The organism is Mesorhizobium sp. M1329, assembly GCF_040318035.1.
In the GTDB taxonomy this organism is placed as follows: domain Bacteria; phylum Pseudomonadota; class Alphaproteobacteria; order Rhizobiales; family Rhizobiaceae; genus Mesorhizobium.
The window spans coordinates 1-57264 of sequence record NZ_JAMYLN010000021.1 but is presented as its reverse complement, the minus strand read 5'-3'; the positions used below and the strand labels follow the sequence as shown (position 1 = coordinate 57264).

Sequence of the window (57264 nt, the reverse complement as noted above, 5' to 3'; positions counted from 1 at the left end):
CGCACTGATGCGAGGGCGTGCGCTTGTCAAACGGTCGCGACAGCACGATCGGATAGCCGCAGGCGCGGAAATTCTCGCGCATTACCTTGGTCAGCCCGTCGAGCGACTGCATGTTGGAGCGCCGCCACTGCATGACGATGTCCTTGCCGTCGACCATGATGCGGCTCTCGGGATCAGGCAGGTCCTCGCACATCAGATACCAGTCGACGGCGTGGCCGGCCATGAAATCGAGCGCGAATTTGGGCGCGCGCCTGACGTTGGCCTTGAGGATGTTGCCGTCGATCTTGCCGAGGAGCTGGACATTGCCGAGCGGCTTGCCGCCCTTGCCGTCGGACAGATAATAATCGTTCAGCATCAGCGTCTTCTGGTAGACGGATTTGTTCCGGCGGCGTGGATCGATCGCCAGCATGGCGCTCGAATTGTGGTTCATGAAGTTGCGGCCGACCTGGTCGGAGCGGTTGGCCAGGCCTTTGCCGCCGCCTTTGCCCTCAGGGGTGGGCGAGCGCAGCAGGATGGCGGCGGAATTGACGGCGCCGGCCGATAGGATGACCAGCTTCGGCGCGACTTTCTTCAGCGTACCGTTCTGTCGATAATGGACGGCGGCGATTGTCCTCGCATCCGGCGATGCCTCGAGATGTTCGACATGGGCGCCGGTCTCGAGCTTGATGTTCTGGTCGGCAAGGGCCGACGCCAGCGGCCCCGTTTGGGCGTCGACCTTGCCGGCACCGGTGTTGGGAAACGCATCCCACGGCGTGCTGCCGTCTTTCAGCCAGGCTTCGATGTCGACGCCGAGCGGCAGCGATGCCGGGTGCAGACCCAGGCTCCTGAGCTCGGCGCGGGCGCGCGCGATCGGCGGCTCGTCGGGTACCGGCCCGAAAGGGTAGGGCATCGAGTGGAACGGCTCGGTCGGGTCTTCGCCGAGCGCACCGCGCACGCGGAACAGCTGCTCGGCCCGGGAATACCAAGGTTCGAATTCCTCATAGGAAAACGGCCAGGCCGGCGAGATGCCGCCATAGTGCTCCATCTCTGAAAAGTCTTGCCTGCGGTAGCGGATCAGCACCGCGCCGTAGAATTTCGAATTGCCGCCGACATAATAGTAATTGCCGGGATTGAAAGGCGCTCCGCCGGCCTCGAGCCACATCTCCTTAGGCCGATAATGGCCGTCGACGAAGATGGCGCGGGTGTCGCGTGTGTGCGGCGTCGCCGGCAGTGGTTCGCCGCGCTCCAGCATCAGGATCGAGGCGCCGCTGCCGGCAAGGCCGGAGGCGATCGTGGCGCCGCCTATGCCGGAGCCGATGATGACGATGTCGGGATTTGTCATGGCGGTCAGACGATGCGTTTCTCGGTCGCCGGATCGAAGAACACCGCCTTGGTCAGGTTGAAGGCGAGCGGCGTGACCGTGCCGGGCTGGATTTTGGCATCGGCGCGCAGCCGCGCCACCACCGCCTTGCCGCCGAGATTGGTGACCGCGAACGTATCCGAGCCGGCCGGCTCGATGACCTCGATGTGACAGTCGGCGCGGGCGATGTTCGAGGCGTTGCGTTCGGCACCCTCGGGATCGGTCAGTGCTTCCGGGCGGACGCCGAAGATGATCGGTTTGCCCTGGAATGCCGAAAGACCGGCCGGCGCATTGCCCAGCGGCAGCGAGATCGGCTGGCGCGCCTCGCGCTCCATGACGACGGAGAAGCCGCTGCCGTTGCTGCCGATCGTCGCCGGGATCAGGTTCATCGCCGGCGAGCCCATGAAGTCGGCAACAAACAGGTTGACCGGATTGTTATAGATTTCGGCCGGCGTACCGAACTGCTGCACCTCGCCGTCGCGCATCACCGCGATCTTGGTGGCCAGCGTCATCGCCTCGATCTGGTCGTGCGTGACGTAGACGATCGTGGTGCCGGTGGTGGCGTGCAGGCGCTTGATCTCGATGCGCATGTCGACGCGCAGCTTGGCATCGAGATTGGACAAAGGCTCGTCGAACAGGAACAGCTTTGGATCGCGCACCAGCGCCCGGCCCATGGCGACGCGCTGGCGCTGGCCGCCGGAAAGCTGGCTTGGCTTGCGCTTAAGCAAATGGCCGATCTGCAGGACTTTCGCCACCTTGTCGATGGCCTTCTGGCGCTCGCCGGCCGGCACGCCGCGCATCTCCATGCCGAAGGCGATATTGCCGGCAACCGTCATGTTCGGATAGAGCGCGTAGCTCTGGAAGACCATGGCGATGTCGCGCTTGGAGGGGTGGAGATCGTTGATCGTGCGTCCGTCGACGCGGATTTCGCCTTCGGTGATGGTCTCCAGGCCGGCAATGGTGTTGAGCAGCGTGGACTTGCCGCAACCGGAAGGCCCGACCAGCACGAGGAAGCCGCCCTTTTCCAGGTCGAGGTCGATGCCTTTCAGGATCTCGACCGCTCCGAAACGCTTCTTCAGCCCGTCAATTTCCAGAAAAGCCATGCGATTATCCTTTGACGGCGCCGGCCATCAGGCCGCGCACGAAATAGCGGCCGGCGAGCACATAGACGAGGAGCGTCGGCAGCGCGGCGATCATCGCCGCCGCCATGTTGACGTTGTATTCGACGACGCCGGTCGAGGTGTTGACGACGTTGTTCAGCGCCACCGTCATCGGCATCACGTCGCCTGAACCGGCATAGGCGGAGGCGAAGAGGAAATCGTTCCAGATGTTGGTGAACTGGTAGATCACCGTCACCACGATGATCGGCAGCGAATTGGGCAGCATGATGCGCCGGAAGATCTGGAAGAAGCTGGCGCCGTCGATCTGCGCCGCCTTCACCAGTTCGTTCGGAAACGCCTCGTAATAATTGCGGAAGAACAGGGTGGTGAAGCCGATGCCGTAGACGACGTGGACGAATACCAGGTTCACCGTCGGATTGCCGAAGCCGAAGGTGAGGCCGGTCGCGTTCTGCAGCTTGACGCCGAACCGGCCGAGGCTGCCGAGGATCGTTGCCATGGGCAGGAGGACGGACTGGAACGGGATAAAGCAGGCAAAAAGCATCAGCCCGAACACCAGCGTCGCCCCGCGGAAGCGCCACTTCGTCAGCACATAGCCGTTGAGTGCGCCGAGCAGGGTCGAGATGACGACGGCCGGAACCACCATCTTGATCGAGTTCCAGAAATAACCCTTCATGCCAACGCAGGTGAGACCCGAGCAAACCTCGCTCCACGCCCTTATCCAGGGTGCGAAGGTCGGCGCCTGCGGCAGCGCCAGCATGTTGCCGTTCTGTATCTCGTCCATGGTCTTGAACGAGGTCACCAGCATGACGAATAGCGGCATCAGGTAGAACAGCGCGAACAGCGCCAGCAGCCCGTAAATGACGATACGGTTGACCGTCCTGGCGCTGATGCCGCCAGTGCTCTGGCGGGCAGGAGTGGCTATGGCGTTCATCGCGGCTTCTCCCGAAGCTCGGAATAGAGATAGGGAACGATGATCGCGGTGATGGTCATCAGCATGATCACGGCGCTGGCCGAGCCGACGGCCATTTCGTTGCGCTTGAAGGTGTACTCATACATGAAATTGGACGGCAGCCAGGCCGAACCGCCCGGCCCGCCGCTGGTCAGCGCGACGACCAGATCGTAGGACTTGATGGCGAGGTGCGCGAGCACGATCAAGGCCGACAGGAAGATCGGCCGCAGCAGCGGGATAACGATGCGGCGGTAGAGCTGGAAGGTGGTGGCGCCGTCGATCTGCGCCGCCTTAAGGATCTCGCCGTCAATGCCGCGCAGGCCGGCCAGGAACATCGCCATGATGAAGCCTGACGCCTGCCAGACACCGGCGATGACCACCGTGTAGATGACGAAATCCTTGTTTTTGATCCAGTCGAAATGGAAGCTCGTCCAGCCCCATTGGTGCAGCGTCTGCTCGAGGCCGAGGCCGGGGTCGAGAAACCATTTCCAGGCAACGCCGGTGACGATGAATGACAGTGCCATCGGGTAGAGATAGATCGGCCGCAGCACACCTTCGCCGCGGATCTTCTGGTCGAGCAGGATCGCCAGCAACAGGCCGAGCGCCAGGCAGATGGAAATGTAGAGGAAGCCGAAAATCCCCATATTGGTGATCGATGTGTACCAGGAGGACGGCGGATCGCTTTCGAAGGTCCAGCGCCATAGCCGCTGATAGGCGCGTGGCCCGGTAATGGCGTAGGAGGGAAAGGTCTTGGAGTTGGTGAAGGACAGATAGATCGTCCACAGGATGAAGCCGTAGACGAAGACGACGGTGGCGGCAAAGCTCGGCGCCAGCACGAGCTTCGGCAGCGCGTCCTGAAGGCGTGAGCGCACCGTGGCGCCCGGACGGGCATCGTGCTCCGGCGTCAGCGTGATACTGGTTTCAGCAACTGTGCTCATCTGTCCATTCCGTATCGCGGGTCCGGAATTCTGCTGTCGCGGCCTCTGCGGCACGAAAGCGTGCCGGTCGGCGCAACCGCAAACCCCACCGCAGAGGACTCTCCCCGGCTTGCGCCGGGGAGATCATTCACATCGACGGGCGCTTACTTGGCGTCTTCGATCGCGCTGACCAGTTGGGTCACGGCCTCGTCCGAGGTCTTGATCTGGCCGTGGACGAATTTCGAGACGACATCCTTGTAGGCGTTGGCAACCGCCGGAGGCGCGCCATAGCCCTGCGCCAGCGAACCGAACAGCGTGCCGCCTTCATTGGCGGCCTTCAGGTCGGCCATGCCCTTCTTGCCGCAAGCGTCGAAATCGGTGTCCGGCACGTCGGTGCGGGCCGGAACAGAGCCCTTGACGACGTTGAAGGCCGACTGGAAGCTCTTCGACAGCGTGGCGGTGGCCAGGGCGATCTGGGCGGCCTTGCGGTCCTCCGGAACGTTGAACATGCCGAACATGTCGGAGTTGTAGACGACGCTGCCGTCGGTGCCCGGGAAGCGGTAGCACAGGAAGTCGGTGCCCGGGACCTTCTTGGCGGCGTTGAATTCGCCCTTGGCCCAGTCACCCATCACCTGCACCAGCGCATCGCCCTTGATGACCATGGCGGTGGCGAGGTTCCAGTCCCGGCCCGAGAAGTTCGGGTCGACATAGGTGACGAGCTTGGCGAGGTTGTCGAACGACTTCTTCATCGTATCGGACTTCAGCGACTCCTCGTCGAGGTCGTTGAAGGCCTTCTTGTAGAACTCGGGCCCGCCGGTCGACAGCACGACCGAGTCGAACATGGTGGCTTCCTGCCAGTTCTGGCCGCCCAGCGCCAGCGGGATGACGCCCGCCGCCTTGGCCTTGTCGAGCAGCGCGATGAAGTCGTCGAAGGTCTTGGGCTCGGTGCCGCCGATCTTGTCCATCACCGCCTTGTTGATCCACAGCCAGTTGACCGAGTGGACGTTGACAGGGGCCGCGACCCACTTGCCGTCATAGACTGCAAATTTCTGCAAGGCCGTTGGAACGGACTTGTCCCAGCCTTCCTTCTTCGCCGTCTCGGTCAGGTCGCCCATGACGCCGGCGGCGGCATAGTCGAGCACGGTGTAGCCGAGCATCTGCGAGGCGGTCGGGTAGTTGCCCGCTGCCACCATCGCCTTCAGCGCGGTCATGGCGGCGTCGCCGCCGCCGCCGGCCACCGGCACGTCCTTCCAGGCAAAGCCTTCCTTGGCCAGATCCTGCTTGAGCACGTTCAGCGCGGCAGCTTCGCCGCCCGACGTCCACCAATGCAGCATCTGGACTTCCTTGACGTCCTCGGCATGGGCCGCGAACGCAACGCCCGATGCGAGAGCCGTCCCGATTAGCAGTTTGCGCAACATGTACTTCCTCCCTTGTTGAACTTACACGACCGGCGGATGCCCACCGGGTTCTTCCCAACTCAGCCGACCCACCATCCGGTGCGCTGGCCGCGATGAAACTGGATTGTCTTTTCTTCTGTATAATCCTCGACGGCGCGCTTGCCGAGTTCGCGTCCGAGACCGGACTGCTTGTAGCCGCCGAAAGGCAGTTCGGGGTAACCCTCCATGAACGTGTTCACCCAAACGGTTCCCGAACGAACATTCCGCGCCACCGACATGCAGGTATCAATACTGGCGCTCCACACGCCCGCCGACAGACCATAGGGCGTGTTGTTGGCGATGTGCAACGCCCTTTCAATCGATCCAAAAGTCAGCACCGAGAGCACCGGACCGAACACTTCCTCGCGCGCAATGGCCATGTCTTCGGTGACGTCGCCAACGATGGTCGGATCAAGATACTGGCCGCCGCTCGAAGCAAGCTGCTTGCCGCCGCAATAGATCCGGCTGCCGTCGTTTTCCGCGGCCGTCACGTAGCCGGTGACCTTGGCCACATGGTCGGCGGAGATCATCGCGCCGACCTTGGTGCGGTCGTCGAGCGGGTCGCCAACAATCACCTTGGCGGTGAGTGCTTTGACGGCGCCGAGGAACTCGTCGGCGATCGCCTCATGAACGATCAGCCGGCTGCCGGCATTGCAGCACTCGCCGGCATTGAAGAAGCCACCGAATACCGCCGCGTCGGCGGCCGCCTCAAGGTCGGCATCGGGAAAGACGATCTGGCCGTTCTTGCCGCCGAGCTCCATCGAGACTTTCTTCAGCGAGTTGGCGGCAGACGCCATGGTCATCCTGCCGACGCGGGTGGAGCCGGTGAACGACACCATCTCGACCAGCGGATGGCTGACCATCGGTGCGCCGACATCAGCGCCCAACCCGGCAAGGATGTTGACGACGCCGTCCGGCAGGCCGGCCTGCATCAGGATCTCGCCGAGTACGAAAGTCGAGGCCGAGGTCATCTCGCTCGGCTTGACCACCGCCGTGCAGCCGGCGGCGAGCGCGAAGGGCAGTTTCTGGCTGACGATAAGGAACGGAAAATTCCATGGCGTGATGATCGAGACGACGCCGATCGGTTCGCGCAGCACGACACCGAGCATGGCGTCGCCGAGATTGGCGTAGCTTTCGCCGTGAAGCGTGCGGGCGAGTGCGGCGGCATAGCGCCAGATATCGACGGCGCCGCCGATCTCGCCGCGCGCCTGGGCAATCGGCTTGCCGGATTCCAGTGCGTCGAGCCGGGCAATCTCGTCCAGCCGCGCCTCGATCAGGTCAGCCGCCTTGAGCAGGATCGTGGCGCGTTCGGCTGCCTTCATGCGCGGCCACGGGCCGGTCTCGAAGGCCTTGTGCGCGGCCTGTACTGCCGCCTCTACATCCGCCGCGCCGGCCTGTGCATAGCGCGAGACGGTGAAGCCGTGGCCGGGGCTGCTGCGCTCCAGTGTGCGGCCGTCCTGGGCATCGACGAACTTGCCGGCGATCAGCAGCCGATAGCTTTTCGGCGCTGCGGCTGCCTCGGCGGGCATGGCGATGTTGAGAGGCGCGTTCATGTGAGTTTCAGGTTCCTAAGATCTTGAGAACGCCGGTTTCTGCTTGGCTTTGAAAGCCTTGATGCCGGCCCTGAGATCGCTTGTCAGCGCGATGAAGCCGCTGGCCAGCGCTTCGGTCGCGGCAGCACTCTCTTCGCCCTCGGCGATGGCAATCATCAGCTTGGCGGCTTCGGTCGCGAGCGGCCCGCGCTCGGCGATCTTGCCGGCCCAGGCCTTGGCTTCGGCGAACGCCTTGCCGGTCTCGACCACCCGGTCGACAATCCCCAGAGCAAGAGCCTCGGCCGCCAGAAACACCTCGCCGCCGAGCGCCATCCGCCGCACCGCCTGCGCACCGAAGCGGCGCACGGCGCGCTGTGTGCCGGACCAGCCGGGAACGACACCGATCGAGGTCTCGGGGAAACCCAGCTTCACCTGTGTTTCCGCCACGCGAAAGTCGCAAGCCGCCGCCAGTTCCAGCCCACCGCCCAGCGCATGGCCGGCAAGAATGGCGATCGTCGGCTGCGGCAGCCGCGCCAGCCGATCAAAGACGCGGTGGCCGTAGCGAACCCATTGCACCTGGAAATCGGCGGCGCTCATTTCCGCCCACGCCTCGACGTCGCCGCCGGCGCAAAAGCCCTTGCCTTCGCCACAGACCAGCACGACGCGGACGCTGTCCGCCGCCTCGGCTTCGTCGAGTGCTGCTTCCAGCGCCCGCAGCATTGGGACGTCGAGGGCGTTGAATTTCTCCGGCCGGCGCAGCGTGACAAGGCCGATGGCGCCGTCGGTGTCAAAGGTGACGAGGGGCTCAGCCATGGGCGCCTCCAAGCGAGGCGCCACCGTTGAGCGACAGGCCGATCGGCCGGTCCCGGTAGAGCGCATCCGGCGTCACTTTGAGATCGTTGGCTACGGCGAGCGGGATCTCGGCCTGCGCCAGCACATCGCGCTCGAGGTCGATGCCCGGCGCCAGCTCGGTCACCATCAGCCCTGCTGGCGTCAGCTTCATCACGCAGCGCTCGGTGACATAAGTGATGTCCTGTCCCTGCGCGACGGCACGCTTGCCCGAGAAGGAGATATGCTCGACCTCGCCGACGACTTTCTTGACCTTGCCCTCCTGGTCGATGCGGATGCCGCCATCAGCAAGCGACAGCTTGGCGCCGGCATTGAAGAAACCGGAAAAGACGATCTTCTTCGCCCGCGCGGTGATGTCGACGAAGCCGCCGGCGCCGGCTGTGACGTGGGGCCGCGCTGAGAGCCTGGACACATTGACAGAGCCGTGGCGGTCGATCTGCAGGAAGGACAGCAGCGAGGCGTCGAAGCCGCCAGCCTGGAAATAGATGAACTGGTGCGGCGAGGGCATGAAGGCGTCGGCGTTCGACGAGCAGCCGAACTTGAAGTCGAGCAGCGGCACGCCGCCGACCGCGCCCTGTTCGATGACCCAGGTGACCTTGCCGTGCTGACCTTCCTCGAGCAGGATGCGCGGCACATTGGCCGAGATGCCGAAGCCGATATTGACCGCCATGCCGTCGGCAAGCTCCATGGCGACGCGGCGCGCAATGACCTTCTGGACGTTCATCTCGGCGTTGCGGAAACTCGACAGCGGCCGGAAGATCTCGCCGGAGATGGCCGGATCGTAAGGCGTCAGCGTCGTCTGCAACTGGTCGGGCGCCACGACGATATGGTCGACCAGCACGCCGGGCACGCGCACGTCGTGCGGCTTCAGCGTGCCGTTCTCGACGACGCGCTTGACCTGCGCGATGACGATGCCGCCATTGTTGCGGGCGGCCAGCGCCTGTTCGAGGCCGCCGAGATAGGCACCCTCATGCTCATAGGTAAGGTTGCCGCGCTCGTCCGCGGTGGTGGCGCGGATGATCGCGACCTGCGGCACGATCGAGCGGAAATAGAGCCATTCCTCGCCGTCGAACTGCTGCACCGAAACGATCGGCTCGCTGGCGGCCGCGTTCATGGCGCAACCCTGATGGCGCGGGTCGGCAAAGGTATCGAGCCCGACCTTGGTCAGCACGCCGGGACGCTTGGCGGCGGCCTCGCGATGCATGTCGAACAGGATGCCGGACGGCACGTTGTAGGCGGCGACCGAATTGTCGCCGATCATCTTCCAGATCTGCGGTGGCTCGGAAGATGACGGGCCGGAGGGATACGAACCGCACAAAGTGCGCTTCAACAGGCCGGGCTTGGCTAAGTGATCGATGCCCTTGATGCCGTACATGTCACCAGCGGCGATCGGGTGCAGCGTCGTTATGTCCCTGGGATGGCCTTCGGCATCGAAGCGCTCGCCGATGGCGGCCAGCACCGCGTCCGGACAGCCGAGGCCGCTCGACGATGACACGGAAACGACCATGCCATCCCTGATCAGGCCGGCAGCCTCAGCCGCTGAAACGAGCTTGCTCACGCGGCGCTCCCGAGCTTCGGGTCGATGGTAACGGCGTTGCCGGACCTGGCCGATTGCAATGCCGCCTCGGCTGCGGTCAGTGACCAGACGCCGTCCTCGCCGGTGGCGGAAGGCTGGCCGTCGCCACGGATCGCCGCGTGGAATTGGCGCAGCGAACGGGCATAGAGGTCCTCGCGGTCGAAGCTCAATTCCTCCTCGCCCTGTGCCGTGCGCAGCAACACCGAGCCGACCGGCTTCTGCGTCATCACGTCCCTGGCGATCAGCGAGCCTTCGCTGCCATGCACCTCGAAGCCGGTGCCGGCGAATTTTGTCGTGAAGCCCTCATGCGACTGGGCGATGACGCCCGATCTGAAGCGCCAGAGGCACATGGCGCCGTCTTCCAGTCCGCCGGCGGCCATGCCGGCCGATTGCGTGAAGGCCGAGATCTCTACCGGATCGTCGCCGAGCACGAAGCGCAGCGTATCGGCATCGTGCACGGTGATGTCGAGCACCACGCCGCCGCCGGCGTCCGGCCTGGTGATGCGCCAGCCCTGCAGGTTTTCCGGCAGATAGACGGAGTGGAAGACGCGCGCGGCGATCGGCCTGCCGATGCGGCCGGCAGCGATCGCTTCGCGCATCGCCCGATGCGAGCCGGCATTGCGCAGATGGTGATTGGTGCCGAGCACGACGCCGGCGGCCCTGGCCGCCGCGACCATCTTGCGGGCGTCGGTGCTGGTCAGCGCCAGTGGTTTTTCGCACAGCACATGCTTTCCCGCCTCGATGGCGGCGAGTGCCTGTTCGAGATGCAATTCGTTGGTGGTCGAGATGTAGACGGCGTCGATATCTGATTTGAGCAGGGCGTCGAGCGTCGAGACCGCCGCCGGAATGCGGTTTTCACTGGCATAGGCGGTGGCCCGCTCCGGGCTGGAGCTCATCACCGCAGCGATCTCGCCGTCCGGCTGCGCGCGGATGGCGCCGATCATGAACTGTCTTGCGATCGTGCTGGCGCCGATCAGCCCCCAACTGACGGTCATGCCGCGTCTCCCATTCCTGCACAGCCATGCTCCTTGCGATCGGGGCCGCAGCTTTCCCTGACCACGAGGTTGACGGCGCCGATATGATCCTCGGCGCGCGTGGTGCGCGACTGGATCATCTTCAGCACGACATGGGCGGCGCGCTCGCCGAGGCCGGCGGTGTTCACCGCGACGCTGGTCAGTGCCGGCATATAGTGCTCGGCCTCGGCGACGTCGTCGAAGCCGACGACGGCAAAATCCAAACCGGGTTCCAGGCCGCGCTTGCGCAGCGCCAGCAAGACGCCGAAGGCGACCGCGTCGTTGAAGCAAAGTGCTGCAGTCGGCGGCGCGGCCATGGCGAGCGCGGTTTCCAGGCAGGCAATGCCGCCCTTGCGGCTGGTTTCGCCCTCGAAGACCAGCCTGTCGGCCGGTGCGATGCCGAGCGCTTCACAGGCCTCGCGAAAGCCGCCCAGGCGCTCGTGATAGACGACAAGGTCGGACGAGCCGCCGAAGAAGGCCAGCCGGCGATGGCCCTTGCCGATCAGATGGGCGGTGGCGAGATAGGCGCCGCGATGATTGTCGGGCGTGATCACCGGGATACGGCTTTCGGGAAGCCGGCGCATGACGAAGACGACCGGAACGCCTGCGGTCTCAAGGCGGCGGAACGCGCCGGGCGTGGTGCCACGCGCCGGCGACACGACGAGCCCGGCGACACCCTGCTCCATCAGCGATTTCAAAACCTCTTCCTGGCGCACCGGGTTTTCAGCCGTATTGGCGATGAAAGGCACGACGCCGGCCGACTGGAAGACGCGCTCCATGCCGACCGCCAGTTCGGCGAAAAACGGATTGGTGAGATCGTTGATGACCATGCCGATGACATTGGAATGGGCCTTGCGCAGATTGGCGGCGCCGCGGTTGTAGACATAGCCGACGTCCTCGATCGCCTTGCGCACCTTCAGCGCGGTTTCAGGCCGGATCAGCCCGCTGCCTTGCAGCACCAGCGATACCGTCGATTTGGACACGCCCGCCTCACGGGCGATGTCGAGTATCGTTGCCTTGGCCCGGCTGGCCATCCAGATCTGTCCTCCCGGTGGTTTCTTATGCGATTTATTGGAACGATCTAAACCCTGCGACGCATTTGAGTCAATCGCGTTTTTGCGAACCCGGAAACAATGCGGCTCAGTGGGCGCAATTCTCCAGCAAGTATGGCTTTCACCTGCTGCGATGCAGCAATTTGAGCTGCGCGGGGCAGGGGGCAAAATATCTTGATTCATTGGAACGTTCCATTTATTAGGCGCTGGGAAGGGAGAGAGCCATGGACATCACCTTGCCCGGGGAAGGCGGCGGCCGTGTCCGCTACCGGCTTGTCGGCCAGCCGGTGCAGCCTGTGGCCGGCGCTCGCTTCTCGCGCATCGCCTACGCCGCCGCCCATGTCGTTGCCGATCCCCTCGCCATGACCGATCCGTGGTCGAGGCCCGCGATCGATTGGGACAAGACGATGGCGTTTCGCCATCACCTTTGGCGGCTTGGCTTCCGTGTCGCCGAAGCGATGGACACCTCTCAGCGCGGCATGGGTTTCGATTGGGCAAATGCCAGGGAATTGATCCGCCGCTCCATTATCGAGGCGCGCAGCGTCGAGGGGGCCGATCTCGCGTCAGGCGCCGGCACCGACCATCTGGCGCCGGGTGCCGCCAGTACGCTCGACGATGTCATCGCGGCCTATGAAGAACAGCTCGGCTTCATCGAAGGGCTTGGCGGCAAGGCGATCATGATGGCCAGCCGCGCGCTGGCGGCGGTCGCCAAAGGCCCCGACGACTATATTGGCGTCTACGACCGCATCCTGTCCCAGGCCTCCGGCAAGGTCATCCTGCACTGGCTGGGCGACATGTTCGACCCGGCGCTGAAAGGCTACTGGGGCAGCAGCGATTTCGAAACCGCGCTGGAGACGGTGATCGCGATCATCGAACGCCATGCCGGCAAGGTCGAGGGCATAAAGATATCGCTGCTCGATGCCGGCAAGGAGATTGCCCTCAGGGACCGGCTGCCCGAGGGCGTGGTGATGTTCACCGGCGACGACTTCAATTACCCCGAGCTGATCGCCGGCGACGGCGACAGACATTCGCACGCGCTGCTCGGCATTTTCGATGCCATCGCGCCGGTCGCCAATGCGGCACTGGCAAAGCTGGCCGACGGCGACCGCGCCGGCTATGACGCGCTGATGGCCCCGACAGTGCCGCTGTCGCGCAAGATCTTCGAGGCGCCGACCGAATACTACAAGGCCGGCATCGTCTTCATGGCATGGCTGAACGGCCATCAGGAGCATTTTTCGATGATCGGCGGCATGCAATCGGCGCGCGGCATCCGTCACTATGCCGATGTCTTTCGCCTTGCCGATCAGGCAGGATTGCTGGCCGAGCCGGAGCTTGCCATTGCCAGAATGACAAGCCTCTGCGCGGTAGCGGGCGTCTGATCGCAAACGCTGCAGCGTCCGATCCAAGCCCAGGTTCGGTAGCTTTGCGATTTGCCTTGTCTGGGCAAATCTGTATGCGGTATGCGTCCAACAGAGAAGCCGATCCGGCGCTCAGCCGGCCAACCGGCAAAGCTGCCGTTCCGCATTGGGGTAAGCTGATGACCTTCGACCTTCAGGGCAAGCGCGTTTTCGTGGCCGGACATCGCGGCATGGTCGGCTCGGCAATCCTGCGCAGATTGGCCGACGAGGATTGCGAGGTCCTGACCGCCTCGCGCGCCGAGCTCGATCTTCTCGACCAAGCCGGCGTGCGGCGCTGGATGGCCGACCGCAAGCCGGATGCAGTGGTGATGGCGGCGGCCAAGGTCGGCGGTATCCTGGCCAACAACAGGCTTCCCGTCGATTTTCTGCAGGACAACCTCGTCATGCAGAACAATGTCATCGACAGCGCCTTCCGCAACGAGGTGCAGAAGCTGCTGTTTCTCGGTTCATCCTGCATCTATCCCAAATTCGCGGCGCAGCCGATCTCCGAAGACGCCTTGCTGACCGGGCCGCTCGAACCCACCAACGAATGGTATGCGATCGCCAAGATCGCCGGACTGAAACTGTGCCAAGCCTATCGGCGCCAGTACGGCGTCGACTACATCTCGGCGATGCCGACCAATCTCTACGGTCCGGGCGACAATTTCGACCTCAATTCAAGCCATGTCGTGCCCGCCCTGATGCGCAAGGCGCACGAGGCCAGGCGCGCCGGCCGCAAGAGCCTGGAGGTGTGGGGATCGGGCACGCCGATGCGCGAATTCCTGCATGTCGACGACGCCGCCGACGCGCTGGTCTGGCTGCTGAAGAATTATTCGGGCGACAGCCACATCAATGTCGGCTCTGGGGAAGACATCACGATTGCCGACCTTGCCCGCACCATCGTGTCGGTCGCCGGCGCCGATGCGACGATCACATTCGATGCGACGAAGCCGGACGGCACGCCGCGCAAGCTGATGGACGTATCGCGCCTGTTCGCCACCGGCTGGCGCCCGCGCTACTCGCTGCGCAGCGGCTTGGAACAGACCTATGCCTGGTTTCTGGAGCACGTCGAGACCGGCGATCTGCGCCTCGGCGCGGCCTGAGGCTGGTATTGGCCGGGAACGTCAGTCGACGAAAAAATACCGACGGCCAATTGAGGATTATCTGGATGGTGGGCGTGACAGGGATTGAACCTGTGACCCCTGCAATGTCAATGCAGTGCTCTCCCGCTGAGCTACACGCCCATCCGAAGCCGCGCATACACCATTTTTGGTTCGGCACGTCAATAGCGGGAAAAGGGAAAGAATGGCTGGCTTGTCTCTTTGTTTTGACGCAATTCCGGACGGAAAACCGCCTCACACTTTTCCTGGAATTGCTCTAGTCGATCAAGACGCGACAAAAGAGCGTCAGGCGGCCTGCAGCATCTTTTCGACCTCGTTGACGAGGTCGCGCAAATGGAACGGCTTCGATAGTACCTTGGCGTCTTTCGGCGCTTTGGAATCAGGGTTCAGCGCGACGGCGGCGAAGCCGGTGATGAACATCACCTTGAGGTCGGGATCGATTTCGGTGGCGCGGCGGGCAAGCTCGATGCCATCCATCTCGGGCATGACGATGTCGGTCAAAAGCAGCGAAAAAGGTTCCTCGCGCAGCCGCTCATAGGCACTGGCGCCATTGTCGAAATCGCTGACCTGATAACCGGCGCGTTCCAGCGCCTTGACGAGGAACCGGCGCATGTCGTCGTCGTCTTCCGCCAGCAGAATGCGTGCCATCTTGTCCCGTCCGAATCACCCAACCGACAATGCCGTGCGGCAAGCCCGTTAACCATGCTGTATATGAGGAGGTGACGGTAAACATCAAGTGAACGTTGGCCGCACAATCCTGATTTGGCTGGCACTTCGGCGGCTGGACATGCGGGCGGCGAGGTGGCACTTTCCTATCATGATGCATTGGTATTTCCGGGTTCGTTCAAATTGAAAACGGCAGCCGAGGATTTTTCGGTCGTTCCACCCTTCGAAATCCGATCGGGCGCCGAACAGCGCGTTCCCTTCCTCTTCAACTCGCCGCATAGCGGCCGCTACTATCCGGACCGGTTCATGGCGATGGCCAAGCTGGACCGCAACGCCATCCGCCGCTCCGAGGACTGCTATGTCGAGGAATTGTTCGGCGGTGCCGTCGCGCTCGGCGCGCCGATGCTGGCGGCAAACTTCCCGCGCGCCTATCTCGATGTCAACCGGGAGCCGTGGGAACTCGACCCGCGCATGTTTGCCGAACCGGTACCGTCATTCTGCAACATCCGCTCGGCGCGTGTGGCCGGCGGGCTCGGCACCGTGCCCAAGCTGGTCGGCGAGGGGCTCGACATCTATTCCGGCCGCTTGCCGCTGGCCGAAGCCGTGGCGCGCATCGAGGCGGTCTACAAGCCCTATCACGAGACGCTGAAACGGCTTTTGACCAGAACCCATGCGCGCTTCGGCTACGCCGTCCTGATTGACTGCCACTCGATGCCGGCAAGCATAAGGGTAGGCGACAGCGGATTGCGGCCGGATTTCATCGTCGGCGATCGGTTCGGCATTTCCGCCGCGGCGGCGTTGACCGAGACGGCGATCGGCCTGCTCACCGGCATGGGCTACAGCGTCGCCCACAACAAGCCCTATGCCGGAGGCTTCATTACCGAGCACTATGGCCGCCCCGTGCGCCATCTGCATGCGCTGCAGATCGAGGTCAATCGCGGGCTCTACATGAATGAGCGGACGTTCCAGAGGTCGGCTGGTTTCGACGCGCTGGCCGGCGATCTGGCGCGGTTTTCGGCCGAACTGATGGCGATGCCCGATCACAATTTCATGGATCTGCCGCTGGCCGCCGAATAGCGGAGGAATCGCGGTACTCGCCACTCATGCGGCAGCGTAAAAAAAGACCGCATCGTTTGCACGACACGGTCGAAGTCTAGGGAGGAAACGCCCAAGGAGGGCATGGACAGGAACCCCTGTCCGAGAACAAACGTATTGTGCGCTGCACAAATGTCAAGGCGCGTTTCGGCTTTTTTAATTCACTGTGAAGTGGAAATTGCATTTCCACGACGACTGCGTTGCATTCGAGCAACAGTTGGCATCATGCGAAAGGCTCCAAACGCCGTTGTTTCGGCACGAACGCCCTTGTTTCGGCATAAATCCGTAGGCAAACGGGTATCTCAAACATGCTGGAGCGGGAGAATCAGTTGGACATCAGCATCGAGTTCATGCGGCGCATTGCGCATGCCGCCGCGGCCGAGACCTTGCCGCGCTTCCGCAATCAGGGCGCGGTCACCAACAAGGAGCGCGGCAGCTTCGACCCGGTCACCGAGGCCGACCGCGAGGCCGAGCGCGCCATCCGGGCGGTGATCAGCGCGCAATACCCCGATCACGGCATCCTCGGCGAGGAGCATGGCAGCGAAAACATCTCCAGCCGGCATGTCTGGGTGATCGATCCGATCGACGGCACGCGCGCCTTCATTTCCGGCCTGCCGGTATGGGGCACGCTGGTCGGGCTGACGGTCGACGGCGATGCCGTCGCCGGCATGATGTCGCAGCCCTTCACCGGCGAGCTGTTCTACGCCAACGCTTCCGGCTCGCATTATGAAGGTCCTGGTGGCCCGCGAAAACTCACGACGCGCAAGACCACAAATCTCGCCGACGCGACGCTGTTCACCACCACGCCGGCGCTGTTCAAGGGAGACGCGCGCCTGCGCTACGACCTGTTCGAGCAACAGGTCCAACTCGCCCGCTACGGCACCGACTGCTATGCCTTCGCCATGGTGGCGGCGGGCAGCGTCGATATCGTTGCCGATCCCGGATTGAAACCCTACGACATCGTCGCGCTGATCCCGATCATCGAGAAGGCAGGCGGCGTCGTCACCACTTTCGAGGGCGGACCGGCGGAAAAGGGCGGCGACATCCTGGCGGCGGCGACACCGGAGCTGCACGCAGCAGCGATGGCGGCGCTGCGCGGCTGAGCATCCGGTGCACCCAAGCGTCTGTTTTGCGCAAATCCGACGGAAACCGTGGTACGGTTCTAAATTAGCTGTCGGCAGGCCAAGCGTCTGAGAGACGCAGGCCCCACAAAATGAGCACGAAAGAGATGAGGCCGGTCGGCGCGGACGAATACGCGACGCCTTTGATGAGGTTTTCCTCAAAGGCGCTTCCGTGGAAGGCTCCGGCCGCCAACGGCATTGTCTCGTTGCCGGCTCCCCAGGCGCTGGCGATCACGTAGGCGGCCAGGATCGCCAAAGCCGAATAGATCAGGAGCCAGAACGCAATCCGCGACATCGCGGCGCCGAGATTGAGCCTAGACCATGTGAGGCCTAGCGCCAGCAAGAGAACGCCCTCCAGGGCGCTGAGCGTGTGCGCGGACAGTCCGAGCCGCGGTGCGGCGAGGTACGGTATTGCAAACCCTTCGAATGACGAAAACAGCAGCAGCGCGACGCCAATCTGCAGCAGCCGATGCCCCTGACGTGACAGCGTGTTCGATGCGTTCATGGTCGTTTTTCTCCCGGTCTCTGCCGAATGACCTCCAACCTAGCGCGCGATGCCTGAACGGGAATAAGGGGGCGAGCTGTGCCGGGCAAGCGACCCGCGCAGGCTTTGTTGCCGGACGCCGGCGAAGCGGTCAAACAGCGTCGCCGGTTCCGGGGATGAAGGCGTCGAATGCCGCAAGCAGTTGCTCGCGATAGAGGTCGGCTTCCTGCAGGATCTCATGGCGGGCGCCGTCGATCATCACTAGCGAGCCGACACGCAGACGTCTCGCATAGGCTTCGACTGCCCTGGTCGAGACGACCTGGTCGGCGCCGGCGGCGATCATCAGCAAGGGCACCTGGATCTTGGCCATGAAATCCGGGTCGCTGACGATCAAGGACGCCTCCGTGGCCGCCTTCAGCCAGCGGATCGTCGGTCCGCCGAGCGCCAGCTGCGGATAGGTTTCGTAGATCAGCGTGTTGCGCCGATAGCGCGCCGGGTCGCTGGTCAGCTTGTTCATGGCGAAGGGCACCGATTCCTTCGGCCGCGGCCCCCATGCGGCATAGAGCCGGCCAAGGCCGAGAAGGCAGAACAGTGAACAGATGCGGCGGACGTTTTTTACCGAAACCGGCAGGTCGGGCACGGTGAAGAACGGTGCGATCAGCACCATGCGGCGCACGCGGTTCGCCATTGCGGGCGCGGCGAGCAGCGCAATCACCGCACCGGCCGAGTGGGCCAGTATGTAGTAGGGGCCTCGGCAATCGGGCAGCACGATCTCCTCGAAGAACTGCTCCAGATCGCCGGTGTAGTCGAAGAAGCTCCGGACGAAGCCGCGCTGTCGGTCGCCGATCAGCCGGTCGGAAGCGCCCTGGCCTCGCCAGTCGAGCGTTGCCACGCCAAAACCCCGGTCGGCAAGGTTGCGAATGGTCTCGAAGTACTTCTCGATGCACTCGTTGCGGCCGGTCAGGACGATGACGGTGCCCTTCAGCGGGCGGGAAACCGCGGCAAACAGCCCATAGCGGATTTTCTTGCCGTCGCGCGTGGTGAAGAAGCCGCCGGCTGCGTTTTCCGGCAGCGGATTGCCCGGAGTTTCGTGGAAGAGGGGGAGCTGGTGGATAAGATCGGTCATGCGGTGTTTGGTTGGTGTCGGTGCCGACGGGCGCAAGTCAGGCATAAACGCCCATGCGCCAAAAGCAAAGCAATTCGGGACGCGGGGGAGGTCGACCGAGGTAGTAAACAAGCAAGGCCGGAAGCAGCCTTGGGCGTGCTTCCGGCCTCTGTCGACCCGGGAGGAAGGGACGTTACACCCGGTTCGGCCTCGTCGTGTCGCCTTTTCCGGCGACCTGTTCGTGATCTCGAGAACAGTTTTAATGCCGCCTGGCTGAACGCTCGCCGAAGCCACGGTTCATCTGCCGTTCATCGGCATCGGGACGTGGGCCGGGGCCGGTCCCGTTCGGACGCGGGAAAATCTTGAAATGCCGTCGTCCGCTTCCCAAATTTGTCATGCGGCCGCCAATGTCGGGGCCGCTGGCCCATCCGGAACGCCGTTACGGGTTTCGCACCGGCCATACGCAACCTTGTTGCTCAACAGGAGAACACACCATGCGTCACGTTGATTTTTCCCCGCTCTACCGTTCGACCGTCGGTTTCGACCGGCTGTTCACCATGCTCGATTCGCTTGCGCAGCCGGAAGGCCAGACTTACCCGCCTTACAACATCGAGCGCACGGGTGAGGATGCCTATCGCATCTCGATGGCTGTGGCCGGCTTCTCGGAAGATGAGATTTCGATCGAAGCTCACCGCAATGTGCTGACCGTCAAGGGTGAGCGCAAGGAGGAAGGCAATGGCGAAGGCTCCGAACTGCTCTATCGCGGTATCGCCAGCCGAGCCTTCGAGCGCCGCTTCCAGCTTGCCGATCACGTCGAGGTTGTCGGCGCTGCGCTGAAGAACGGCCTGCTCTTCGTCGACCTCAAGCGCAACATCCCCGAAGAGTTGAAGCCGCGCAAGATCGCGATCACCTCGGCTCCGGCCAAGGCCAAGCAGATCGAGGCCAAGACTGCCGCCTAAGCCAGGCAGCTAATTCTCCCGGGATGCCAACTCCCCGGGAAGAAAGGGCGGTGCAGCAATGCGCCGCTTTTTTTGCTGGCGAGTAAGGCTTGCTATCCGGCGAGCAGGTAGCCGAAACGGTCGACCTCGTCGGGCGTGGTCGCGAAGCTGGTGACGAAGCGATAGAGCGCTTCGTCCTCGCCGATGTGGCCGTCATAGCCGAGCGGCCTGTGCCAGTCATGGAAGGCCGCGCCTGCCGCCTGCATGCTTTCGGCCTCGGCCTTTTTCATGACCGCGAAGACCTCGTTCGCCTGCGGCAGCCAGGCCAGCCGGGCCGAAGGGGAATCTTCGATCGCCGCGGCAAGCCGTGCCGCCATCGCATTAGCGTGCCGTGCCGTGTCGAGCCATAGCCCACCCCTGAAATAAGCATCGAATTGCGCGGCGATGAAGCGCGATTTCGAGAACAGCTGGGCCGCGCGCTTGCGCAAAAAGGCCAATTCCTCGGCTCGCTCGAGGTCGAACAGCACGACCGCCTCGGCGCACCAGCAGCCATTCTTGGTGCCGCCGAAGGAGAGGATGTCGACGCCGTGCTTCCAGGTCATTTCGGCCGGCGTCGTTTCCAGCGCGACGAGCGCATTGGCAAAGCGAGCCCCGTCCATGTGCAGCGGCAGTCCACGCTGCTTTGCGATCGCCGAAATCCTGGCGATTTCGTTCAGCGAGTAGACCGTGCCGACCTCGGTCGACTGAGTGATCGAAACGGCAACCGGCCGCCCGGAATGGACGTTTTCGGGTGCGAAACGGTCCACCGCCCGTTCCAGATTGCCGGCATCGATCTTGCCGAGTGCGCCTTCGACTGTATAAAGCCGCGAACCGCCGGTAAAATATTCCGGTGCACCGCATTCATCCTCGATGACGTGCGATTCGCGATGGCAGAAGGAAATGCCGCCTGGCTTGTTATAGGTGGTCAGCGACAGCGAATTGGCGGCGGTGCCGGTGGCCACGAAAAACACCGCGACCTCGCATTCGAAGATTTCATTGAAGCGCTGGTAAACGGCCTTGTCGAGGGCGCCGTCGCCATAGGCGGTGGAGAAGCCGTCGGCATGGGCCGACAGGCCGGCAGCGATACGGGGATGGGCGCCTGCCCAATTGTCGGAAGCGAAAATCATGCGTCTGCCTATGCTGGGGAAATCGGTGCGAGCTTGGCCGCTTTCGCATGCCGGCCGCAAGGGGCAGATACCGAAAATCCGCTAAAGCCAGCGAAAGGCATGAGCGTACATGCCGCGAGTGAAGGTTACGCTGGCACGGCGTTCCGCGCAATTTTCTGTCGCGTAAGGTTCAAGAATTTTGTGAATCGGTCTTGTGTGCACCCAAAATTTCTGTCATAAAAATTTAGGACAGTAGTGCTGTCTTATTTTGTCGCACAAAACTGGCCGCATTGGCATATGATTGCGCCTCTGCGGCATTGCCGCGAGCGACAGCTAGACAGCCTGGCTCCAGCCTGTACGAATACCATATGCGAACGATGCGGAAAGCCGCACGGTCGGCAAGAATTTCGCAAGACGTGCCGCAAGAGTGAAAGGGGAGCCACGCGCTTCCCGACGGAAACCAGCGCCCGAAGGGGACGGAACGGAGGACAGGACGATGACGGATATGACGCCATCTGCGACGAAGGCCGCGCAGACGAAAGCGGCAGCCGTCAAAAATCCGTCCCTGACCAATATTGGGCGAACCAGCACCGGCTATGCCGCGCACGGCCTCTACGATCCGCGCAACGAGCATGATGCCTGCGGCGTCGGCTTCATCGTCAACATGAAGGGCGTAAAGTCGCACCAGATCGTCGAGGACGGCCTTGCCGTTCTCGAAAACCTGACGCATCGCGGCGCCGTCGGCGCCGATCCGCTGATGGGCGACGGCGCCGGCGTGCTGGTGCAACTGCCGGACCGCTTCTTCCGCGAGGAGATGGCCAAGCAAGGGGTCGAACTGCCGAAGCCTGGCCACTATGCCGTCGGCCACGTGTTCATGCCGCGCGACCCGGAGCTGCAGGCGCATATCGAAGGCATCATCGCCGAGGTGGCGCAACTCGAGGGCCAGCCGCTGCTCGGCTTTCGCGACGTGCCGGTCGATAATTCGTCGCTCTCAAAGGCGCCTGACATCGCCGCTTCCGAGCCAGTGCACCGGCAGGTGTTCCTGGGCCGCGGCGCCGAGATCGAGAATGACGACGATTACGAGCGGCGGCTCTACATCCTGCGCAAGGTCATTTCCGGCCGTATCCACGAAGAGACCAAAGGCGTCGACAACGGCTTCTATGTCGTCTCGATGTCGTCGCGGACCATCGTCTACAAGGGCATGTTCCTGGCCTATCAGGTCGGCGCTTACTACAAGGACCTCACCGACCCGCGTTTCGAGACGGCGCTGATCCTGGTCCACCAGCGCTTCTCGACCAATACGTTCCCGTCGTGGAAGCTGGCGCATCCCTACCGCATGGTCGCCCATAATGGCGAGATCAACACGTTGCGCGGCAACGTCAACTGGATGGCGGCACGGCAGGCCTCGGTCGATTCCGAACTGTTCGGCAACGACATCTCGAAGCTGTGGCCGATCTCCTATGAGGGGCAGTCGGACACCGCCTGCTTCGACAATGCGCTCGAATTCCTGACGCAGGGCGGCTATTCGCTCGCCCACGCCATGATGATGCTGATCCCGGAAGCCTGGGCCGGCAACAAGCTGATGGGGCAGGACCGCAAGGCCTTCTACGAGTATCACGCAGCGCTGATGGAGCCGTGGGACGGGCCGGCGGCGGTTGCCTTCACCGACGGCCGCCAGATCGGCGCCACGCTCGACCGCAATGGGCTGCGGCCGGCGCGCTACATCGTCACCGATGACGACCGCGTCATCATGGCTTCGGAAGCCGGCGTGCTGCCGGTGCCGGAGGAAAGGATCGTCAAGAAGTGGCGGCTGCAGCCCGGCCGCATGCTGCTGATCGACCTGGACAAGGGCCGCATCGTTTCCGACGAGGAGATCAAGTCGGAGATCGCGACCAGGCACCCCTACAAGAGCTGGCTCGCCAACACCCAGCTCATCCTCGAGGATCTGAACCCGGTCGAGCCGCGCGCCCTGCGCAGGGATGTCTCACTGCTCGACCGCCAGCAGGCGTTTGGTTACACCCAGGAAGACACCAAGCTGTTGATGTCGCCGATGGCGACCACCGGCCAGGAAGCGGTCGGCTCGATGGGTACCGACACGCCGATTTCGGCAATGTCGGACAGATCGAAGCTGCTCTACACCTATTTCAAGCAGAATTTCGCACAGGTCACCAACCCGCCGATCGACCCGATCCGCGAGGAACTGGTGATGAGCCTGGTGTCCTTCATCGGGCCGCGGCCCAATATCTTCGATCTTGTCGGCAATTCGCGCCGCAAGCGGCTCGAAGTGCGCCAACCGATCCTGACCAATGGCGATCTGGAGAAGCTGCGCTCCGTCGGCCACACCGAAGACCGTTTCGACACCAAGACTATCGACATCACTTACGGTTCGAATGAAGGCGCGGCCGGCATGCAGGGCGCCATCGACCGGCTGTGCGAGCGCGCCGAGGCGGCGGTCGCCGGCGGCTACAACATCATCATCCTGTCGGACCGTCAGCTCGGCCCGGACCGCATCGCCATTCCGGCACTGCTGGCGACTGCGGCCGTGCACCATCATTTGATCCGCAAGGGATTGCGCACCTCGGTTGGGCTCGTCGTGGAATCCGGCGAGCCGCGCGAGGTGCATCATTTCTGCTGTCTCGCCGGCTACGGCGCCGAGGCGATCAATCCCTATCTCGCTTTCGACACGCTGCTCGACATGCACAAGCGTGGCGAATTGCCGGCGGAGGTCGATGCCTACGAGGTCGTCTCTCGCTACATCAAGTCGATCGGCAAGGGCATCCTGAAGGTGATGTCCAAGATGGGCATCTCCACCTACCAGTCCTATTGCGGTGCGCAGATCTTTGATGCCATCGGGCTGAAGTCGGACTTCGTGCAGAAGTACTTCACCGGCACGGCGACGCTGATCGAAGGTGTCGGGCTGGACGAGATCGCCGCCGAAACGGTCAGCCGCCACACCGACGGCTTCGGCAACGACCCGGTGCTGCGCAACAGCCTCGAGGTCGGCGGCGAATACATGTTCCGCATGCGCGGCGAGGCCCATATCTGGTCGCCCGACGCAGTGGCGACCTTGCAGCACGCCGTGCGCCAGGGCTCGTGGGAGACGTTCAAGGACTATTCCGCCCAGATCGACAGCGAGACCGCACAGGCGCAGACCATTCGCGGCCTGTTCAAGATCAGGCTGGCGCAAGAGACCGGGCGCAAGAAGGTCAAGCTCGACGAGGTGATGCCGGCCGCCGATATCGTCAAGCGCTTCTCGACCGGGGCGATGTCCTTCGGCTCGATCTCAAGGGAAGCGCACACGACGCTGGCGCGCGCCATGAACGCGATCGGCGGCAAGTCGAACACCGGCGAGGGCGGCGAAGAGGCCGATCGCTATCTGCCACTGCCGGGCGGCGGCAAGAACCCCGAACGCTCGGCGATCAAGCAGGTCGCCTCCGGCCGGTTCGGCGTGACTGCGGAATATCTGGTCAATTCCGACATGATGCAGATCAAGGTCGCGCAAGGGGCGAAGCCCGGCGAGGGCGGCCAGCTGCCGGGCCACAAGGTCGATGCGACCATAGCCAAGGTCAGGCATTCGACGCCGGGCGTCGGTCTGATCTCGCCGCCGCCGCATCATGACATCTATTCGATCGAGGATCTGGCGCAGCTCATCTACGATCTGAAGAACGTCAATCCGGCGGCCGACGTATCGGTCAAGCTGGTCTCGGAAGTCGGCGTCGGCACAGTTGCGGCCGGCGTCGCCAAGGCGCGTGCCGACCACATCACCATATCAGGCTATGACGGCGGCACCGGCGCTTCGCCGCTGACCTCGCTCAAGCATGCCGGCAGCCCGTGGGAAATGGGCCTTGCCGAGACGCACCAGACGCTGGTGCTCAACGGCCTCAGGTCACGCGTCGCGCTGCAGGTCGATGGCGGCCTGCGCACCGGACGTGACGTCATCATCGGCGCACTGCTCGGCGCCGACGAGTTCGGCTTCTCGACCGCGCCGTTGATCGCGGCCGGCTGCATTATGATGCGCAAGTGCCATCTCAACACCTGCCCGGTCGGCGTCGCGACGCAGGACCCGGTGCTGCGCAAGCGCTTCAAGGGCACGCCCGAGCACGTCATCAACTTCTTCTTCTATGTGGCGGAAGAGGTGCGGGCGCTGCTTGCCGAGATGGGCTGCACCCATCTCGACCAGATCATCGGCGACACCGACCTTCTGGAAAAGCGCGAGCTGATCCAGCACTGGAAAGCGCGCGGGCTCGACTTCAGCAAGATGTTCTACAAGCCCGATGCCCCGCACGAGGCGGTGCACTGGACCGAGCGGCAGAAGCATCCGATCGACGACGTGCTCGACCGCAAGCTGATCGAACTGGCAAAGCCGGCGCTCGAAGACAGGCAGCCGGTCAGCATCGAACTGCCGATCCGCAACGTCGACCGTTCGACGGGCGCCATGCTGTCGGGCGAGGTGGCAAAGCGCTTCAAGCACAAAGGCCTGCGCGAGGACACGATCTCGGTCAAGCTCACCGGCACGGCCGGCCAGTCCTTTGGCGCCTTCCTGGCGCGCGGCGTCTCGTTCGAACTGGTGGGCGCTGCCAATGACTATGTCGGCAAGGGCCTTTCGGGCGGCCGCATTGTCATCCGTCCGCCGGAGAACACGAAAATCGTTGCTGCCGAGTCCATTATCGTCGGCAATACCGTGCTCTACGGCGCAACCGAGGGCGAGGCCTATTTCTGCGGCGTTGCCGGCGAGCGTTTTGCCGTGCGCAATTCGGGTGTCGCCGCCGTCGTTGAAGGCGTCGGCGACCATGGCTGCGAATACATGACCGGCGGGATCGTCGTCGTCATCGGCCAGACCGGCCGCAACTTCGCCGCCGGCATGTCGGGCGGCGTCGCCTATGTGCTCGACGAGGCGGGCGATTTCGCCGAGCGCTGCAACATGGCGATGGTCGAGCTGGAGCCCGTTCCGGAAGAGGACGATCTGATGGAAAAGCTGCTTCACCATGGCGGCGATCTCGACCATAAGGGCCGTGTCGACGTATCCGGCGATATGACCAGCCATGACGAGGAGCGGCTCTACCAGCTGATCTCCAACCACGTCCACTACACGGGCTCGGTACGAGGTCGCGAAATCCTCGACGATTGGGCGACTTTCCGGCCGAAATTCCGGAAGATCATGCCGGTCGAATACCGCCGCGCGCTGATCGAGATGGAACGTATGCGCATGAACGTGGCGGCGGAATAGATTTGGAAATTGCCGGGAGGCCGTGCGCCCCGGCAACCATCTTCATCAGCAATCCTGACCTCGGACTGAAGGTTGCCACGGCTGCCTTATGAGGTTAACGGGTGCGTCGCCAGGCGTGCCTTCCGGACAGCAGGGACTGGACTATGGGCAAGGTAACAGGGTTTCTCGAGATCGACCGGCAGGTGCACAAGTACCAGCCGGCTTCCGACCGCATCCGGCATTTCCGCGAGTTCACGCTGCCGATGTCGGACAAGGAGGTCGAGAAACAGGCCGCGCGGTGCATGGATTGCGGCATTCCGTATTGCCATGGACCGAACGGCTGCCCGATCCATAACCAGATCCCGGACTGGAACGACCTTGTCTACAATGGCGACTGGGAAAACGCGATCCGCAACCTGCATTCGACCAACAATTTTCCGGAATTCACCGGCCGCATCTGTCCGGCACCTTGCGAGGAAGCCTGCACGCTGAATCTCGAGGACATTCCGGTCGCCATCAAGACGATCGAGCAGGCGATTGCCGACAAGGCCTATGAAACCGGCCATATCCGGCCCTATCCGCCGGAACGGAAGACCGGCAAGCGCGTCGCGATCATCGGCTCGGGGCCGGCAGGAATGGCCGCTGCCCAGCAACTCGGCCGCGCCGGCCATGACGTTCACGTCTATGAGCGCGAGAGCCGGCCGGGCGGGCTGATGCGCTACGGCATCCCCGACTTCAAGATCGAGAAGCATTATATCGACCGACGCATCGAGCAGATGCAGGGCGAGGGTGTCAGCTTCCATTGCGGCGTCAATGTCGGCGTCGACAAGCCGGTCGCCGAACTGCTCGCCGAATGTGACGCGGTGCTCTATTGCGGCGGTTCCGAAACGCCGCGTCCGGCCAACATCCCGGGCGACGATCTCGACGGCGTGCACGACGCCATGCCCTATCTGGTGCAGCAGAACAAGCGTATCGGCGGCGAGCCGATCCAGTCGGTCGCATGGCCGTCGCGCCCGATCGTTGCCGGCGGCCAGCACGTTGTCGTCGTCGGCGGCGGCGACACTGCCTCCGACTGCGTCGGCACCGCCTTCCGCCAGGGCGCGGTGCGCGTAACCCAGCTCGACATCCGCCCGCAGCCGCCGGAAAAGGAAGACAAGCTGTCGGTCTGGCCCTACTGGGCGACCAAGATGCGCACGTCATCCTCGCAGGCCGAAGGCGCCGAGCGCGAATTCCAGGTGGCGACGCTTGAATTCATCGGCGAGGACGGCCAACTGACCGGGGTAAAATGCTGCGAGGTCGACGAAAAGCGCAAGCCGATCGCGGGCACGGAATTCGTCATCCGCGCCGATCTCGCGTTCATCGCCATCGGCTTTGCCGGGCCAGCCGCTCGCGGGCCGGTGTCGGAACTCGACGGGCAGATGACGATCGTCACCGACAGCCGCCGCTCGAAGAACGTCGAGGCCAATGACCGGGACTACAGGACCAGCGTCGAAAAGCTCTATGCGGCGGGCGACGTGCGGCGCGGCCAGTCGCTGGTCGTCTGGGCGATCCGCGAGGGCCGCCAGGCGGCGCGCGCCATCGACGAGGCGCTGATGGGATCGAGCGTGCTGCCGCGCTGAGTCCGTTCCGAAGAGGTTCTGCTTACTGCCGGATCGCCGTCGTCGTGTCGGATCCGGCCGCCGTTGCAGGCTGTGTCTTGGGTGGCCACGAGAAATCGTCGGCGCGGCCCGGTGAGGCGTCGGGCGCCTTGCCCTCGACGACAAGCCTTTCGCCCGGCAAATGCTTGTCCGCTTTTGCCGGCGGGGCGGCGCCGAGAAGTTCCGAGCCGCCGTCCAGCGCCGGATCGCTGAGCAGCATCGGCACGGTGCGATCGACGGCTATCGGTGCGGCAGCAGGTGCCGGCGCCTCGACGGGAGCGCCGGCCGGGGCAGAAGCAGTCACCACGCTTCCCGGCGCGGCCAGCCCAACGATCTTCATCAGCGGCTTTTCGGTATAGAAGGCGAGCTTGCGCTTGCCGGCCTTCGACATGTTGATGCCGTCGTCGGAGCGCAGGCGCACCGATTGGCCGTTGATGTCCGGACCGCTGGTGATGAAGGCGCCGTTCTCGTCGACAAACCCGTCCCAGACGTCGACGAATTCGCCGCCGTGGCTTTCGGCGGACGAGCGGAAGATGTCGTTGAAGGCCAGCATGTCGGAGGTCATTTTCGAGACCCGGATAGCCGGCATGCCAACCCACAGATACGGCACCTTGGTTGCCGCGATGGCCTTGCCGAACGCTTCTGTCCGGCGCTCGTATTCCTTGGTCCAGTTCTCGGATCGCGGCTGCTCGCGCACATCGCCGACGCGCATCTGCTGCCGGTCGTTGGATCCGAGCATGACGACGACGGCTGCCGGTTTTTCGGCAGCGATCAGCGACTTGACCTGTTCTGGCCAGTTGTAGACATCATCACGCACGAAGCCGGACGATCCGTTGGCACGGACGACAATCCTGACGCCGGTGTTTTCGGCAAAGGCGGCGTCGAGCCCCTCAGCCAGCCCAGATGCCATGAAATCGCCGACCACCAGAACGACGCGTGCATCCGGCGCCTTCTCGGCCACCGGGGTTGTCTGTTCGGCCGGCGGCGGCCGGCGAACTGACCGGGGCTTTCTCAGCTTGGCCCTGGGCTTCGTTCTCTGGAATTCTCTCTGGAATTCGGGCGGCGGCTGCTCAAACCGCTCGCTTCTGCGCGGAAACAACAGGTCGCGCAGCGACCAGCCACGACTTTCCGGCTCCTGCGCCATGGCCGAGGTATGAAAGGCACTGGCGGCGCCGACTGCCAGAACGGCGATCGCCAGAACGAGGATCGGCACGCGACGAACGATTAACCGGATGCGCGCAGCCGAAACCAATCACCCTCTCCATCCCGTAACCGGCTCTAGTTCTGCCTGAGCCATTTGAGCACTTCCTTGCTCGGATACCCGTCCTGGGTCAAGCCGGCCTTTGCCTGGAAGGCCATGATGGCGGTTTTCGATCCGTCACCGATCTTGCCGTCGAACTTGCCGTCGTAATAGCCGTGCTCGGAAAGTCGCTTCTGAAGCTCCTGCCTTTCCTCGAAGGAGAGCTTGGTAAACGGTCGCTTCCAGTCCTGCACAAGCCCGCCATAGCCGGCGATTTCGTCGGCAAGAAGACCCACGGCGAGCGCATATTTATCGGCATTGTTGTAACGCTTGATGACCGAGAAATTCTTGATCATCAGGAAGGCTGGCCCGCCGCGGCCGCCGGGCAGCTTCAACGTCGCTTTGTCTGCACCGTTCTTGAACGGCTTGCCGTTGGCACGGCTGACGCCCAGCGCCTGCCATTGCGACAGCGACTTCGAGCCTCCGGGCAGCTTCTTGCCGTCCGGAAGGCTGACCTCATAACCCCAGGTCTTGCCTGCCTGCCAGCCGTTCTTCCGCAGCAAATTGGCGGCTGTCGCCAGTGCGTCGGGAATCGAATTCCAGATGTCGCGCTTGCCGTTGCCGTCCATATCGACCGCATAGGACAGGTAGCTGGTAGGGATGAACTGGGTGTGGCCCATTGCACCGGCCCATGAGCCGCTGAGATGGCTTTCGTCGATGTCGCCGGTCTGCAGGATCTTCAGCGCCGCGATCAGCTGGGTGCGGGCAAATTTCGCACGCTTCGGGTCGGCATAACCAAGCGTCGCCAGCGAGCGCACGACATTGCGCATGATATCGTCGCGCTTGAGGGTTTCGCCGTAGTTCGATTCCATCGACCATATGGCCAGCAGGATGTAGCGGTCGACGCCGTACCTTGCCTCGATCCTGTCCAGCCAAGGCTTCCATTTCCTTGCCATCTGCTGGCCGACGGCGACCGACTGGTCATGGACGCGGTTGTCGAAATAATCCCAGGCGGGTGCGGTGAATTCGGGTTGAGTACGGGCCTTTTCCAGCACCACCGGGTCAGCATCGCTGATGCCCTTGAATGCCTGGTCGTAGACGGAGCCGGAAACGCCGCTCGCCACGGCGGTAGCACGGAAGCTGGCGACCCATTGGCGGAAGCCGGCATCGGCAAAAGCCGGCCCGCTGGGCATGAGCAAGGCAAGCGAGAGGCTGGCGGCCGTCAGGACGCTGGTGAAGCGCCTTGCGGCGTTGCGAACGGACATCTTTTCCTCCTTCTTCATCTCAGGAAGACTATTCATCGCCGAACCCGGTTAGCATTTGGTTTACCATAGGTGGCGTCCGGGGTGAAAAGATGCGTCAATGCTTTACCAGCTGAGATTTCTGACCCGCCGTTCAGTAATCCTCGATTTCGGCATGAAAATGTCTCGAATCGGGATTGCCGAACAGGCATGCAAATGGATAATTGGCACATGAAGAGAGTTCGCAAGGCAGTGTTCCCGGTTGCCGGTCTCGGCACGCGCTTTCTCCCCGCCACCAAGGCCATTCCCAAGGAAATGCTGACGGTCGTCGACAGGCCGGTCATCCAGTATGTGGTCGATGAGGCGCGCGAAGCCGGGATCGAGCATTTCATCTTCGTGACCGGCCGCAACAAGGCGGTCATCGAGGATCACTTCGATGTCCAGTTCGAGCTCTACGACACGCTTGCGCAGCGCGGCAAGGACGACCAGCTCGCCCGCCTGCAGCGGCTGCAGCCGGCGCCGGGGCAGACCAGCTTCACCCGCCAGCAGGTACCGCTCGGCCTTGGTCACGCCGTCTGGTGCGCGCGCGAGCTCGTCGGCGACGAGCCCTTTGCGCTGCTGTTGCCCGACATGATCATGCAGTCGGAAAAAAGCTGCATGAAGGATATGGTCGAGCTTTACGCGGAGACTGGCAACAACATCGTCGCCGTGCAGGAATGCGATCCGGCCGAGGCGCATAAATACGGCATTGTCGGCCGCGGCGAGGACGCGCATCACGGTTTCCGCATCACCGGCATGGTGGAAAAGCCGAAGACCGGCACGGCGCCCTCGAACCTCTACATCAACGGGCGCTATATCCTGCAGCCGGAGATATTCAAGATACTCGAAGGTCAGGAAAAAGGCGCCGGCAACGAGATCCAGCTCACCGATGCAATGCTGAAGCTGCAGAAGCAACAGCCCTTCTACGGCTACCACTACCGCGGGCGGACGTTCGACTGCGGCTCGCCCGAAGGCTTCGTCGAGGCCAACGTTGCCTTCGCACTGTGGCGCAGAGATATGAATGCCAGCATGGCCGGCGTCATTCGCACGCTTCTCGACGAACTCGCGCCGTCAGAACGCCGCGGCGTAGCCTTGTAGTTTCAACACCGGTTGCCGCGCTGATCGGCTAAAGCGCGCCGCGTTCGACCGGCCTCATGCGACGCGCTTCAGGTTCTTGTTTTATGCAAGTCGTTATCGCAAAACCGCTGCACGCTTTTGCGCGACATGCATTTAGCGCTGCAACTTCAAGCCGACGAAGATACTGTTGGCCGTGTAGTCGCGCCCGACCAGGTTGCTGGTCAGTTTTTCAGTCCTGGCGCGGGTGGTGAGCCCGGTGTAGCGGTTCAGCCACCACGTGAGCCCAGCCTCGGCGCTCAGCGTCAAATCATGATCGTCGGAGCCAGTATAGTCGCGCCATTCAAGGCCGAGAGCTGCATTTCCGGTCAGGTTGGCGCGGATCTGCCGCTCGCCGGTGAGGCTGCCGGAATAGAGCATGTCGCCGCTTTCGCCCGCGTTCGTCGTGTTCTCGGCGGTCGTCTGTGCGGTGAGCCCGATCGTGGTGCCACGTTCCGGCGACCATTTGAGATCGGCATTGACCGTCGCGCCCGAAATAGCCGGCAGGGCGTCGTCGTCGATGGCTTCGCGTAGCCAGCCGACCGAGAACTCGCCTTTAAGCTTCTCGCGGAGATCGAGCTCGACGCCGGCCCGTGCGCCAAGCCTGGTCGAGGAGCGCTGGAAACCGTTTGGATCGACGCGCAAATCATAAGCGCGCCGGCCGATCTCGATTTCGGTGAACGGGGTGATGGCAGGCGAGATCTCGTAACCGGTGCGCAAAATGGCCGTGTAGAGCGTCGAGTCGCGGCCCTTCTGCGACAGCGATCCGCCCGACGAAAGCTTGGCGTCGCCAAAGATGTCGTGCTCGACCGCGCCGGTCAGCGCGAAGCGCATCTTGCCGGCATCCTTCTCGACGGCGAGACTGCCGTTCACGGTCTGGCGCACCGGCTGGCCAACGGCGCCGACGACTGCGTCCGGCGCCGAGGCCGATTCGGGCACGGCCTCATAGCCCAGCTTGGCGATGGCGCGCAGATCATTGTCGAGATCGATGTTGAGCGTGCCGTCGACGCGGCCTTGCGCCTCGTGAATGTCATAGCCGGACAAGGTTTCGCGGAAGATGCCATAGCCCTCAACCGTCGCCGAATTCTCCCGCCAATCGGAGACGGCGTTGAAGCGCAGCGTCGTTTCCGACAGCAAGGCCGGCTTTCCGAGGCTGCTCGAATCGGCGTTTGTCGAAGACGTCAGGCCTTGCTCGAGCGTCGGCCGGATCACGAAGGAGCCGAGCTTGATGCCGGTGGCGGCGAACGGGTCGTCCTCGTTCTTTTTGTTCTGGCCTTCGATGGCTTCGATGCGTTCGGCGCCGGGGTCGAGCTTGAGCCTTTCGGCGGAATCGACGGTGACGGCACGGCGGTTGACCGTATCCTGCTCGTCTATGGCAGCTGTATCGGTGTCATCGGTCGTCGCCGCGCCTGCAGTCGCGGTTCCCTTGCTCTTCGTACTGTCCGCGGTCTCGTCTTCGGCGTTGGCCGCATTGGTGGCGCGTTGCGTTGCGCTTGGCCGCCGTCGCGGCGGCGGAGCAGGGTTGTCGGGAAATGGGTCGCCGCTGGCCTCTGGCGGATCGAAAGTGCCGCCGGTTGTGGCCGCTTCGCCCGTGCCGTCGTCAGGCAAGGCCCCCGGACTGGCCGGACGATAGGTAGGCAGCGGCGTATTGTCGTTGGCGGTTGCAGCAGCCTGCGCGGCCTGGGTTCCAGCCATGCTCGATTGCCTGATCTTGTACTGCTGGTCGTCCAGGATTGTCGATTCCGAAACCTCGCCGCGCAGCTCGGTTTCCTGGGCGCAAAGCAGCGCCGGCCGCGACAACGCAAGGACACTGGTTGCCAGCAGCAAAGCGCAGATCGCCTTGCCCTTTCGTCCCATTTTGCTTTGAGGCTGAAACCCGGACATCGGCACCACTGCTTGCGCGGCGCACGCGCGCCATACTTACGAAACCGTAAATGGGGATGGTTAACGGAGCGTTGAGGGATGGGCCGTCAAGGTGTTCGGGGCGGCAATTCCGTTGGACAGGCGCGCGCCGAAGCGCTAATCGCATCGTCCATGGACGTGAAATCCCCAGACAGGAAGCGGCACGACGGGCAGGCCGCGATTGCCTCGGCGCTGAGAACGGTGGCGACGGAGCAGGCCGGCGTCGCGGCACTGGCAGACGCTCTCGAAAACGGGCTGGCCGAGCCGTTCGCACGGGCCGTCGACATGGTGTCGCAGATCGATGGCCGCGTCATCGTCACCGGGGTCGGCAAAAGCGGCCATATCGGCTCGAAGATCGCCGCGACGCTCGCCTCGACCGGCACGCCGGCCTTCTTCGTCCACCCTGCCGAAGCCAATCACGGCGACCTCGGCATGATCGCCAGGAACGACGCTATCGTCGCCCTGTCGTGGTCGGGGGAAAGCCTCGAGCTCAAAGGCATCATCGCCTATTCGAGGCGCTTCTCGATCCCGCTGGTCGCGGTCACTGCGGGCGAAAAATCGGCTCTGGCGCGCGCAGCGGACGTGGTGCTTCTGCTGCCGCGAGCCCCGGAAGCCTGTCCGCACGGCCTTGCGCCGACGACCTCGACGCTGCTGCAAATGGTGATGGGCGATGCGCTGGCCATCGCGCTGCTCGAGGCACGCGGCTTCACCCCGGACCATTTCCGCACGTTCCATCCCGGCGGCCAGCTCGGAGCCAACCTGACGCAGATCCGCGAGATCATGCATGTCGGCGACAGGCTGCCGCTGGTGTCGTCAGGTACCGGCATGCGCGAAGCGATCCTGGAATTGTCGCGCAAGGGGTTTGGCTGCGTGGCGGTGACTGGCGCGGACGGCAAGCTGATCGGCATCATCACCGACGGTGACATCAGGCGCCATATCGGCAGCGATCTCCTGGCGATGAGCGTCGATCAGGTGATGACCAGAGAGCCAAAAATGGCCGCGCCCGACACGCTTGTTGCGACGGCGCTGCAGACGATCAACGACTCGGCCATCACCAGCCTAATGGTGGTCGAAGGCAGGCGGCCGATCGGGCTCGTCCATCTGCACGACCTGCTGCGCATCGGTGCTGCCTAGCGGGCTTCTAGACCGCCTCGACCGTCAGTTCCAGGTCGGTATCAGCGGCGCCCGTCACGCGCACCTGCGTGCCGGCCGGCAGGTCAGGGCCGGAGACGCGCCACAACGTGTCGCCCAGCTTGATGCGGCCGCGCCCGTCCTTGATCGGCTCGGCAAGGGTCGCCGTCCGGCCGACCATCTGTGCGCCGCGACGGTTGAGCAGCGGCTGGTCGGTTTCATCATGGCGCCCGCCCACCAGCCGCTTGCCGACATAGGCCGAGACCAGCGACAGCGCGAGGAAGGCGAGGACCTGGACCTGCCAGGTCCAGAAACCGGCATCCCAGATGAGAAGTGAGACGACGCCGATCAACAGCGCGGCAATGCCGATCCACAGCATGAAAATACCCGGCGCGATAACCTCCATAACCAGCAGGACGAAGCCGAGGACCATCCAGCTCCACGGGCCGAGTTCGGAAACAATGCGGTCGAGCATGGCGGCGGCCTCAGGTTTCGCTCGGGCGAACCACCGGCGGGCGGGCGGCCTGTCGTGCGGCGCCGGCGGTGCCTTCGCTCCGGAAAACCTCCTTGGCGATTTCGCCAATGCCGCCGAGCGTGCCGATCAGCGATGAGGCCTCTATCGGCATCAGAACGAGCTTGCTGTTTGTCGCCGAGCCGATCTTGGTCAGCGCTTCGGTGTATTTCAGCGCGACGAAGTAGTTGAGCGCCTGCACGTCGCCCTTGGAGATCGCCTCCGACACCACCTGCGTGGCGCGTGCTTCAGCCTCGGCCGAGCGCTCGCGCGCCTCGGCGTCGCGGAAGGCGGCTTCCTTGCGGCCCTCGGCCTCCAGAATCTGCGATTGCTTGAGGCCTTCGGCGGCGAGGATCTGGGCGCGCTTATTGCGCTCGGCCATCATCTGGCGGCCCATCGATTCGACGAGATTGGCCGGTGGGTTGATGTCCTTGATCTCGACACGAGTAATCTTGATGCCCCAGGGATGCGCCGCCTCGTCAACGACCCGCAGCAGGCGCTCGTTGATGGCGTCGCGGTTCGACAAAAGTTCGTCGAGGTCCATCGAGCCCATCACGGTGCGGATGTTGGTCATCGTGAGATTGAGAATCGCATTCTGCAGGCCGGAGACCTGGTAGGCGGCCTGCGCCGCGTTGAGCACCTGATAGAAGGCGATACCATCGACGGCAACGGTGGCATTGTCGCGGGTGATGATCTCCTGCGTCGGAACGTCGAGAACCTGCTCCATCATGTTCATCTTGGCGCCGACACGGTCGACGAAAGGCACGATCAGATTTAGGCCTGGGTTCAATGTCCTGGTGTAACGGCCAAAGCGTTCGACGGTATAATTATAGCCTTGCGGAATTGTCCGGATGCCCTTGAAAAGCACCAGGACGACAAGGGCGACAAGAACAAGAAGCGCGATATCAAAACCACTGAAACCCATTTGGCTCTCCCCTCAAAAGCCGGCCATGTTGGACATTCCACGCGGCCGACTTGACCAAACACTTAAGTGTGTTTCAGCAACGTTACAATCAGGTGATCACGGATTGCCGGTGCATGGACGGGTGATCTGTTCAGGCCCAGCCGGACAACTCGCGCCGCACCATCGCCTCGATCACCGCCATGCCCTCGGCACTGTCGTTGAGGCAAGGGATGTGTGCGAACTTTTCACCGCCGGCATGGTGGAAGGTCTCGGCCGCTTCCCTGCCGATTTCGTCCAGCGTCTCGATGCAGTCGACGGAAAATCCCGGATTGACGATGGCGATCGATTTCACGCCTTCGCGCCCTAGTCTTTCGACCGTCTTGTCGGTGTAGGGCTGCAGCCATTCCTGCGCGCCGAAGCGCGACTGAAAGGTTGTGATCAGCTTCTTTTCATCCCAGCCGAGCTTTTCGCGCAGCAGCCGCGTCGTCTCGAGGCAATGGGCTTGGTAGGGGTCGCCCTTGTCGGAATAGGGTTTCGGAATGCCGTGATAGGAAGCGATGACAATTTCCGGTTCGAAGTCGAGGCTCGCCAGATGCTTTTCGATCGAACGGGCGAGCGCCTCGATATAGGCCGGCTCGTTGTAATAGGGCGGCACGCTGCGAATGGCCGGGGCGCGGCGCATCTTCATCAGCGCGCGAAACAGTTGGTCGTTGGCAGTCGCAGTCGTCGTCGCCGAATATTGCGGATAGAGCGGGAAAGACAGGACGCGGTCGCAGCCTTGCTCGACCAGTCTGTTGGCCACGCTCTCGGTCGAAGGGTTGCCGTAGCGCATCGCCCAGTCGACGACGACGTTGGGTAAATCGCCGAGCGCAAGCCCGAGCTTCTCGGCCTGGGCACGGGTGTAGGTTCGCAGCGGCGACTCGTTGCGCTCCCGGTTCCATATCCTGGCATAGTTGGCGCCCGATTTCTTCGGCCGGGTGGTGAGGACCACGCCATAGAGGATCGGATACCAGATCGCCTTGTTGAGCTCGATGACGCGCGGATCGGACAGGAACTCCCGGAGGTAGCGCCACATCGGCTTGAAGCCGGTGCCGTCCGGGGTGCCGAGATTGATCAGCATGACACCGACCTTGCCGGTCCTGACCAGAGGGCGCCCTGCCGACGGCGAGGCGGTGGTCCTCTCGGCTTTGATTTCAGCAGGGCTGGCACGCGTCATGAGGTTCTCCAACACCGCGAACCAACGGTGCCGCGGCGAAAGTAGCGATGCCGCGCCGGTTTTCAAATGCAGCGTCTGGCCGCACCTTATCCCAGAAATGCAGCACCCGCCCGGTTTGCCGGGCGGGTGCATTGCGTTCATGCGGCCGGATTACTTCGAGGCCGCCGGGATAGTCAAGGTTGCGCCGACCGGCAGCCGGCGTGGCTCGTAGGCTTTGTTGGCATCGTAGATCATTTTCCATTTGGTGCCGTCGCCATAGGCCTTCACCGCGAGATCCCAATAGGTATCGCCGGCGACGATTACATGGCTGCTTTCGGCTGGTGCCGTCGCAGCCGGCTCGGCAGGTTTTGCCGGCTCACTTGGGGCTGGCTGACTCGGGGCAGGCGCTGTCTCGGCGGGCTTGGCCGGTTCGGCCGGAGCAGGGGTCGCCGGAGCCGGTGTGGCCGGAGCCGCAGGTGCCGCCGGCTGGGCCGGCTCGGCGGGTGCGGGTGTTGCCGGCGCGGTTTCCGCCGGGACGGCCGGCGGCGTTTTGGAAATGTCGCCGGAGCCGGCCGGCATTTCGGGCATTGCCGGCTCAGCAGGCTTTATCGGCGCTGCCTCAGCAGGTTTTGGCGGTTCGGCCGGGTTGGCAGGTTCTGCGGTCGGGGCTCCGGTCGCGGCGATCTCGGTGATGCGGCCATCGAGCTTCGGCGTATAGGGCCGGTGCGCGCCGAGGTAATCGGCAACGACCTGTTCCAGCCCCGGGCCGTAATCATAGGCGTTCTTGGCCTTCTCGGCGAACACCTTGTAGCCGTCGCCGCCCTGGCGGACATAGTTGTTGGTGGCGACCAGGTAGTCCTTCTCCGGTTTGATCGGCGTCCAGGCGCCGCCTTCCATCACCTCGACCGATTTGACGCGTCCGTTAGGCGGCGCCGATTTGTCGAACGCATATTTCAGGCCGGCAACCTGCGGGAAGCGCCCGGCGCCGTCCTCGACCTGGCTGAGGCCGCTTTCGAGGCCGGCAACCAGATCCTTACCGGAGATCTGGAAGGTCGCCAGCGTGTTCTGAAACGGCAGGACGGGGAGAACCTCGCCCATGGTGACGGTGCCCTGGTCGATCGAGGCGCGCAAGCCGCCACCATTCGAGATGACGATCTCTACACCCTGGCCCTTGACCCGGTCGAGGACGGCGTCGGAGACCAGATTGCCCATCTCGCATTCGCGGGCGCGGCAGTTTTCGCGGCTGCCGTCGATCGCCTTGGTGGTCTCGGCGACTTCCTTGTTCTTCAAAGCCTCGATCGGCGCGCCGAGTTCCTTGATACGGGCAAGCACGGCGGGGTCGGGAATGATCGATTTGTCGAGATGGATAGGATCGCCGCTGGCCTCCTTGACGACGCCGTTGTCGTCGAACACGACCTTGAACTCGCCGAGATATTTCGAATAGGACGCCGCCTGCACGACCGGCACTTTGTAGCCGTCCGGATTGTCGACCATCGTCGGATAAGGGCCTTCCGCCTTGGGGTCGGTGTTGGAAAGCAGCGAATGGCTGTGGCCGCCGACCACCACGTCGACGCCCGGGATCTTGGCGATCACGTCGCGCTCGCGCTTGTAGCCGATATGGGTGACCGCGATGATTTTGTTGACGCCCTCTCCCTTCAGTTTCTCGACCTCAGCGGTGATCGACTTGACGTCGTCTTCAATGGCGATGTTCGGGCCAGGGGAGGCAAGCTCCGGCGTGTCGTTGGTGACCGCGCCGACGATGCCGATCTTCTGGCCGCCGACCTCGACCACGATCGACGGCTTGACGCGGTCGCCGAGCTTGGATTGCGCATTGGCCTTCACGTTGGCGCCGAGCACCGGAAACTGGATCATGTCGAGAAACGGCGCCAGCGCCGACTCGCCATCGTCGAACTCATGGTTGCCGACCACCTCGGCATCGAATTTCATCTGGTTGAGGAATTCGCCTTCGGTCTTACCCTTGTAGGTCGTGTAGAAGAGCGAGCCCTGGAAATTGTCGCCGGCGCTGAGCAGCAGCACGTTCTGGCCTTGCAGCTTCTTGCGCTCCTGGGCGATCGCGGTGACCAGGCGGCCGGCGCCGCCGACGCATTCGCCCTTGGTCTCCTCCTCGGCCGAGCAGGTCGATTCATACTTGTTGTTGCTCTCGATGCGGCTGTGCCAGTCGTTGATGTGCAGGATGTTCAGCGTGTAGTCGGCAAAGGATACCCCTGCCGACAGGCCAAGCGCCGATGCCGACAGCGCGGCGATGGCAGCGATCTTCTTCATTCTCGTCTCCCGGATAACTGGACCAGACGCGTTTAACGCTCTTGTTTGACTGGGATGTAACAGCCCTCTCGGGCCATGTTCACATCGCGTTTCAGTCGATGCAAGCGGAAATCGGCATCAGCTTTGCCGGCGCAAGAAGACGGCGGCTTGAAGCCGCCGCCCTTTGCAAAGTCAAGTCGGAATCGAATTTCAGGTGCGCCTGGTCAGCACAAAATTCTGCCCGCTCGCGCTGGTGCAATTGAGCTGGCTGGTGGAGACCATCAAGCAGTTGAAGCTGATCGGCGTCTGGCGGATCAGCGAAGTGCCATGGATCTCGACTGAGGTGCCGCCGGTCATGGTGTAGCTGCCATCGGCAAGCTTCTGGCCGGTATCGGTGGCGACGGTCGCGAAGCTGCCGCCCCTGAAGGTGGACAAGCCCGTGCCCTGCGCGTCGATCCAGGAGCCTTCGACCCCTTTGGCCGTGATCACCGGCGGCTCGCCTGGGCCGGTGGTGGTGCAGGCCGCCAACGTGACGGCAGCGGCTGCGGCAACGCCAGCCGAAAGCAACCTTTGCACAATCGTCATCATCAAATTCCTCTCCTCGGTCCGCCCTCTTCAATCGCCCGATTTCCGGGCGATTGCAAGCTGGCGGAGTGTCGAGGCAACGCTGCTATCGAACGAGGATGTTGCGGAATTGCCACGGGTCTTTGGTGTCGAGGTCCTCGGAAAACAGACCAGGCCGATTGTCGAGCGGTGTCCAGTCCGTATAATAGCTCCTGACCGGCCCGAGATATGGGTTCTGCACGTCGAGGCAGCGCTTGTAATCCATCTCGTCGGCTTCGACGATGCCGGCCTCGGGATTTTCCAGCGCCCAGACCATGCCGGCCAGCACCGCCGACGTGACCTGCATGCCGGTGGCGTTCTGGTAGGGCGCCAGCTTGCGCGCCTCGGCCAGCGACAGCTGCGAGCCGTACCAGTAGGCGTTCTTGGCGTGGCCGTAGAGCAGCACGCCGAGTTCGTCGATGCCATCGACCAGTTCGTTTTCGTCGAGCACGTGATGTACGGGCTGAGCCTCGCCGGCGGCACCGAACATCTCGTGCAGTGACAGCACGGCGTCGTTGCAGGGATGATAGGCGTAATGGCAGGTCGGCCGGTACTGCACCTTGCCCTTCTTGCTGGACAAAGTGAAGAAATCGGCAATCGAAATCGCCTCATTATGCGTCACCAGGAAGCCGTATTGCGGACCGGACGTCGGGCACCATGTGCGCACGCGCGTGTTGGCGCCGGGCTGCTCCAGAAAGATCGCGGCCTTCGAGCCGTTCTTGTGCTTTTTGGCGTTCTTCGGCATCCACGTCTCATGCGTGCCCCAACCGAGCTCGGCCGGCTGCAGGCCTTCCGAAATGAAGCCTTCGACCGACCAGGTGTTCCAGAACACGTTCATCGGCTTGGGTTTCTTGGTGCGCTGGGTGTCGCGCTCGGCGATATGGATGCCCTTGACGCCGGCCTTCTTCATCAGCCTGGCCCAGCCTTCGCGATCGTGCTGCGCGGGTTCCGAGAAGTCGAGGCCAAGATCTGTGGCGAGGTTGACCAGTGCCTGCTTGACGAACCACGAGACCATGCCGGGATTGGCGCCGCAGCACGAGATCGCCGTGGTGCCGCCCGGGTTCTTCGCGATTTCAGTACGCACCGTCTCGCGCAGCGCATAGTTGGTGCGTGAGGCATTGTCGGCCTTTTCGTCGAAATAGAAGCCGAGCCAAGGCTCGACCACCGTGTCGACGTAGAGGACGCCAAGCTTGCGGCAGAGCTTCATCAGCTCGAGCGAGGAAGTGTCGACCGACAGGTTGACGCAAAAGCCCTGGCCGCCGCCATTGGTCAAAAGCGGTGTCAGCAGCTTCTTGTAGTTCTTTTTGGTCACCGCATCCTGCATGAAGGTGATGCCGCGCTCGTCGAGCAATTTGCGGTCGGCGTCGCGCGGGTCGATGACCGTCATGCGCGACTTGTCGAATTTGAAATGGCGCTCGATCAGCGGCAGCGTTCCCCGTCCGATCGAGCCGAAGCCGATCATCACGACAGGGCCGGTGATCTCACCGTAAACGGGCCAGTTTTCATTCGCCATTTATCGATTACTCCCTCAAAAAACGCTTCGGAACAGCGGCTTGGCCGCGGCGCGACAAACCATAGATCATTGTCACAATAAAGCGAAAAGCGGACGGCCGGCCTCACGCCGCGCCATCCCGGCTACGGCTCGACCAGTCTTGCGAATTCAGGCTTGAAGAGGTCACGTGCCTCGGAGACCGGTAGTTCCAGCAGATCGTCGGCGCAGGCCTGGATGGCATGCGGAAGGGTCTGGAGCCCGAACACCAGAACCTGCTTGTCGCCCTCCCGCCAGAGGCTGACCGCCAGATATTCGCCGATGAGATCGTCCATGCCGCATTCGGCTTCGTGATCGATGTCGGTCTGATCGGTCGGTTTCTTGCGCCGCTGCTTGACCAAGGAGGCGAGGGAAGGACCGGGCTTGCCATCCACCGTATCCGAGAAAATGTCCTGAAGGCCAAGCAGGACGCCGCGCCGCACATCCATGATGTAGGCGTCCGAATAGTTGGTCGGATGCGCTCCGCCGCAGAAGATGCTGCCGGACTCCCGCCAGCTCATCAGCCGCGGCGTCAGCGAGCTCACTTCGAATGTGCTGTCCTCATAGCCGCCGAGCGTGCCGTCGTTCACACCGTCAATCGGCCCGCCTTCGTTGAAACCGGCGTATTGCGCAGCCACGCAGCCCAGTGCGCCGATGTTTGCGCGCCAGTGCCTGTCTTGCAGCAGAGCATTCGCGGCCTCGACCGAAACGTTGCCGGACAGTTCGACAATGCGCGGCGTGGCGAATTTGGTGCGGGGGTCGACGACGTAGCGGTAGGTCGCGTCCGGCCAACCAGTGGTCTTGCCGTTATCGAGCTGAGTGTCCATCCGCAGATAGTCATAGGGGGACGTTTCCATGGTGAGCGGCGTGTCATTGCCGAAGAACTTCATGAAGCTGAAATCGTAGAGATCGAGCGGGGTGCTGGGCTCGCTCCCAGTCACCTGCCGACTTGCGACCCGTTCCAATCTGAGCGGCAGCGCCTTCTTTCCGTTCCAGCTGCCTTCAAGGGTCTTGCCGTTACTGGATGAGGCCAGGCGCCACACAGCGGCGATCGGCGCGGCCTTTCCGTCATCGCAATTATCGGCGCCGCATGCCTCCTCCTCGGCCAGTTCGAACTTGCTGCCCTTCTGCGACCTGGCTTGCAGCGGGATGTCGACGCCCTTCGAGCGGTAGAAGTAGCGGCCGGCCAGCGGGCCGTCGGTGGCCGCCGGATCGCCGGTGAATTCGACGACGATATCGCTTTTTCCAAGCTTGCCGGCATAAGTCACCGGCTCCGCTTCGGCTGCTGTCGACAGTACCAGGATCGCGGCCATGAACGTGACCGGACTGCTAAGATGTTGGATCATTGTTCCCCCAAGCCATGACTTTCAGTCGTTCCGTCAGCCGGTCACGGTCGGCGGTCATCCCCTTGTAGTCGAGCTGTGCCTCGTCCAGCGCCAGAAGTTGTTCGGCCAAGGACGCTGAGAGCGCCGCGCGGTCGCGATGGCGTTCCAGCACGGCGAGCGGATCGAGATGGATGCGAATGGTGAAGAGTATGTCGCCCGAAACGGGGAGCTTTCTCAGGGTCTGCCGCTCGACGCGAATAAAGGCATGGGCGTCGATGTCGCCGTCCGGGAATCTCGACGGGCGACTGCTGGCACGGTCGATGCGCTCGAGGTTGGAGAGCGGATGGTAGAGCGCATTGCCCGCCTGGATCGACCAGTTGTAGCGCTCGACGGCTTGGCCCCGGAGGCCGTCGAACATGCGGTTGATGAGATCGGCCGGCCGTGTGCCAGGACCGAAACCCGGTACCGGCGCGTGGATCTGCTGCAGCGGCTTGCCGAATTTTTCGATCAGCGACCATGACGAGGGGAAGCAGAGCGAGCCGGCCGCCAGGCGCCAGCCGCTCTCGTCGCGGCGCATCAGGATCAAATCCTCCTGGACGAGTAACGAGGCCGCGACAAGCGGCGCATCGCTGAAAGGAGCTGAGGTGCCTGAGCCCTCGAGATTGTCGGTGCCGCCGATCACCTCGATCGCGTTGTCGGTACGCCTGTGGGTCTCAGGAAAGTTCGCCGCCAAATGCGCACCGAGCAGATCGAGCACTTCGCGCTGGGCCTCGCGCGTTGTTTGCTCCTCGACAAAAACCTTGCCGGGAATTTCCGCGTAAAGCCGGCGTTTCTCGGCAAGATAGGGCAGCAGATATTCGTCGACCTCGATCCAGCTATCGAGATTGAGCGGTTTCAGCCCGATGGTGAACAGTTTCGACGAGCCGTCATAGGGTGTGTGGGTCGGTGGGCGGAAACTCATGCTTCTTTGTAGGCTTCCAGTGCGGCAGTGGCCATTCTCGCCGTGAATTCGGTGATTTCGTAATCGGCGGCACCTGCCTTGGCGAAGGGATCGTCAGCCAGTCTGGCATCGAGCACTTCGCGTGGACCGTGCGCGATGATGATGCCGCCGGTCCTTGGCCGCTTTGGCCCCGAGGCGACAAAGATACCTTGCGCGTAGCAGGCCTTCAGCCACTCGACATGCGCTTGCTGCAGGCGGTCGATCTCGGTCAGCGGCACCTTGTAGTTCAGCGAAACCACGAACATTGTTGTCTCCGATGCTTCAGCCCAGCCGCGCCGGGATCAATCCGCGCAGCGAGTTGCCGACGAACAGCGCCTTGGCCGATTTCAGTTCGTTCCACGTGTAGACCGCTTCACCGGCGCGGCCTTGATCCAGCAGTTCACCGCGCAGGACGCCAGGCAGCAGGCCGCAATCGAGCCGGGGCGTGGCCAGCACGCCCTCGCCGAAATCGGCAAAGACGTTGGTGATCGTGCCCTCGCAGATTTCGCCGCGCTCATTGGCGAGCAGCACCTCGTCGGCCCGGCCGGCAAGATATTCGGCGCGGGCGCGCGTAAAGGTTTGGCGGCGGCTGGTCTTGTGGCGCAGCAGCGTGTCGATCGAATCAAGCCGCACCCGTGCCAGCTGCAGTGTCCAGACCTTGTCGGCGGCAAGCGGCTCGTAGGGCTGCACCGAAACCGCGACTTCGCCATTGCGCGACAGGACGAGGCGTGTGCGCAACGCGATCTGTTGGTGACCAACCGCATTCATCAGTGCTTCGCCGACCCTTTGCGGGTCGCAGGCGAAGCCGAGTTCGTTTGCCGAGCCGTAAAGCCGCGCGAGATGGCGGTCGAAACGAAGGAAACCCGAGCCGGGTTCCCAGCGCATTGTTTCGATCAGTTCGAAATCGGCACTGTTCCCGTCGCGAAACGGGCTTTCAGCAGACACTCCTGGTACTCCTCTTCGGCTGTCGAATCGAAGACGACACCGCCGCCGACATTGTAGACCGCCTCGCCATTGGCAAAGAGCGAGATGGTGCGGATCGCCACGGAAAAACGCATCCGGCCGCCGGGCGCGATCCAGCCTATGGCGCCGCAATAGACATCGCGCGGACCACTTTCCAGCTCGCGCAGGATTTCCATGGCGCGGATCTTCGGCGCGCCGGTGATCGAGCCGCAGGGGAATAGCGCGGCGAAAATCTGGCGGATGGAGAGGCCGGGCAAAAGTTTTGCCCGCACGCGGCTCACCATCTGGTGGACGGTCGGGTAGCTCTCGATGCGGAAAAGCTCCGGCACATCGAGCGTGCCAATCTCGCTGATCAGTGAGATGTCGTTGCGCAGGAGATCGACGATCATCCGGTTCTCGGCCTGGTTCTTCTCGTCGTTGCGCAAGAACGCTTTCAGGCGATCGTCCTCGGCTTTTGTTGCGCCGCGCGGCGCGGTGCCCTTCATCGGATGCGTCTCGATCATGCCTTCCGCGTCGACCTCGAAGAACAGTTCCGGCGATCGCGACAAGACGATTGGATCGCCAAGCGCGACCAGCGCGCCATACTTCACCGGCTGGCGTTCGGTCAGCGCGTTGAAGGCGACCAGCGGATCGCCCGACCATTGCGCATGGACCGGAAAGGTCAGATTGCCCTGGTAGCAGTCGCCCTTGCGGATGTGGTCATGCAGCCTGGCAAAGCGTTTGGCGTAGTCGTCCGAAGACCAGGCTGCCTTGGCGTCGAAGATCGGGCCGTTGCTAGCCGGCAGATCGCCTGGCGCGACCGTCTCCTCGACCGGCGCGTCGAACACGCCGAGGCAGAAAAGCGGGGCGCGGCGGCCGGCCGGCAGCAGCGGAACGAGCTTGGGTTCGAGCAGGTAACCGGCCTCGTAGGAGAAATAACCGGCCAGCCATTTGCCGCCGTCATGTGCAGCCTGCGCGGCTTCCAGCGCCGGCAAAAAATCCGCCTCGCCATGCACTGCGATGACCTCGGCCGGCCGGTCGAAAACGAGCTGACGCGCGGTCTCGTCGTTCCGGAAAATTGCAAAGGGCAGGGGCAGGGACATAAGGCTCGGATGCTGCGGTCACCAGCGATCGATCTATATGGGGGCTCGACCGTGCGCAATCGAGGGAACGGCGTCTCAAGACGCAAAGGCGCGGGGGGCAAAAACAAAAGCGGCGCCAGAGGGCGCCGCCTTGTTCCAGATGCCGCCTTGCAATGGCTCAGGTATTGCTGGCTTCTCCCGCAGTCGGGAAGCGGCGCGCAAATTCCTTCTCGTCACCGGCGGCAAGCAGTTTCGCCTGCTCGATCCAGCGTTCACGTTCGATGCGGCCGTCGAAATTCAATGTCGCCTCGATCCGCTTGACATCGTCGGGCGTCCAGGCGGCGATCTGGGCATAGGTCGTGACCCCAAGCCCTTTGAGCAGCCGCTCGTTGGTCGGGCCGATGCCGATCAGGCGACGCAGATCATTGGCTTTGCCTGGAGCAGTGGCTGTTGCCTTGCCGCTCGCGGCTTTCTTTGCAGCTGGCGCGGCCTTGCTCGCCGCCGGCGCAGCCTTGCTTGCCGCTGGCGCGCTCCTGGGTGCGGCGCTCGCTTTCGATGCAGGCGGTTTCGGCGTTGCCGTTTTCGCGGCACTTGCGCGTGGCGCGGTCACGGCCTTTGCCGTCGGAGATTTCTTCGGCGCCGGTTTGGCTGGTGCGGATGTCGACATCAGGGTTGACGGCGCCTGCATCGCCGCCTTGGTCGCGCCGGCCTTGGCGGCTGGCGCCTTGGCTGTTGCCGCCTTCGCGGTTGGCGCCTGGGTGGTTTTCGCCTCGCCCAGCCGGCGTTCGAGATCGGCGCGGGCCCGGCCGCATGCATCCAACTCACCGGTCAGACGGTCGCTATCGGCCCGCAACCTGTCTCGTTCGCTGCGCGTGCGGTCGAGATCGCCGCGCAAACTATCGAGTTCGCCACGCAGGCGTCCCCAAATGAACCAGCCAACCAACACACCTACCAAGAACGCCAGGAGCATGTAGAAAAAAGTGCCCATTGTCTTTCTCTCTCCAGTCCGATCCGTCCGCCCTGGCCTGTGGAGCCATGACCTCGGCGAAGGATCATTCGATGGTGATTCCGCAATTTGCAGAACAGCCGGCTTCGATCGAGCTGTCGGCGACCGGTTTGCCCCTGGCCAACAACCGTTGTCGCATCCGCCGGCACGCCACGAACGGGTCGGGACTTTCCGACCAGACCCATTCGTGCCCGGCTGAGCTTGAGGGCGGACGCTATCATACAGCTTACGGGAATCTAACGGAAAACTTCCATGGAAAGTTATTTAAGAACAAATATCCAAGACAAGAATAGAATCGTCGCCAATATGCATTGCAGCTAAACTGTTCTGGAAAACCCGGTCACCCCGCGTTGCGCATCGCCCAGTGTTGCGCATCAATTGTCCAGTGCTTCCAGCTCGTCGATCAGTCCGCTGATCACACCAAGCCCGATCTGCCAGAAGGCAGGGTCGGCCGCGTCGAGGCCGAACGGCGCCAGAAGCTCGGAATGATGCTTGGTGCCGCCGGCGCGCAGCATGGCAAAATATTTCTCCTGAAAACCGCGCTCGGCGTTCTGGTAGACCGCGTAGAGCGAGTTCACCAGGCAATCGCCGAATGCATAGGCATAGACATAGAAAGGCGAGTGGATGAAGTGCGGGATATAGGTCCAGAAAACCTCGTACCCGTCGCGCAGCTTGATCGCCGGCCCGAGGCTTTCCGCCTGCACTTCCAACCAGAACTGGCCGAGCCTGTCGGAGGTCAATTCGCCGCTCTTGCGCTCGGCATGCACCTTGCGCTCGAACTCGTAGAAGGCGATCTGGCGCACGACCGTGTTGATCATGTCCTCGACCTTCTGGGCGAGCATGGCCTTGCGTTCGCGCTTGTCGGTGGTCTGCTCGAGCAGCGAGCGGAACGTCAGCATCTCGCCGAACACCGATGCGGTTTCGGCCAGCGTCAGTGGCGTCGATGCCATCAAGGCGCCCTGGCCGCCGGCCAGCACCTGGTGCACGCCGTGGCCGAGCTCGTGCGCCAGCGTCATCACGTCGCGCGGCTTGCCCATGTAGTTGAGCAGCACATAGGGATGCGCCGAAGGCACGGTCGGATGCGCGAAGGCACCAGGCGACTTGCCGGGTCTCACCGGTGCATCGATCCAGTTGCGGTCGAAGAAGGTTCTGGCGATCTCCGCCATGTCGGGCGAAAAGCGCTGGTAGGCGGAAAGCACGGTGTTCTTGGCCTCGTCCCAGCCGATGACCGCCTGAGGGGTCTCGGGCAATGGCGCGTTTCGGTCCCAGTGGTTCATCACCTGCATGCCGAGCCAGCGCGCCTTCATCGCATAATAGCGATGCGACAGGCGCGGATAGGCGTCACGGACTGCGGCGGCGAGCGCATCCACTACGCTGCGTTCGACGCGGTTGGCGAGATGACGGGAATCGGCAATGTCCTCGAAGCCGCGCCAGCGGTCGGAGATCTCCTTGTCCTTGGCCAGCGTGTTGGTGACCAGCGTAAAGACGCGCAAATTCTTGCGGAAGGTCGTGGCCAGCGCCTCGGACGCCCGGCGGCGCACCTCGCCATCGGCGTCCTGCAGGCGATTGAGCGCCGGCTCCAGCGTCAGCTCCTCGCCGTCGACGTCGAAGCGCAAATCGGTCATCGTCTCGTCGAACAGGCGGTTCCAGGCCCCGCGCCCGGTGATCGACTTTTCATGGAAGAGCTGCTCGATGCGGTCTTCGAGCTGATAGGGCTTGTCCTTGCGCAGATCGAGCACCCAGGGCCGGTAATGGGCGAAGGCCGAATCGGCGGCGAGCGCATTTTCGATCGCGCCATCGTCGATGAGGTTCAGCTCGAGCGCGAAAAATAGCAGGTGCGCGCTGGCATCGGCCATCTTTTCCTGGATGTCGCCATAGAGCTTGGCGCGCTGCGGATCCGACGTGTTGCCGGCATAGACAAGCCCGGCATAGGAGACGATGCGGCCGATCAACTCCTCCAGCGCTTCATAGGCCTGAAGCACCTCGCCCAGCCTGCCGGCGCTGCCACGCCCTGCCTCGGCGGCGAGCGTGCCTTTCCAACGGCTTTCGAAGGCGATGGCATCGGCGGCGGCCTGGACGATGTCGCGCTTCAGCTCGGGCGCTTCCATGCCCGAATAGAGATCGGCCAGATTCCATTCCGGCAGGTCGCCAAGCTCCGCCACGCCCTGACCGGGCGCTGCCGCCAGCTTTCGAGCAAAAACCATGCGCATTGCCGATCCTTCCAGATACGAAAATTCGAGGAAACGAGAAGCCGGTCAAATCCTAAGGAATTCATTCACCGGGTTTTTTGAAAGCTTATTTAGAACCCTGTGCCAAGATGATCCATAGGGCGCATTCTCGGGCGGGCACGGGCGGATCAGTCATGGCAGCTTCCATACTCATAGTCGATGACGATCCCGTGCAGCGCCGGCTGCTCGAGGCGGCGGTGACGAAATTCGGCCACACCGCGATCGTCGCCGATGGCGGCGAGGCCGGTCTTGATCTCGTCGACGGACCCAATGCGCGCGACGTGTCGGTGGTCATCCTCGATCTGATGATGCCCGGCCTCGACGGCATCGGCGTGCTGAAGGCGATGCGCGAGCGTGGCATCCACATTCCCGTCATCGTGCAGACCGCGCAGGGCGGCATCGAAACCGTCGTTTCGGCAATGCGTCACGGCGCCTTCGATTTCGTCGTCAAGCCGGCCTCTCCCGACAGGCTGCAGGCGTCGATCGGCAACGCCCTCAAGGTCGAAGCGCTCGAAGGCGAAGTGAAGCGCTCGTCACGGCAGCGCGGCGGCCATCTGACGTTCAAGGACATGATCACCCAAAGTCCGGCGATGGATCGGGTGATCCGGCTCGGCCGCAAGGCTGCGGCGTCCAACATTCCGATCCTGATCGAGGGTGAATCCGGCGTCGGCAAGGAACTGGTGGCGCGCGCCATCCAGGGCAGCGGCGACCGCCGCTCGAAACCGTTCGTCACCGTGAATTGCGGCGCCATCCCCGACAATCTGGTCGAATCGATCCTGTTCGGGCACGAGAAGGGCTCGTTCACCGGCGCCACCGAAAAACATACCGGCAAGTTCGTCGAAGCGCATACCGGCACGCTGTTCCTTGACGAAATCGGCGACCTGCCGCTCGACGCGCAGGTCAAGCTGTTGCGCGCCGTGCAGGATGGCGAAGTCGATCCGGTTGGCGGGCGCTCGACCGTCAGGGTCGACATCAGGCTGATCTCGGCAACCCATCGCAACCTGCTGCAGCAGGTCAAAGACGGCAAGTTCCGCGAGGACCTGTTCTATCGGCTGAACGTCTATCCGATCTTCGTGCCGCCATTGCGCGACCGTCGCGACGACATCCCCTATCTGGTCGAGCACTTCATGGAGAAGGTGGCGCCCAACGATCCGCGCCATCGCCTGCGAGGCATCTCGGCTGCGGCGGTTGCCATGCTGCAGGCCTATGACTGGCCGGGCAACATAAGGCAGCTCGAAAACGCCGTCTTCCGGGCTTCGGTGCTTGCCGACGGCGACATGCTGACCGAAGAAGAATTCCCGCAGATCCGGGCGCAGGTCGAGGGCACGGTCAATCTCGATTCGGGTATTGCCTTGCCAGATTCAGGGGGGCCAGCTTCGGGGGGGGCAGCCCCAGGGTGGCCAGCTTCCGGCTTGGCTTCGGGCAGCCAGCCGCGCGACAACTTGCCGGCCGCTGGCGGCATAGCAACCGCCGATCCCGACGCGCCGGCCAGGCCTCGCTTCGGCACACTGCGGGCGCTCGACGAGCGCGGCAATGTGCGTGCTCTGGCCGACGTCGAACTCGAAATGATCAAGCTCGCCATCGACCACTACAACGGCCAGATGAGCGAAGTCGCCCGCCGCCTCGGCATCGGCCGGTCGACGCTCTACCGCAAGCTCAAGGAATACGGCATCGACCCGGAAACCGGCCGCGTCGAACGGCTCGCTTCCTGAGTCACAGGGCCAAGCTGGTTCTCATCCGGGCATCCATTCGAAGCAAGCACGCCTCGAAACGAGGTATCCGCCGCAGTGTTCACGTATTAAGGCGGACGGTAACAGATCGTGTTTCGAGCTGGCGCCAAAACATGATCTAAACCAGCGGTTTACCACGATATCCTGCGCAATATTTTTGGCGGGATATCGCCACCGTGTTACCGCATTTCGGCTTCAATAAGCGATGATTAACCATTAGGATCGATATTCGGATGCATACACCACGCATCCGTTTGGTCAAATCCGGGGACAAAACGGCAGCCTGCAAGGCCTTTTGATTTGAACAGAATCGAACGACACAAAAACGGGCGGCATTATCACATGAGCGTCTGGCCGAGATGGCTGGCAGCGGTGATTGTTGCCGTCGGGTTCCTTGCAGCGGCGGCAACCGGCGCCAATGCCGAGACACGTTCGCTGAAGCTCTATCATCTCCACACGCATGAAAAGGCGGAGATCGTCTACAAGCGCAATGGCCGCTACGACCAGGCGGGCTTGCGAAAGATCAACATCATCCTGCGCGACTGGCGCCGCAACGAGCCGACCAAGATGGATCCGCGCCTGCTGGACCTGGTCTGGGAGGCGTATCGGGAGAGCGGCGCCACCGATTACATCCAGGTCGTCTGCGGCTATCGTTCGCCGGCCACGAATTCGATGCTGCGCAGCCGCAGCAGGGGCGTCGCCGAGAAGAGCCAGCACATGCTCGGCAGGGCGATGGATTTCTACATTCCCGGCGTGCCGCTGAAGAAGCTGCGTGACATCGGCCTCAGGATGCAGGGCGGCGGCGTCGGCTACTATCCCAGTTCCGGCTCGCCCTTCGTGCATATGGATGTCGGCAATGTGCGCCACTGGCCCGGCATCAGCCGCCAGGAACTGGCGCGCGTGTTCCCCAACGGCAAGACGCTGCATGTACCGAGCGACGGCAAGCCGCTGCCTGGTTATCAACAGGCGCTCGCCTCCTATAAGGCCCGCAAGGGCGCCGGCGCGCCGGCCATCGAACTGGCCAGCGCAAGCGGCGGTGCAAAAAAATCCCGCGGGTTCCTGGCAGCCCTCTTCGGCGGCGGCGACGACGAGGCGGACGACAGCGCCGATGTGGCGATGGCCGAGCCAGCGCCAAAGCCCCGTAACGTGAAGCCGGCGCCGTCCGCCAAGAGCAGCAACCTGCCTGGCATTGCCATCGTGGCGCCTCAGGATGCCAAGCGCGCCGAGATTCCGGAAGTCGCCGATGCTCCGGCGCCTGCGCCTGAACCGGAGAATGACACGCCGGAGACGATCATCGCGGCATTGCCGGCGCGCAGTATCCCGCTGCCGGATTTTGCTCCGCGCCCGAAGACCGACGTCGGCGCCCAGCCGCCTGAAAATGTTCCGTTCGGCGTGGCGGATGCGGCTGGATCGACCGAACAGGCGGTGGCGACCGCGCAAGCGTCGGCAAGTGCGGCGCCGGCAAGCGTGGCACCTGAAAACGTTCCGTTCGGCGTGGCAGACCCGTCTGCCGCAGCCGGCCCGGTGCAGGCCGCGGCCAATACCATTCCCGTGCCGAGCTGGCGGCCCGATCATTCGCTGCCGGCCGATCTTTCGCAGGCGGGTCTTGCACCGCAGGACAAGCAAGTGTTGCTGGCGCTGGCGAGTGCAGCCGAGAGGAGCAATACCGCCACCGACGCATTCTCCGTATTGCCGTCGGCGCGGCCAGACAGTTCGCAGCCCGACGAGGTCAAGGCCGTTCTGGAACGGGTCAGCGCGACCGACGAATACAAGGTCGCGTCGCTTTCCGAGCAAGCATCGGTGTTCGAGGAACCGGCGAACGACGACGGCGCATCGCCGCGAGACGCCATCGTTGCCCGCCCGGCCGGCTCCGATCCGGCTGCCGTCATCGGAGCAGGCGTGAAGACCACACGCAAGGAACCCAGGGCCACCGCCCGCGACCTGAAGCCCGGCCCCAAGCCGGTGGTGGTCGCCGCCGCGCCGCAGGCCGCCCGCTGGGCGCTGCACAGCGGTGAGTATGTCGCAACCGTTTCGGATGCGACAACGGCGCCGCGCTACGCCTACGACTTCGTCCGTACGGCACCGAGCGAGGTCTATACCGTGGGCTTCCAGCCGGGCAACGAAATGGCCGACGCCAACCGGTTCACCGGTAAGGCCGTCAAGTTCATGTCAGTGGCCCGCTTCAAGACCGAGTAGGCCGCGCTCGGCATCCCCGCGCGGCCTTCACCGCCGGCACTGGCTTCCTTCATCCCGGGATGCTAACCAATGGTCGGCATTCTCCCGCTTCGTCTAATGGTAGGACAGCGCCCTTTGAAGGCGTGAATCGTGGTTCGAGCCCATGAGCGGGAACCAGCCGGCGAACCAGATCGGCGGCAGGCCAGATCGGCGGCGATGTTAGCGCCCGAGCTTGCTTGCAGCGCGCGCCAAGGCTTCGATCTCGTCCCATCTGCCGGCCTTGACCAGATCGTCCGGCGCCACCCAGGAACCGCCGACGCAGATGACGTTGGGCAGGCTGAGGTAGTCGGCGGCGTTCTTGCCGGTGATACCGCCGGTCGGGCAGAATTTCACGTCGGCAAGCGGCGAGGCGAAAGCCTTGAGCGAGGCGATGCCGCCCGACTGTTCGGCCGGGAAGAATTTCAGAAAGCGCAGGCCGGCTTCGCGCGCGGCCATGACCTCTCCCGGCGTGATGGCGCCAGGCAGCAACGGCACATCGCTGTCCCTGGCTGCCGCGAGAAGCTCGCGGGTGATGCCGGGGCTGACGATGAACTTCGAGCCGGCGGCCGCCGCCTCGCCGAACTGGCGGGCGTCCAGGATGGTGCCGGCGCCGACGACGGCGTCTTCGACCTCGCCTGCCACCCGGCGGATCGCCTCCAGCGCGTCGGCGGTGCGCAGCGTGATTTCGATCGCCGGCAGGCCACCGCGGGCCAGCGCCCGGGCCAGCGGCGCCGCATCGGCGGGATTGGCGATCTTCAGCACCGGTATGACCGGCTGGCCGTTGAGGAGCGACAGGAGCTTTTCGGTCGTGCTGGGCATTCGTCGTCTCTCCTCTGTTGATCAAGTCGACCGGTTAGCAGAAGGCGGTTTTTCTGTCCACGAAACGCGGCGTGTCGCGATGTCACGCGTGGTGTTCGAAACGCACCCGCGGTCAGACCGCTCCCGGCTCTGCCTTGATCCGGCTGTCGTGAGCGTTTAGTGGCTTGGTGATGACACTGCCCAGCCAAGGCTTCCGCGTTGCCGCGCTTTACCGCTTCGCCCGGCTCGACACCTTCGAGGCGCTGCGCGCGCCGCTCGCCGCCTTCTGCCGCGCACGCGGCATCAAGGGCACGCTGCTGCTGGCGCGTGAGGGCATCAACGGCACGGTCGCCGGCAGTGAAGCGGCAATCACGGCGCTCATCGGTCATCTCGAATCCATCGACGGTCTCGCCGGCCTCGAGATCAAATACAGCAGCGCCGCAGCGATGCCGTTCCACCGCATGAAGGTGCGGTTGAAGCGCGAGATCGTCACCATGGGCGTGGACAATATCGATCCGGCGGCAGGTGCAGGCACCTATGTTGCGCCAGCCGACTGGAACGCACTGATCTCGGATACAGGCACCATCGTCATCGACACGCGTAACGCCTACGAGGTGTCGCTCGGCACCTTTAAGGGCGCTGTCGATCCCGCCACCACCAGCTTCCGCGAATTCCCGGCCTGGGTCGAGCAGTATCGGCATGAGCTCGAGGGGCGAAAGGTCGCGATGTTCTGCACCGGCGGCATACGCTGCGAGAAGGCGACGGCCTATGTGAAGTCGCTCGGCTTCGAGGCTGTGTTCCATCTCAAGGGCGGCATTCTGAAATATCTCGAGGACGTCCCCGCCGAACAGAGCCTGTGGCAAGGCGAATGCTTCGTCTTCGACGAGCGCGTTTCGGTATCGCACGGGCTGGTCGCAGGCGAGGCGGAACTCTGCCGCGCCTGCCGGCATCCGCTGGCGGCAGAAGACCGGCTGTCGCCGAAATATGCTACCGGCGTTTCATGCCCGCATTGCTTCGATGCCCGCTCGGATGAAGATCGCTCCCGTTATGCCGAGCGCCAGCGACAGGTCGAGCTGGCGCAGGCACGCGGCGACCGCCACATCGGAAGTTAGCTGACGTGAAGCAACTTCACGTCAGGCAACAGAGAAGCGATCGATGACCCACATCCATGTCCCGTCGTTCTGCCGGCGCGCGACCTCGGTGGTAATCGTGCCGTCGGGAAGCCGGGTCGAGGTGAGCGCCAGGTCGCCATTGATGACAGCCGGACGCTGATCTCCGGACTGAAATTTTCGGCCGGTTGCGGTGATCTCCGCGAACAGCGTTCGGATGGCTTCGCGCCCGAGCGTCAGTTGTCCGCCACCGCTGTCGATGACTGCATGCGGCTCAAAAAGCGCCGCCATGCCATCAATGTCTCCGACCCATTGCCGCGAAATCAGCAGGCGCTCCAGCTCCTGGGGATCGCGTGCCGGCTGGCGGTCTGTCTCATCGGTCATGCCAGGCTCCTCCCAAGCGACATGCCGCGACATTAGTCGAAGTCGAGGGCGGTTTCGACACATCCAATGTCCACAGCGCCGCGTGTTGTTCGGGCGCGGAAGGAGGCTGCAGCACTTTGATTTCGCGTGAAATCCCAGCAGATGTCGGTGCGAGGTCATGCGTGGCAGCGGGCAAAAGGATGCACCCCGTCATTGTAATGTCAAACTGCGGGACCTAGGTCTTCGACGTCCAAACCTGCCCGCGCACCTTCGGCCGGGCCAATTCTGGAGGCATAGATGTTCGATCCCAAGAAGCTCCTCGACGATCTGCTCGGCTCGCAAGTTCCCGGTACCGGATCGACCGTCCGCGACAAGGCCGGGCAGGCGGTGCAGATGGCCAAGGACAATCCGCTTGCCGCCGGTGCGCTGGCCGCGGTGCTGCTCGGAACCGGCCCAGGCCGTCAGGTCACCGGTGCGGCGGTGAAGCTTGGTGGGTTGGCTGCGATCGGCGGCCTCGCCTACAAGGCCTACCAGAACTACAAGAACGGCAACGCGCCGGCCGAGACGCAAGTTGCAGGCGAACCGGAATTGCTGCCGCCGCCGGCCGATACCGCCTTCCATCCGTCGCAAGCGCCGCAGGGCGAAGACGAATTCACGCTGACGCTGGTCAGGGCGATGATCTCGGCGGCGAAGGCCGACGGTCATGTCGATGACGAAGAGCGGCAGAAGATCGCCGGCAAGCTCAGCCTCGCCGGCGTCGGCGCCGAAGCGGAGAAATTCCTGATGTCGGAACTGGAGGCGCCGCTCGATCTGGATGTGCTGATCGCCGGCGCCAAGACCGATGCGCAAAAGCTGGAACTCTACACCGCCTCGCGTCTTGCCATCGATCCGGACACGCGGGCCGAACGCGGCTATCTCGACCTGCTTGCCGGCCGCCTCGGCCTGCCGGACGCGCTGGTCGACCATGTCGAAGCGACGGTGACGGCGGCGAAGGTACCGGCGGCATCCACGGGCGAGGCAGCCAAGCCGGCCGTCAATTCGCGCTGGTAAAAGCGGGCTGCGACACGGCCGTCCGACGTTAGCTTCTCGTTAACCGAGGAAGCGCATGATTTTACATAGTCGGATCGGCTTTCCTCCTCCCAAGCCCGGTTCGGACAGGGGCGGTCGCCAATGGCCGCCCTTTTTGTGAGCACAGGCTTTGGCCCGGCTTGCCATGCTTCCCGTCATTTGCGATGGCTCATCCCTTTCAGGGAGTACAGCCATGACCGACTATAAAACCGCCATCGTCACCGGCGCCGGCACGGGCATCGGCAAAAGCGTCGCCACGGCCCTGCTCAAGGCCGGCTGGAACACGGTCTTCTGCGGCCGCCGCAAGCCGGTGCTGGATGAGGCGATTGCCGCGGCCGGGCCGACGCAGGCCAAGGCATTGGCCTTCGCCTGCGACATCAGCAAGGCCGATCAGGTCGACGATCTGTTCGAGACGGTGGCTGCAGCTTTCGGGCGCGTCGACCTGCTCTTCAACAATGCCGGCACGAGCTACAAATCGACATTGATCGACGACATCCCGGTCGAGGTATGGAACGACATCGTCGGGGTCAATCTCACCGGCTCGTTCCTGTGTGCTCGCGCCGCCTTCGGCGCCATGCGCAGGCAGCAGCCGATGGGCGGCCGCATCATCAACAACGGCTCGGTATCGGCCTATGCGCCACGGCCGGGCTCGGTGCCCTATACGGCGACCAAGCACGCCATCACCGGGCTGACCAAGACGCTGGCGCTGGACGGCAGGCCCTTCGACATTGCTTGCGGCCAGATCGACATCGGCAACGCACTGACCGACATGGCGCAAGCGATGACGGTCGGCGTGCCGCAAGCCAACGGCACCATTGCCGCCGAAGCGGTGATGGATGTCGAGCGCGTCGCCGACGCCGTCCTCCATATGGCCAGCCTGCCGCTCGACGCCAACGTGCTGTTCATGACCGTGATGGCGACGAAGATGCCGTTTGTCGGGCGAGGCTAAATTAGTCTCAACCGGGTCCTAGATGTTTAGTCCCGGCATTTGCTGGAGCGGATTGAGAGTGAAGCGCTCGGGCTGGGAAGCCCATGCCTTGCAGATGAACTCG

47 protein-coding genes and 2 tRNA genes (1 of these 49 only partly in view) are annotated in these 57264 nt (G+C 63.4%); 16 read left to right on the top strand and 33 right to left on the bottom strand.

Annotated elements, in window-relative coordinates:
• The 10 genes from NKH21_RS20815 to NKH21_RS20770 form a co-directional block, all read right to left on the bottom strand.
• On the bottom strand, positions 1-1321 hold the 5' portion of the coding sequence (locus NKH21_RS20815) for a GMC oxidoreductase (RefSeq protein WP_352665544.1). The gene continues 194 nt to the left of window position 1, outside the view; the window shows 1321 of its 1515 coding nt (coding positions 1-1321); it begins with the start codon at positions 1319-1321; its stop codon lies beyond the left edge, outside the window.
• A 5-nt stretch (positions 1322-1326) separates the two neighbouring features.
• The gene (locus tag NKH21_RS20810) at positions 1327-2442 is read right to left on the bottom strand and encodes an ABC transporter ATP-binding protein (protein WP_023675366.1); all 1116 of its coding nucleotides are present in this window, start codon (positions 2440-2442) and stop codon (positions 1327-1329) included.
• Between the two features lie 4 nt (positions 2443-2446).
• Entirely contained in the window at positions 2447-3391 is a 945-nt protein-coding gene (locus NKH21_RS20805) for a carbohydrate ABC transporter permease (RefSeq protein ID WP_352665542.1), read from the bottom strand.
• Complete coding sequence (locus NKH21_RS20800) at positions 3388-4347, bottom strand: carbohydrate ABC transporter permease (RefSeq protein ID WP_352665541.1); 960 nt, start codon at positions 4345-4347, stop codon at positions 3388-3390. Before NKH21_RS20800 ends, NKH21_RS20805 begins: the two co-directional genes overlap by 4 nt.
• A gap of 143 nt (positions 4348-4490) precedes the next feature.
• A complete protein-coding gene (locus tag NKH21_RS20795) occupies positions 4491-5744 on the bottom strand; it encodes an ABC transporter substrate-binding protein (protein ID WP_352665540.1) in 1254 nt (417 codons plus the stop codon).
• Between the two features lie 59 nt (positions 5745-5803).
• Complete coding sequence (locus NKH21_RS20790; RefSeq protein WP_352665538.1) at positions 5804-7315, bottom strand: aldehyde dehydrogenase family protein; 1512 nt, start codon at positions 7313-7315, stop codon at positions 5804-5806.
• 15 nt (positions 7316-7330) lie between these two features.
• Positions 7331-8107 carry an enoyl-CoA hydratase/isomerase family protein gene (locus NKH21_RS20785; protein ID WP_352867189.1) on the bottom strand — a complete coding sequence of 259 codons (777 nt, stop codon included), beginning with the start codon at positions 8105-8107 and terminating at the stop codon, positions 7331-7333.
• Positions 8100-9701, bottom strand: a complete 1602-nt coding sequence (locus tag NKH21_RS20780) for an acyl CoA:acetate/3-ketoacid CoA transferase (RefSeq protein WP_352867187.1) — start codon at positions 9699-9701, stop codon at positions 8100-8102. Before NKH21_RS20780 ends, NKH21_RS20785 begins: the two co-directional genes overlap by 8 nt.
• Positions 9698-10714, bottom strand: coding sequence for a Gfo/Idh/MocA family protein (locus NKH21_RS20775; protein WP_352867185.1), 1017 nt, complete (start codon positions 10712-10714; stop codon positions 9698-9700). The genes NKH21_RS20780 and NKH21_RS20775 overlap by 4 nt, the downstream gene beginning before the upstream one ends.
• Positions 10711-11766, bottom strand: a complete 1056-nt coding sequence (locus NKH21_RS20770; protein WP_352665534.1) for a LacI family DNA-binding transcriptional regulator — start codon at positions 11764-11766, stop codon at positions 10711-10713. Before NKH21_RS20770 ends, NKH21_RS20775 begins: the two co-directional genes overlap by 4 nt.
• A 242-nt stretch (positions 11767-12008) precedes the next feature.
• On the opposite strand from NKH21_RS20770, the gene NKH21_RS20765 reads away from it, so the two are divergent.
• Positions 12009-13163 carry a dihydrodipicolinate synthase family protein gene (locus NKH21_RS20765; RefSeq protein WP_352665532.1) on the top strand — a complete coding sequence of 385 codons (1155 nt, stop codon included), beginning with the start codon at positions 12009-12011 and terminating at the stop codon, positions 13161-13163.
• A 158-nt stretch (positions 13164-13321) separates the two neighbouring features.
• A complete protein-coding gene (fcl, locus tag NKH21_RS20760; protein ID WP_352665657.1) occupies positions 13322-14284 on the top strand; it encodes a GDP-L-fucose synthase in 963 nt (320 codons plus the stop codon).
• Positions 14285-14350: 66 nt separating this feature from the next.
• Here the strand turns inward: fcl and NKH21_RS20755 are convergent.
• Together NKH21_RS20755 and cpdR are read right to left on the bottom strand one after the other, a co-directional pair.
• Positions 14351-14425: transfer RNA gene (locus tag NKH21_RS20755), tRNA-Val, on the bottom strand.
• A 162-nt stretch (positions 14426-14587) separates the two neighbouring features.
• Complete coding sequence (gene cpdR / locus NKH21_RS20750) at positions 14588-14950, bottom strand: cell cycle two-component system response regulator CpdR (RefSeq protein ID WP_006199474.1); 363 nt, start codon at positions 14948-14950, stop codon at positions 14588-14590.
• Between the two features lie 153 nt (positions 14951-15103).
• Between cpdR and NKH21_RS20745 the strand changes: the two genes are divergently transcribed.
• On the top strand, positions 15104-16045 hold the full coding sequence (locus tag NKH21_RS20745; protein ID WP_352665531.1) for an N-formylglutamate amidohydrolase: 942 nt from the start codon (positions 15104-15106) through the stop codon (positions 16043-16045).
• Between the two features lie 347 nt (positions 16046-16392).
• Positions 16393-17166 (top strand): histidinol-phosphatase, encoded by a 774-nt coding sequence (gene hisN, locus NKH21_RS20740; RefSeq protein WP_352665529.1) that lies wholly within the window; start codon positions 16393-16395, stop codon positions 17164-17166.
• 64 nt (positions 17167-17230) lie between these two features.
• Here hisN and NKH21_RS20735 read toward each other — a convergent pair whose 3' ends face one another.
• Positions 17231-17689: a styrene oxide isomerase gene (locus NKH21_RS20735; RefSeq protein ID WP_352665528.1), complete on the bottom strand. Its 459-nt coding sequence runs from the start codon at positions 17687-17689 to the stop codon at positions 17231-17233.
• A 130-nt stretch (positions 17690-17819) separates the two neighbouring features.
• Positions 17820-18794, bottom strand: a complete 975-nt coding sequence (locus tag NKH21_RS20730; protein WP_352867182.1) for an alpha/beta fold hydrolase — start codon at positions 18792-18794, stop codon at positions 17820-17822.
• A 473-nt stretch (positions 18795-19267) separates the two neighbouring features.
• Between NKH21_RS20730 and NKH21_RS20725 the strand changes: the two genes are divergently transcribed.
• On the top strand, positions 19268-19732 hold the full coding sequence (locus NKH21_RS20725; RefSeq protein ID WP_023675381.1) for an Hsp20 family protein: 465 nt from the start codon (positions 19268-19270) through the stop codon (positions 19730-19732).
• 92 nt (positions 19733-19824) lie between these two features.
• Here the strand turns inward: NKH21_RS20725 and NKH21_RS20720 are convergent, their stop codons facing one another.
• A complete protein-coding gene (locus NKH21_RS20720) occupies positions 19825-20877 on the bottom strand; it encodes a threonine aldolase family protein (RefSeq protein WP_352665526.1) in 1053 nt (350 codons plus the stop codon).
• 475 nt (positions 20878-21352) lie between these two features.
• Between NKH21_RS20720 and gltB the strand changes: the two genes are divergently transcribed.
• Positions 21353-26083, top strand: a complete 4731-nt coding sequence (gene gltB / locus NKH21_RS20715; RefSeq protein ID WP_352665525.1) for a glutamate synthase large subunit — start codon at positions 21353-21355, stop codon at positions 26081-26083.
• A 143-nt stretch (positions 26084-26226) separates the two neighbouring features.
• A complete protein-coding gene (locus NKH21_RS20710; protein ID WP_352665524.1) occupies positions 26227-27681 on the top strand; it encodes a glutamate synthase subunit beta in 1455 nt (484 codons plus the stop codon).
• Positions 27682-27703: 22 nt separating this feature from the next.
• Here the strand turns inward: NKH21_RS20710 and NKH21_RS20705 are convergent, their stop codons facing one another.
• Together NKH21_RS20705 and NKH21_RS20700 are read right to left on the bottom strand one after the other, a co-directional pair.
• Positions 27704-28951 (bottom strand): SGNH/GDSL hydrolase family protein, encoded by a 1248-nt coding sequence (locus NKH21_RS20705; protein ID WP_352665522.1) that lies wholly within the window; start codon positions 28949-28951, stop codon positions 27704-27706.
• A 26-nt stretch (positions 28952-28977) separates the two neighbouring features.
• Positions 28978-30204, bottom strand: a complete 1227-nt coding sequence (locus NKH21_RS20700) for a lytic murein transglycosylase (protein ID WP_352665520.1) — start codon at positions 30202-30204, stop codon at positions 28978-28980.
• Between the two features lie 207 nt (positions 30205-30411).
• Between NKH21_RS20700 and galU the strand changes: the two genes are divergently transcribed.
• Positions 30412-31317, top strand: a complete 906-nt coding sequence (gene galU, locus NKH21_RS20695; RefSeq protein WP_352665519.1) for a UTP--glucose-1-phosphate uridylyltransferase GalU — start codon at positions 30412-30414, stop codon at positions 31315-31317.
• A 132-nt stretch (positions 31318-31449) separates the two neighbouring features.
• On the opposite strand, the gene NKH21_RS20690 is transcribed toward galU, so the two are convergent.
• On the bottom strand, positions 31450-33189 hold the full coding sequence (locus NKH21_RS20690; protein ID WP_502903400.1) for an outer membrane beta-barrel protein: 1740 nt from the start codon (positions 33187-33189) through the stop codon (positions 31450-31452).
• A 177-nt stretch (positions 33190-33366) separates the two neighbouring features.
• Here NKH21_RS20690 and NKH21_RS20685 point away from each other — a divergent pair, with 177 nt between their 5' ends.
• Positions 33367-34368, top strand: coding sequence for a KpsF/GutQ family sugar-phosphate isomerase (locus tag NKH21_RS20685; protein ID WP_292664673.1), 1002 nt, complete (start codon positions 33367-33369; stop codon positions 34366-34368).
• Between the two features lie 7 nt (positions 34369-34375).
• Here the strand turns inward: NKH21_RS20685 and NKH21_RS20680 are convergent, their stop codons facing one another.
• From NKH21_RS20680 to NKH21_RS20625, 12 genes are all read right to left on the bottom strand, one after another.
• Positions 34376-34840, bottom strand: coding sequence for an NfeD family protein (locus NKH21_RS20680; RefSeq protein WP_352454064.1), 465 nt, complete (start codon positions 34838-34840; stop codon positions 34376-34378).
• 10 nt (positions 34841-34850) lie between these two features.
• Positions 34851-35801 (bottom strand): SPFH domain-containing protein, encoded by a 951-nt coding sequence (locus NKH21_RS20675; protein WP_352713527.1) that lies wholly within the window; start codon positions 35799-35801, stop codon positions 34851-34853.
• A 130-nt stretch (positions 35802-35931) separates the two neighbouring features.
• Complete coding sequence (hemH, locus tag NKH21_RS20670) at positions 35932-36996, bottom strand: ferrochelatase (RefSeq protein WP_352665513.1); 1065 nt, start codon at positions 36994-36996, stop codon at positions 35932-35934.
• A 150-nt stretch (positions 36997-37146) separates the two neighbouring features.
• Entirely contained in the window at positions 37147-39258 is a 2112-nt protein-coding gene (locus tag NKH21_RS20665) for a 5'-nucleotidase C-terminal domain-containing protein (RefSeq protein WP_352867174.1), read from the bottom strand.
• 189 nt (positions 39259-39447) lie between these two features.
• On the bottom strand, positions 39448-39822 hold the full coding sequence (omp10, locus tag NKH21_RS20660) for an outer membrane lipoprotein Omp10 (RefSeq protein ID WP_352665656.1): 375 nt from the start codon (positions 39820-39822) through the stop codon (positions 39448-39450).
• An 85-nt stretch (positions 39823-39907) separates the two neighbouring features.
• A complete protein-coding gene (locus NKH21_RS20655; protein WP_352867172.1) occupies positions 39908-41353 on the bottom strand; it encodes a homospermidine synthase in 1446 nt (481 codons plus the stop codon).
• 122 nt (positions 41354-41475) lie between these two features.
• Entirely contained in the window at positions 41476-42714 is a 1239-nt protein-coding gene (locus NKH21_RS20650; RefSeq protein WP_352867170.1) for a hypothetical protein, read from the bottom strand.
• Positions 42698-43654: a heme-dependent oxidative N-demethylase family protein gene (locus NKH21_RS20645; protein ID WP_352867168.1), complete on the bottom strand. Its 957-nt coding sequence runs from the start codon at positions 43652-43654 to the stop codon at positions 42698-42700. The genes NKH21_RS20650 and NKH21_RS20645 overlap by 17 nt, the downstream gene beginning before the upstream one ends.
• Positions 43651-43938 carry a YciI family protein gene (locus NKH21_RS20640; protein ID WP_352665505.1) on the bottom strand — a complete coding sequence of 96 codons (288 nt, stop codon included), beginning with the start codon at positions 43936-43938 and terminating at the stop codon, positions 43651-43653. The genes NKH21_RS20645 and NKH21_RS20640 overlap by 4 nt, the downstream gene beginning before the upstream one ends.
• A 16-nt stretch (positions 43939-43954) precedes the next feature.
• On the bottom strand, positions 43955-44617 hold the full coding sequence (locus NKH21_RS20635) for an aminotransferase class IV family protein (protein WP_352867166.1): 663 nt from the start codon (positions 44615-44617) through the stop codon (positions 43955-43957).
• Positions 44566-45717, bottom strand: coding sequence for an aminodeoxychorismate synthase component I (locus NKH21_RS20630; RefSeq protein ID WP_352665502.1), 1152 nt, complete (start codon positions 45715-45717; stop codon positions 44566-44568). The genes NKH21_RS20635 and NKH21_RS20630 overlap by 52 nt, the downstream gene beginning before the upstream one ends.
• A gap of 157 nt (positions 45718-45874) precedes the next feature.
• On the bottom strand, positions 45875-46684 hold the full coding sequence (locus NKH21_RS20625) for a helix-hairpin-helix domain-containing protein (protein WP_352665500.1): 810 nt from the start codon (positions 46682-46684) through the stop codon (positions 45875-45877).
• A gap of 47 nt (positions 46685-46731) precedes the next feature.
• Between NKH21_RS20625 and NKH21_RS20620 the strand changes: the two genes are divergently transcribed.
• Positions 46732-46995, top strand: coding sequence for a hypothetical protein (locus NKH21_RS20620; protein WP_352867163.1), 264 nt, complete (start codon positions 46732-46734; stop codon positions 46993-46995).
• Between the two features lie 81 nt (positions 46996-47076).
• Here the strand turns inward: NKH21_RS20620 and NKH21_RS20615 are convergent, their stop codons facing one another.
• Entirely contained in the window at positions 47077-48912 is a 1836-nt protein-coding gene (locus NKH21_RS20615; protein ID WP_352665497.1) for a M3 family oligoendopeptidase, read from the bottom strand.
• 152 nt (positions 48913-49064) lie between these two features.
• Here NKH21_RS20615 and NKH21_RS20610 point away from each other — a divergent pair, with 152 nt between their 5' ends.
• From NKH21_RS20610 to NKH21_RS20600, 3 genes are all read left to right on the top strand, one after another.
• On the top strand, positions 49065-50642 hold the full coding sequence (locus tag NKH21_RS20610; protein WP_352665496.1) for a sigma-54-dependent transcriptional regulator: 1578 nt from the start codon (positions 49065-49067) through the stop codon (positions 50640-50642).
• A 360-nt stretch (positions 50643-51002) separates the two neighbouring features.
• The gene (gene mepK / locus NKH21_RS20605; RefSeq protein WP_352665494.1) at positions 51003-52856 is read left to right on the top strand and encodes a peptidoglycan L,D-endopeptidase MepK; all 1854 of its coding nucleotides are present in this window, start codon (positions 51003-51005) and stop codon (positions 52854-52856) included.
• 82 nt (positions 52857-52938) lie between these two features.
• A tRNA-Gln gene (locus NKH21_RS20600) sits at positions 52939-53012 on the top strand.
• Between the two features lie 42 nt (positions 53013-53054).
• Here NKH21_RS20600 and NKH21_RS20595 read toward each other — a convergent pair.
• Positions 53055-53693: a 2-dehydro-3-deoxy-phosphogluconate aldolase gene (locus NKH21_RS20595; RefSeq protein ID WP_352665491.1), complete on the bottom strand. Its 639-nt coding sequence runs from the start codon at positions 53691-53693 to the stop codon at positions 53055-53057.
• A 170-nt stretch (positions 53694-53863) separates the two neighbouring features.
• Here NKH21_RS20595 and trhO point away from each other — a divergent pair, with 170 nt between their 5' ends.
• Entirely contained in the window at positions 53864-54784 is a 921-nt protein-coding gene (gene trhO, locus NKH21_RS20590) for an oxygen-dependent tRNA uridine(34) hydroxylase TrhO (protein ID WP_502903399.1), read from the top strand.
• Between the two features lie 21 nt (positions 54785-54805).
• Here the strand turns inward: trhO and NKH21_RS20585 are convergent, their stop codons facing one another.
• Complete coding sequence (locus NKH21_RS20585) at positions 54806-55165, bottom strand: YybH family protein (RefSeq protein WP_352665489.1); 360 nt, start codon at positions 55163-55165, stop codon at positions 54806-54808.
• Between the two features lie 276 nt (positions 55166-55441).
• On the opposite strand from NKH21_RS20585, the gene NKH21_RS20580 reads away from it, so the two are divergent.
• Together NKH21_RS20580 and NKH21_RS20575 are read left to right on the top strand one after the other, a co-directional pair.
• Positions 55442-56194, top strand: a complete 753-nt coding sequence (locus NKH21_RS20580) for a tellurite resistance TerB family protein (protein ID WP_352665488.1) — start codon at positions 55442-55444, stop codon at positions 56192-56194.
• Between the two features lie 211 nt (positions 56195-56405).
• Complete coding sequence (locus tag NKH21_RS20575; protein WP_352665487.1) at positions 56406-57161, top strand: SDR family oxidoreductase; 756 nt, start codon at positions 56406-56408, stop codon at positions 57159-57161.
• Positions 57162-57264: the final 103 nt, after the last annotated feature.

Bases quoted from the DNA above. Each gene is read 5' to 3' on its own strand.
- NKH21_RS20810 (WP_023675366.1), bottom strand. From the start codon at position 2,442: ATGGCTTTTCTGGAAATTGACGGGCTGAAGAAGCGTTTCGGAGCGGTC.
- NKH21_RS20805 (WP_352665542.1), bottom strand. From the start codon at position 3,391: ATGAACGCCATAGCCACTCCTGCCCGCCAGAGCACTGGCGGCATCAGC.
- NKH21_RS20800 (WP_352665541.1), bottom strand. From the start codon at position 4,347: ATGAGCACAGTTGCTGAAACCAGTATCACGCTGACGCCGGAGCACGAT.
- NKH21_RS20795 (WP_352665540.1), bottom strand. From the start codon at position 5,744: ATGTTGCGCAAACTGCTAATCGGGACGGCTCTCGCATCGGGCGTTGCG.
- NKH21_RS20790 (WP_352665538.1), bottom strand. From the start codon at position 7,315: ATGAACGCGCCTCTCAACATCGCCATGCCCGCCGAGGCAGCCGCAGCG.
- NKH21_RS20785 (WP_352867189.1), bottom strand. From the start codon at position 8,107: ATGGCTGAGCCCCTCGTCACCTTTGACACCGACGGCGCCATCGGCCTT.
- NKH21_RS20775 (WP_352867185.1), bottom strand. From the start codon at position 10,714: ATGACCGTCAGTTGGGGGCTGATCGGCGCCAGCACGATCGCAAGACAG.
- NKH21_RS20770 (WP_352665534.1), bottom strand. From the start codon at position 11,766: ATGGCCAGCCGGGCCAAGGCAACGATACTCGACATCGCCCGTGAGGCG.
- NKH21_RS20765 (WP_352665532.1), top strand. From the start codon at position 12,009: ATGGACATCACCTTGCCCGGGGAAGGCGGCGGCCGTGTCCGCTACCGG.
- fcl (WP_352665657.1), top strand. From the start codon at position 13,322: ATGACCTTCGACCTTCAGGGCAAGCGCGTTTTCGTGGCCGGACATCGC.
- cpdR (WP_006199474.1), bottom strand. From the start codon at position 14,950: ATGGCACGCATTCTGCTGGCGGAAGACGACGACGACATGCGCCGGTTC.
- NKH21_RS20735 (WP_352665528.1), bottom strand. From the start codon at position 17,689: ATGAACGCATCGAACACGCTGTCACGTCAGGGGCATCGGCTGCTGCAG.
- NKH21_RS20730 (WP_352867182.1), bottom strand. From the start codon at position 18,794: ATGACCGATCTTATCCACCAGCTCCCCCTCTTCCACGAAACTCCGGGC.
- NKH21_RS20725 (WP_023675381.1), top strand. From the start codon at position 19,268: ATGCGTCACGTTGATTTTTCCCCGCTCTACCGTTCGACCGTCGGTTTC.
- NKH21_RS20720 (WP_352665526.1), bottom strand. From the start codon at position 20,877: ATGATTTTCGCTTCCGACAATTGGGCAGGCGCCCATCCCCGTATCGCT.
- gltB (WP_352665525.1), top strand. From the start codon at position 21,353: ATGACGGATATGACGCCATCTGCGACGAAGGCCGCGCAGACGAAAGCG.
- NKH21_RS20710 (WP_352665524.1), top strand. From the start codon at position 26,227: ATGGGCAAGGTAACAGGGTTTCTCGAGATCGACCGGCAGGTGCACAAG.
- NKH21_RS20700 (WP_352665520.1), bottom strand. From the start codon at position 30,204: ATGTCCGTTCGCAACGCCGCAAGGCGCTTCACCAGCGTCCTGACGGCC.
- galU (WP_352665519.1), top strand. From the start codon at position 30,412: ATGAAGAGAGTTCGCAAGGCAGTGTTCCCGGTTGCCGGTCTCGGCACG.
- NKH21_RS20690 (WP_502903400.1), bottom strand. From the start codon at position 33,189: ATGGGACGAAAGGGCAAGGCGATCTGCGCTTTGCTGCTGGCAACCAGT.
- NKH21_RS20685 (WP_292664673.1), top strand. From the start codon at position 33,367: ATGGACGTGAAATCCCCAGACAGGAAGCGGCACGACGGGCAGGCCGCG.
- NKH21_RS20680 (WP_352454064.1), bottom strand. From the start codon at position 34,840: ATGCTCGACCGCATTGTTTCCGAACTCGGCCCGTGGAGCTGGATGGTC.
- NKH21_RS20675 (WP_352713527.1), bottom strand. From the start codon at position 35,801: ATGGGTTTCAGTGGTTTTGATATCGCGCTTCTTGTTCTTGTCGCCCTT.
- hemH (WP_352665513.1), bottom strand. From the start codon at position 36,996: ATGACGCGTGCCAGCCCTGCTGAAATCAAAGCCGAGAGGACCACCGCC.
- NKH21_RS20665 (WP_352867174.1), bottom strand. From the start codon at position 39,258: ATGAAGAAGATCGCTGCCATCGCCGCGCTGTCGGCATCGGCGCTTGGC.
- omp10 (WP_352665656.1), bottom strand. From the start codon at position 39,822: ATGACGATTGTGCAAAGGTTGCTTTCGGCTGGCGTTGCCGCAGCCGCT.
- NKH21_RS20655 (WP_352867172.1), bottom strand. From the start codon at position 41,353: ATGGCGAATGAAAACTGGCCCGTTTACGGTGAGATCACCGGCCCTGTC.
- NKH21_RS20650 (WP_352867170.1), bottom strand. From the start codon at position 42,714: ATGATCCAACATCTTAGCAGTCCGGTCACGTTCATGGCCGCGATCCTG.
- NKH21_RS20645 (WP_352867168.1), bottom strand. From the start codon at position 43,654: ATGAGTTTCCGCCCACCGACCCACACACCCTATGACGGCTCGTCGAAA.
- NKH21_RS20640 (WP_352665505.1), bottom strand. From the start codon at position 43,938: ATGTTCGTGGTTTCGCTGAACTACAAGGTGCCGCTGACCGAGATCGAC.
- NKH21_RS20630 (WP_352665502.1), bottom strand. From the start codon at position 45,717: ATGTCCCTGCCCCTGCCCTTTGCAATTTTCCGGAACGACGAGACCGCG.
- NKH21_RS20625 (WP_352665500.1), bottom strand. From the start codon at position 46,684: ATGGGCACTTTTTTCTACATGCTCCTGGCGTTCTTGGTAGGTGTGTTG.
- NKH21_RS20620 (WP_352867163.1), top strand. From the start codon at position 46,732: ATGACCTCGGCGAAGGATCATTCGATGGTGATTCCGCAATTTGCAGAA.
- NKH21_RS20615 (WP_352665497.1), bottom strand. From the start codon at position 48,912: ATGCGCATGGTTTTTGCTCGAAAGCTGGCGGCAGCGCCCGGTCAGGGC.
- NKH21_RS20610 (WP_352665496.1), top strand. From the start codon at position 49,065: ATGGCAGCTTCCATACTCATAGTCGATGACGATCCCGTGCAGCGCCGG.
- mepK (WP_352665494.1), top strand. From the start codon at position 51,003: ATGAGCGTCTGGCCGAGATGGCTGGCAGCGGTGATTGTTGCCGTCGGG.
- NKH21_RS20595 (WP_352665491.1), bottom strand. From the start codon at position 53,693: ATGCCCAGCACGACCGAAAAGCTCCTGTCGCTCCTCAACGGCCAGCCG.
- trhO (WP_502903399.1), top strand. From the start codon at position 53,864: ATGACACTGCCCAGCCAAGGCTTCCGCGTTGCCGCGCTTTACCGCTTC.
- NKH21_RS20585 (WP_352665489.1), bottom strand. From the start codon at position 55,165: ATGACCGATGAGACAGACCGCCAGCCGGCACGCGATCCCCAGGAGCTG.
- NKH21_RS20580 (WP_352665488.1), top strand. From the start codon at position 55,442: ATGTTCGATCCCAAGAAGCTCCTCGACGATCTGCTCGGCTCGCAAGTT.
- NKH21_RS20575 (WP_352665487.1), top strand. From the start codon at position 56,406: ATGACCGACTATAAAACCGCCATCGTCACCGGCGCCGGCACGGGCATC.